Source organism: Streptomyces sp. NPDC004327, from assembly GCF_042873935.1.
Lineage (GTDB): Bacteria > Actinomycetota > Actinomycetes > Streptomycetales > Streptomycetaceae > Streptomyces.
In genome coordinates, this window is sequence record NZ_JBIAME010000007.1 from 291,283 (window position 1) to 348,223 (window position 56,941).

A 56,941-nucleotide genomic window follows, 5' to 3' on the forward strand; every position below is an offset into this window, starting at 1 on the left:
CGCGCACAAGGGAGAGAAGGCACCGATCCAGGCGAGTCGGCGGTGGCACGTTGAGCGCACTCACGCCTGGCAAAACGCCTTTCACCGCCTGGCCCGCTGCTGCGAACGCCGCACCGCTGTGATCAACGCCTTCTTCGACCTCGCCGACACCGTCATCACCGTCCGCGGCCTGATCCGCCGGGCGTGGACCACCCACCGCTGGGACGGCCGCCCACAGCACCGCCGGTGACTCAACTCTCCCCCTGCGGCTCCTCGTCCGTTTGCTCCACGCCATCCAGATCATCGGCATAGTGCTCAATCGCCCGCCGGTAGTCCTGCACCCGACCGTCGCTGCTGGTGGCGGCCAGCGTCTTCAGCAGCAGCCGCACCGCCTCACGGCCTTCACCCTCGTTGTACAGCGCCATGGCTAGGAAAGCCTGAAGCGCCGGATCGTCGGGGAACTCCTCAAGACCGTGCCGCAGGGTCTGCACGGCCTGCCCGTAGGAGCCCAGGACCCGGTGGGTGCTCCCCAGCCCGAGGAAAGCCCCGTGACGATCCTCCGGAGACAGGCCCGCACGACCCAGGGCCCGCTCGTAGAACGGAACAGCTTCGCGCTCCAGGCCGAGAACATCGTGTGCCCAGGCGGTCTGGTAGGCGATCTCGACATCCTCGGGATACCGCTCGGCCAGCTCCACCAGTTGTTCTCGGGCCTGCCCGGCCTGGCCCTGTTCCCGCAACTGCACCGCTCGCGCCAGCGCCGCGGTCCTCTCGTGATCATCGCTCATGTCGCCCTACGCTGGCACACTCCGCCCGATCAGCCTAGTTCGGCCTCGCTGCAACCAGCATCCATGGCCATTCCGCGCGAGTTCTTAGCCTCGCGCTTTCACGAGGTGGGGTGTCCGAGGCTTGATCAAATAAGCGGAGAGTGCTCCTGACCTGCAACGATGGGACTTGTCGAGGGTCCTGTTGGCTGCATGGGAAGAAGCACTCTCCAGGTGAAGAAGGGTATCGGGTCGTACCTGCGTGTCCGCATCGAGGGCGGCGGCAGGGCGGTGGTCTCGTAGGCCGGGGAAGTGCTGCTGGTCGAGACCGTCCGCAAGTCGGCCTGGACACCGCGATATCAGCAGCGCTCACGCCGTGGCGGAAGGCTCGGGCGGTGCACATCCGGGCAAGATCCTGCTGGACGTGGCCCTGGCGGTCGCATTGGGCGGGGACTGCCTCGCGGATGTCGGCATGCTGCGGGCCGAGCCGGCCGTGTTCGGGCCGGTGGCCTCCGATCCGACGGTCTCCCGCCTGATCGACACCCTCGCCGCCTCCGGCCAGAAGGCCCTGCAGGCGACTCGTTCCGCACGGGCCCAATCCCGCGATCGGGTCTGGCAGCTGGCCGAGGGCAGTGCGCCGGATGCGGGCGGGACGGTGATCGTCGACCTCGACGGGGTGCTGGTGATCTCGCACTCCGACAAGGAGGACGCCGCACCCACCTGGAAGCGGACCTACGGGCACCACCCCTTGATGGGGTTCGTCGACCACGGGCAGGGCGGCCACCGGCTCCCCGCTCCCGCCGCTTCCGTGGTCGACGAAGGCCATCAGAGGACGGTGTCCGAACGGGGCGCCGGCTACCGGACCGGGGCGCCTCTCGCGTCTCTGGCTGCGCGTCGCACCCCGTCGGCCTCAGCGGCATCAGGCCAAGGGCGGAAGACAGTTTGGCTTCGGGTTCGCGCCGTCTCAGTCGGCGGCCGGGAACAGGGTGACGTGGGCAGCCTCTCCGGCGTGTGTCACGATCTCCCCAACCTGTGGGGGGTGTTGCTGAATGGCGCAGGACATTGCGCTGCGGCCGGTGGTGGATCCGGCCCTCGAGGACGCGGAGCGCGCACTGCTGGAGAAGTCCGCCGACGGACTGTTCCCAGCCACGCTGCCGCTGCCCGAGAAGCCGGGGCTGGGCGGCCGTACCAAGGCGGACATCTTGACGGCCCTGGGGGTCTCCGCGGTGTGCGCGCTGCTGCCGGTGACGATCCTGTGGGCGCTGATCGGCGTGTGGCCCGGCCTGGCCGTCGGGCTCGCGGCGCAGGCGGGGTTGATCTGGGTCGGGGTCCACTTCGGGTTCGAGGTGTTCATCCTGACCGTCGTGGTCGTGCACCTGCTGGCCTGGCTGCTGATCGTCGTCCTCCGCTGCGGGACCGACGAGCGGCAGCGGGTGGCCCGGCTGCGCCACGGCCGCTACTACCTGGCCGAGGACTTCGGCGACGACTCCCTGCGCGAGCTGCTGGGCCACTCGCCGCTGCGCCGGATGGAGCGCGCCCAGGCCGCCGTGACGGCGGTACTCCAGTCGCAGGTCGACCGGGACGGGCTGCTGGACGACATCGCCAACGACGTGACGCTGCCGGCCCAACAGTACGAGATCGCCCAGCGCCTGGCCGAGCTGACCCGGCTGGCGCGGAAGGTGCGCACCGCTGCCGGGGACGCCTCCGGCTCGCGGGTGGAGGAGGTGCTGCGGACTCAGCGGCAGGCGCTGCGGCTGTCGTCGAGCGCGCTGGAGGAGCGGGTGGAGGCGCTGGAGCGGTACGCCGAGAACACCCGCGCGGCGGACGCGGCGTACCGCGAGTGGGAGGCCGTACGAGAGCTGGAGCAACTCGGCGAGGACATGTACGAGCTGGTGGTGAACACGGTGCGGGACGAGCTGGCCGTCGCCGAGATCGAGGCGCTCGCCGACCGGTCCCGGCTCCAGGACCTGCACCGGATGCTGGACGAGGCGCGGGAGGCGGGGCTGCTGGCCACGCGGTTCGCCGACGAGCCGGCCGACCGCCGGTCCGGCGACAGCGGCCGGGCGTGAGGGGGAGCACGACATGACGCAGACATCCCAGCCGAGACGCGAGTTCCACTCCGGCCGCGGCAAGAAGACCTTCGACCGGATCCCGGGCGGGTTCTACCTGGTCGGCGCCCTGGTGATCCTCTTCGAGGTGGTCACGCTCGGCGCGGTGGGCCTGGCCCTGGCCGTCGGCGACCCGAGCGACGACGGGGCATCCCCGGACAAGGAACCCCGGCGGGTCGAGGTCACCTACATCGCGACGGGCGACCACCCCTCGGTGAACCTCACCGTCGGGGAGGCGAACGGCAACCACGAGCCCCACGGGATCGTCATCCTGCCGTACCGCAAGACCGTCGAGCTGCCGGCGGGCGCCGACTTCTATCTGGACGTCAGAAGCCGCGAGGACCAGGAAGGGGGCACTCTCACGTGCACCGTGCTGGTCGGCGGCAAGGTGGTCCAGCAGGCGCACAGCACACCGGACTCCTCGTCCGCCACCTGCACGGGCAGCACCGCGGACGCCCCGAAGCGGGGCATCCCCGTGCCCTCTCTCACCCCCGGCGCCTCCCCGCTGCCCGAGGAGCGGCGGCTCACCGGGACCGTCAAGGTGCCGGACTACCCGGGCGAGGGCTCGCCGGTCATCGGCACCGTCACGGACTCCTCCCTGGAGTACGTGGAGCTGGGCGGCACGTGGGACCGGAGCAAGCCGCTGGATCCGGTCTTCGACGGCTTCACCCGCAAGCAGGAGGGGCGCCAGCGCGCACTCGTGAAGTCCACGCAGGTCGACGAGGACATCATGGCCGCGGCCGGCGGCACCGGGGAGCTGCGGGGCGTGGCGGGCGCGGTGATGGACGAGCGGCGGCGCTACGAGTACCCCCGCGACCAGGCGATCCTGGTCGACGTCGCCTCGCAGCCGCTGAAGGTCGACGGACATGACGCCTGGCTGCTGGTCAGCGAGATCCACTTCCACAAACGCGGGGTGCCGTCCACGATGGACCTGAACGCGGTCCTCGTGGTCGACACCGGGCGGGTCCGCCCCTCGGTACTGTGGGTCGTACTGCCGGAGACGAACAAGAAGCTCTGGCCGGACCTAAACACTCTGGTCGCATCCGTCCAGGTCCGCTGACCTGCACCGATACGGGACGGGCCCGGGCGCGCGACGCGTCCCGGGCCCGTCCGGCAGAGCGCGACGCCGGCCGGGCACGGCATCGAGTTGGCGGCGACCAGGTCGACGAGCCCGCCCGACGCACGGGTGCGGTGCCAGACGATCGTGCAGTAGCGCGAGCGGAGCCACTGCTCGACGTGCTCGTACGTGGTGGCGGTGGCTGGCCATCCGTGGAGGCGTGCGACGTTCAGACGCAGCACCTCGCGGTCGCGCTGGGCGGGGACTGCCTCGCGGATGTCGGGACGCTGCGGGCCGAGCCCGGCGTGTTCGGGCCGGTGGCCTCCGACCCCACGGTCTCCCGGCTCGTCGACGCCCTCGCCGCAGCCGGGCCGAAGGCCCTGTCCGCGATCAGGACCGCTCGGGCGGCGTGCGCGAGCACGTGTGGAAGCTGGCCGGCACTGCGGCGCCGGATGCCGCGGGGCAGGTGATCGTGGACCTGGACGGGGTGCTCGTGCTGGCTCACTCCGAGAAGCAGGACGCCACCGCACCTGGAAGAAGACCGTGGCGGCGCCACGACCTTGACCTCAACCGCGCTTGAGGTTCTAGCCTGGCGATCATGACGACTTCAAGCACCCCGCCGAACGGCACCGCCACGCTTGGCCAGCGGCCCATCGCGCTGGTCGCCTGGGGCGCCACCGAGGCGATCCTGCGGCACTCGCAAGCCGCCCTGGCGCGGATCGACGTGACCCAGCCCCAGTGGTGGGCGCTCAACAACATCGTCCGCGCCGAGCACGGCCTCACCAGGGAGGAGGTCCGCGCCGTGGCCGTGCCCTACGGCATGGGCACCCAGGTGATAGTCGACGCCGCCGACGCCCTCGTACACCGCGGCTGGCTCGGCATCGGCGCGGACGGTCGGCTGACCATCACGGAACAGGGCCGCGAAGGCCTGACAACGGCGAAGGAACACATGGACCGGGTGCGTACGGAACTCCTCGGCGACATCACGGAGGAGGAGTACGCGACGGCAGTCTCCGTGCTCCAGCGCGTCACCGACAACCTCGCCCATGGATTGTCGTGAAGGCTGGTCACAGCCCATCTGACCACCACCAAGAAGGACACCTTGGTCGGGGACGGGGCCGCGGCGAACAAATCGAGATCGCCTGCGTCCGTTCGCATTGGTCGTCCAGGTGGGCAACACGGGCAACACTCCGGCCATCGACCCGTCCGATGAGGCGACGCCGACCAGGTCCGACTTGCGCACGACGGCCACTGCCGAGGGGACGTGGAGAATCGGGTCGGCGTGCGGGATCAGCGTCGGCGACGTCGGTCATGGAGGGCATGCGCACCCGGCTCGCCCAGCCGAGCGAGGTGCCGGCCGGTCAGCGCTTGACGATCCGGTCGAGGACGGTCGCGACGCCCGACTTCACCGCGTCGCGGTGCGGGAGAGGCTCCGCGGCGAGGTCGCTGGTGGGGCGTACGCCGCGGTCGGCGAGGATGTAGAGCAGGCGGAGGGTGCGGAGGCAGTTGCTGATGTGGGCGGGCACGGGGGTGCTGATGCGGTCGGCTCCGAAGCGGTCCGCGATCGGCTCCAGCCAGCCCACGGCGTCGCGTGCGCTCAGGTCGGTGCGGGTGAGGACGCGGGCGATCGCCCGGGCCAGGCGGTCGTCCTCCAGCTGGTCGTATATGTGGTGGGTGGGCGCTGTGAGCCGTGCGGCGGCGAGGTCCAGCATCCTGGCCGGCGCCACCTCGGGGCGGCGGCCGAAGGCGGCGAGCAGGTCCGCGCCGTGTGCCACCGCGTGGAGCCAGCCGAGCTTCTCGTCGTGGCCGCGCAGATCCTCCTCCGCCGGGTACCAGCGTTCGAAGGCGTCCACCCAGCCGGCCTTGAAGTCACCGGCGGTCACCAGCATCTCGAGCACGAGCGGTGCGAAGGTGCGGGCCTCGATGCGTGCGTCGGTGAGCCGGCCGGCCATCTCGTCTCCCAGCTCCAGCCGCAGGGACGGCTCGATCGCTCCACGGGCGATCCAGGTCGCGAGAACGCTGTAGGGAGCGCCGTCCCGGATCAGCGGGTCGGGATCTGCCAGGGCGCGGGACAGTTCGCGGACGAGGTCGTCCATGGGGCGGTCGGTGGGTACGGCGCAGTCAGCGGCTTCGATGTTCTTCCAGTCGTTCATGATCGGCAGAGTAGGTCCCTGCCGCCGTCGCCGCCTGCGAATTTTGTCCAGATATCGATGTGATCGACCAACTGGCTTACATGGCATAGAAGTTCACGTTACAGCGGCGCTCCCGGCGCGTGAGTTTGCCGGACCCGCGGTGGGTGGGTTGCTCGTTGTGCTTGTCCGGCGCGGTCGGTCCCCCCGATGTCGAGAGTGGATGAACGGCCCTCCGAACCCGACTGGACCGCCCCACCGTTGGAAGGGGGCTTCGGTCGGAAGGCGCGGGCCCGTCTCGCTCTTCGCGGGCTCGTCGCGGCGCTGCTCGAACGGATCGGTGCGGGGCTTGCGGGATCGGCCCCAGGGTGGAACTCCCGATCAGGCCGCCGGGTGCCGGCGGGCGCGGAGCAGGCGGACGCCCTTCGCGACGTACACGGCGGTCATCAGCGCGAAGCCGACAGCAGTGAGCCAGAACCAGGAGTCGGCCAGCGTGAAACTCAACAGCAGGCCGCCGACGAGCAGCAGTGTGCTGACGGTCTCCAGCAGGTCGAGGCGCGCCTTGGAGCGGACCGCGAGGTCCGGTTCGCGCAGTCGACGGATGGCGGGGACGAGGCCGAGCGCCTGAAGGGCGGCCAAGCCGAAGGTGATCCAGACGAGCCAGTCGGGTATGCCCACGGCGCGCACTGTACCGCCCGCGCGGACCTCGAGAGGAAGGCCCCCCGGGGGGAATCGGGGGTGGTGGGGTGCGGGTGAAGGGTCGTGCGTTCAGGGCATGGCGAGGCGGCGCACGCCGCCGGTCGCCCGTACCCCTCTGGTCACTCCCGACGGATGGTGCGTGCCCGGCGGTGGTCGCGAAGCCGGCCCTTGTTAGATCTTTAGCCAAGATGCTAAATATTCAGCATGACGGGAACTCAGGACGAGGGCGAGGCCGGTGCCTTCCGCGCCCTCGCCGATCCGACGAGGCGCCAGATCCTCGAAGACCTCAGAGGCGGCGAGATGGCGGCCGGCGAGATCGCCGCCAGGTTCGCGATCAGCGCACCCTCCATCTCGCGGCACCTCGGCGTGCTCAAGGGCGCCGGGCTCGTCACCGAGCGACGGGAGGGCAACCGGATCATCTACACGCTGGCCGAGGATCGCCTGGCCAACAGCATCGGCCGGTTCCTCAGCGCCGTCTGCCCCGAGCAGATCGTGCTTCGCCACACCGCATGGCGCCACGGAGCGCCGAGGGAGGGATCATGATCCAGCCGCGACTGTCCAGCGTCGTGGAACGCCGGCTTCTGGTGAACTACCGAGTCGCGCCGGATGCCGCCGCGCGCCTGCTCCCCGGGCCCCTGCGCCCGCAACTGGTGAACGGCCACGCGGTCGCCGGGATCTGCCTGCTGCGCCTGGGAAGCGTTCGGCCCACCTGGGCACCCAAGACGGTCGGACTGCGCAGCGAGAACGCGGCACACCGGATCGCCGTCGAATGGGACGGACCGGACGGTGTCGAGACCGGCGTCTACATCCCGCGACGCGACACCGCCTCGCGGATCAACACCTGGGCCGGAGGCCGCCTCTTCCCCGGCGAACACGGCCGCGCCGACTTCGAGGTGCACGAGACGCCCGACCGGATGCGCGTCGCCCTGGCGACACGGGACGGCGACACCCGCGTCGACGTCACCGTCGAGCAGACCGACGCGCTGCGGGGCAGCGAACTCTTCGCCGATCTCGCCGAGGCCTCCCGCTTCTTCCAGGACGGATCCAAGGGCTTCTCGGCCACCGGCTCCGGCCGTCACCTCGACGGCATGGAACTGCGGACCGACGCCTGGCACGTGGAAGCCGGCCGCGTTCGCTCCGCCGCCTCGTCCTTCTTCGACGACCCCGACCGCTTCCCGCCCGGGAGCGCGACACTGGACTGCGCTCTGATCATGCGCGACGTCCCCGTCAGCTGGCGGCCGCTGCCGGCCATGGCCTGCGAACCCGACGACCGAATCCTTACGTCACCGGGCGTCCCCGTCACGTAGGGCGCCTCCGCGCGATCGCCATCGCCGCCGGAACGGGGGTGCTTGGACGGGCTGTTAGGGTCCGCGGATGCGACTGAAGATCGAGATAGCCGTTCCCGAGAGCCATGCCGACGTCGTGATCGACGCGCTGCACGCGGCGGGCGCGGGGCGGGTCGGCGAATACGCGCGCTGCTCCAGCGTGTGGAAGGTGACGGGCAGGTGGCAGCCGCTGGAAGGGGCGCGGCCGTACGACGGTGAGGTGGGCGTCGTACAGCGGGCCGAGGAATGCCGGATCGAGTCGGTCTGCGAGGCCGAGCAGGCCCGGGCCGTCCAGGAGGCGGTCCGGGCCGTGCATCCGTACGAGGAAGCGGTCATCCACTTCCTTCCGCTGTACGAGCCGTAGGACCGCCCGGCAGGCCCGGGGCCGACCGAGCCCTAAACGGCAGAGAGCCACACCCTGGACCCACATCCCGGGTGACCAGCGCACGGCGTGACGCGGGAACAGGACACGCCTGAGTCCACGACATCCGGCCCATCCGGCCCGGCCGCTGCGAGGACCGGCGCTCCAGGGTGATGATGAGCCTGTGTCCTTCACCGTGATCGCCGGTGGCGATGTCCTGATCCATCCTCCGCTGATCGAGCAGGCCGCTCGGGATGCCGGGGCGGGTGCCGGTGGCCAGGAGCTCGCCTTCGGGCCGATGCTCGCAGGGCTGAGGCCGGTGCTGTCCCGGGCCGATCTGGCGATCTGCCATCTCGAGACACCCCTGGCGCCCGCCGGGGGACCGTTCACGGGCTTCCCCAGTTTCGCCGCGCCGCCGCAGATCGCCACGGCCTTGGCGGACGTGGGCTTCCACAGCTGTTCGACCGCGTCCAACCACACGCTCGACCAGGGCGAGGCCGGTGTGCGCAGGACCCTGGACGCCCTGGACGCGGCCGGTCTGAGGCACACCGGCTCGGCACGCTCCCGGGCGGAGGCCCACCGGCCGAACATCATCGAGGTCGCTGGCGTTCCGGTCGCCCACCTCTCGTACACCTACGGCTTCGGCGGCCGCCCCCTGCCGCCGGACAAACCGTGGCTGGCCAATCCCATCAGCGAACGCGTCTTCGACGAGGCCCACCGGGCCCGCCGCGCGGGCGCCGAAGTGGTCGTCCTCAGCATGCACTGGGGGCGCGAGCACCTGCATGAACCCAGCGAGCGACAGCAGGCCCGGGCCAAGGAACTGACAGCGCATCCGGTCTTCGACGTGATCCTCGGGCACCACGCGCACACGGTCCAGCCGCTCGAAAGGATCAACGGCACCTGGGTCGTCTACGGCCACGGCAACCTCCTCGCCCGGCACCGCATGGCGCGGGGCACCACCGAGGAGGGCCTGCTGTCCTGCTTCCGCTTCGTCCGAGCCGACGGCTCCTGGCGGGTGGGAAGCGTGGGCGTCATTCCCACGCTCGTCGACCTGACCGGCCCCGTCCGTGTCGTCGCCCTGGCCGCCGCGCTGGCCGATCCCGAACTCACGCCGAGTGTCAGGGGCCGCTACGAGCAGGCGTACCACCGCATCCGGTCGGCGGCCTTGTGCCGGGTCGCGGGCCGGCACGAGCTGACGGACATGGTTCAGCGGAGTCGGTAGGGGAGCTTCCCTCTGCGCCGGCGCTGAGACCGAGGACCGGTCGTCCACGGCTGGCCGGTCCGGGATCCGCCGGTCCGGGGTTCGGCGGTCCGGGGTTCGGCGGTCCGGGGTTCGGCGGCCGGGGTCCGCCGGTCCGACTGTCGTCGGCCCCGGGCTCGCCAGTCCGCCAGGCCGCCGGTCCGCAGTCCGCCGGTCCGCAGTCCGCCCGGCCGCCCGGGATACGAAGCGCAGCAGTTCTACCTGCCCCACCTGGACTACCTGCCCCCGCCCACGCCCCCATGCCGGCCTCGCCGGCCGCCGCTGGCGACGCGCCCTGCCGGCGATCCGCCCTCACCGGCCGGCGCATCCCCACGAGCCGCGCGATCCGATCCCCTCCCTACGCGCGCAACCGCATCGGCGTGAGGTGTTCGGGACGGATCAGACGGGTGCGCGGGGCGAGTTCGCGGACCTGCGCGACGAGCCCGTCCAGGTCCATCGAGCTGTCGTGGACGGCCGGGTTGGTCAGCGGCGTCTCGAAGTCGTCCCAGTGGACGGGGATCACGGTGCGCGGGTGGTCGAGGGCTTTGAGCAGGCGCGGCACGTACCGGTGGGTGGAGCGGGCGGTGGACTCGGTGGCGATCATCGCGATGTCGGGCCTCAGGCAGGTGAGGTTGCGTTCCACGAAGTCGCTGGCGCCCGTGAGGAAGGTCGAGGGTCCGTCGCCGACGCGGATCTGGAAGGCCAGGGTGTCGCCTTCCGGGAGCTCGCCGATGGTCTCCGGCACCTTGGCCGGCGGGCCCGTCAGCGTGCCGGGCGCCCAGTAGCGGTGGGTGCCGTTGCGGCTGTGCAGGCTGGCCACGACCTCGACGGTGTACTCGCCGAAGTCGAGGACCTCGCCGCCCTTGACCATGATCAGTTGCTTGGCTTCCACGCCCATCGCCTGGAGCAGGTAACAGGTGGTGGCGGTCCCGACGACGGGGATCCCTCTGCTCTGCGCGATGTAGGGGACGTCGTTGAAGTGGTCCCAGTGGCTGTGACTGACCAAAATCAGGTCCGGCTCGCCGATGTGCCGGTCGACCAGGTCAGTGGCGACGGTGAGCGGCGTGTTCGTATCGAATCCCTTGGTCGGAAAGCGGGTGACGTACGGGTCGAACAGCACCGTTTTGCCGTTGCCCTCGATCCGCCAGCCGCTGTTGCCGAGCCAGCGGAACACGGTCTCGGTGCCCTTGCCCGCCGGCTTCGGCTCGCTGGCCGCGGCCACGGACGCGGCGCCCACGCCCGGCAGGACCGCGGCACCCGCAACCGCCGCGGTCCGAAGGAGTCCGCGCCGCCCTAACGTCATGTCACTCACACCACTCACGTCACTTGCATCGCTCATGTCACTGAAGTCACTCATGCCCGAAAGAGACGAACGCCCCGGGCACACCAGTTCCGCTCCACCCCATGAGGCGGCATACGTGTCCGAGAAGCGGTGGTGAATATCGGCCAGAGGTGGGGACCGGCGCTGCACACCACGACCACATGCGGCCTTCCGTGACGCGAACGGCAGCCCACCGCGACACCGCCGAGACCGGCGAAACCGCCGCGACCCGCCCGCCTGCCACGGTCGGTGCGGCCGGGCGATCGGCGCGCCGTCCGAGAGGGGAGCATGATCACGGAGCGGTGCCGCCCCGGTCGTCACAGGGCAGGACAGGCCGACGTTGGTGTCGGATTCCTGCCGGACAGCAGGGGGCGAGGATTGGTTGGCTGACCGCATGACGACCGCGCGCCTGGACAAGGTCCAGCAGTTCCGTTCCCTCCACAGCTCCGATCGCCCTCTCGCGCTCGCCAACGCCTGGGACGTGGCCAGCGCCCGTGTCATCGCGGCGGCGGGGGCACCCGCGATCGCCACCACCAGCGCCGGGATCGCGTGGTCGCTCGGGCATTCGGACGGGGAGTCCCTCCCCTTCGAGCAGGTGGAGGAACGGATCGCCCGCATCGCCGCGGCGGTCGACGTACCGGTCACCGCAGACATCGAGGGCGGGTACGGGCGGGACGCCGCCGATGTCGCCGAGACCGTCGCGCGGATCCTCCACGCAGGCGCCGTGGGCGTCAACATCGAAGACGGCACCCGCCCTCCGGCCGAACTCGCGGCGCGGCTGACCGTGGCCCGGGCCACGGCGGAACGAGCCGGCGTGTCCCTCTTCCTCAACGCCCGCACCGACACGTACCTGTTCGGCCTCGGCGACCCGGCCACCCGGCTGAAGGACACGCTGGAGCGGGCACGCGCCTACGTGGACGCAGGCGCCGACGGCATGTTCGTGCCAGGCGTCACCGACCCCGACACCATCGAGGAACTGGCCGCGGGCATCTCCGTACCGCTGAACGTCATGGCCGGCCCCGGAACACCGGACGTCGCCGCGCTGGGCGCACTCGGCGTCGCCCGCGTCAGCCTCGGCTCGGGCGTGGCCCAGACCGCCTACACGGCCGCTCGCCACGCCGCGCAGCAGCTGTACGAGACCGGCGGCTACGACTCGCTCACCAACGCCCTCGCCTTCCACGAGCTCAACGGCCTGTTCCCCAACGAGCTCCGCCCCTGACACCCTGACGCCCTGACACCGAGGGGGCGCTGACGGGACTCGCCCATCTACGTGGCGCCCGCGACGCGTCGTTGACCCGACGCGGTACGTCACGCCGACACGGCCGGTTCGTGGCTGGTCGGCCGCGGCGGCGGCCGACCACACTGGGCGCATGGAAACCATGGTGCCGGTCGACGGCGGCGAAGTCTGGGCGGACGACACGGGCGGGGACGGGCCGGCGATGGTGCTGGTCCACCCGGGGGTCGGCGATTCCACGATCTGGGACCCGGTGCTCGACTCGCTCACCGGGCGGCAGCGGCTGATCCGCTACGACGCCCGCGGCTACGGGCGTTCCCCCGCGCCGGTCACGCCGTACACCCCAGCGCATGACCTCGGCGCCGTCCTCGACCACTTCGGCCTGGACCGCGCGGTGCTGGTCGCCTCCAGCATGGGCGGCACCGCCTCGCTGAGCTACACCCTCGACGCGCCGGATCGGGTGGCCGGCCTCGCGCTGTTCGTACCCGGTGTCAGCGGATACGACCTCGACGAGTCCGAGCTCCATCAGGAAGTGGCACGTCTCGCCGAGGCCGGCGACATGGAGGGCATCGTCCGGCTCGGCCTCGGCCTGTGGGGTCGGGCGGCGGGCGGCACCCCCGAATCCGACCCGGTCGCGGCGGCGCACCTGCGCGCCGTCCTGCCCGCCTGGTTCGCCAACGTGGACCACCAGCGCGCCGATCCGCCCGCCTTCGACCGGCTCGGCGAGATCGCCGTACCCACGGTCCTCGCCCTCGGCGAGCTGGACCGCCCGCAGATCGTCCGCTGCAACGAGGCAACGGCCGCGCGCATCCCGGGCTGCCGGCTGGTCCGCCTCACCGAGTCGGACCACTACCCGACACTGCGCGAGCCGAAGGCCGTCGCCCGACTGGTGGAGGAGCTGTACGCGGAGGCGAAGTGACGGCCTCCGCTTCGTCGAACTACCCGGACGGGTTGTGGGAGCTTTTCGAATCGCCGATCCACCGGATCAACACACTGATGCGGCCGGATGCCGGGACCGGGCGGGGGATCTCGAGCGAGCCCGGGAATGGGCCGTGGGGTCGCCCCGCGCCACAAGCACCGTTCACGAGTGGGGGGCGAGCCGCCGGAAAGCAGGTCCTGGCTGCTGATCCGGGCTCGCCCCGGTCACCTGACTGTCCAGAGGAAGCGCTGGTCGCCGATCGGCGGTTGCCCGGAAGGCCGCTCTGCCGAAGTGGTCAGTAGCCGGTACCGCGTTTGACCTGGGTCCGCTCGATGCTGTGGGTCGCTCCCTTGTCGTCCAGCGTGCGGCATGCGTCGGCGATGTCCTGGGCCAGACGGTCGATCTGTTCGCGGCTCATGGTCTCCTTGACCAGGGCGCGCATGATCTTCACCCGTTCCGCGTTGGGCGGGAGGGTGTAGGCCGGCACCATCCAGCCCCGTTCGGCCGAGAGCTGCCAGGCGATGTCGGACTCGTCGTAGGCGTGTTCGCCGGCGAGGCGGAAGGCGACCAGCGGCAGTTGTTCGAGGTCGCTCCCGATCACTTCGAAGCGGCCGCTGTCGCGCAGGTTGTCCGCCAGTGCGCGGGCGTTCTGCTGCATTGTCTTCATGACGTAGGTGTAGCCCTGGCGGCCGAGCCGCACGAAGTTGTAGTACTGCGCGAGCACCATCGATGCGCCGGTGGAGAAGTTGAGCGTGAACGTCGCGTCGGTCTTGCCCAGGTAGTTCTCGTAGAAGACGAGGTCCTTGGCGAGGTCGGCCTCTTCGCGGAAGACCAGCCATCCGATGCCGGGGTAGACCAGTCCGTATTTGTGCCCCGATACGTTGATCGAACGGACCTGCTCGAGCCGGAAGTCCCACTTCGAGTCCGGGTAGAGGAAGGGCCACACGAATGCGCCGCTGGCGCCGTCGACATGGATCGGAATGTCCAGGTCCCGTTTCTTGCGAACGTCCCGCAGGAGCTTGTCGATCCCGACGACATCGTCCTTGTGGCCGGTGAACGTGGTGCCGAGGACGGCGACGACGCCGATCGTGTTCTCGTCGAGGTGGGGCTCCACGTCCTCCGGGCCGATCGTGTACTTGTCCTCTGCGAGCGGCACGACCCTGGGCTCGACGTCGAAGTAGCGGCAGAACTTCTCCCACACGACGTGGACGTCACCGCCGAAAATCAGGTTGGGCCGTTCGGTCGAGAGGCCTGCTGCCTGGCGGCGCTCGCGCCACTTCCACTTCAGCGACAGCGCGCCGAGCATGATCGCCTCGGACGAGCCCTGGGTCCGGCATCCGGCCGTCCTGCCGGGTGCGTGGAAAAGGTCGGCGAGCATGCGCACGCAGCGCTGCTCGATCTCGGCGGAAATGGGGTATTCCGCATGGTCGATGAAATTGCGGTGAAGGTTCTCGGCGATCAGCCGTTGGGCCTCCGGCTCCATCCACGTGGTGACGAACGTGGCGAGGTTGCGCTGCGGGTCGCCCTCCATGGCGAGATCCACATCCACGAGCCTCATCGCGTCCGTCGCGGTCATGCCTTCCTCGGGGAAGGTCTCGGAGGGAGCGGGCACCGTCAGGAATCGGTTACCGAACAGATCCGAGTCGTCGCGCTTGGTCATGCCCCGAATTCAACAGCGCCGGAGCCTGCCGCAGCCGAGAGACACACCGCTCGGCCGGCGCGGCCAGCGGCACCAGCCTTATTCCATAGCACCATCCGGTTCTGTACCGCGCTCGCCGTACGCCCGCTGTGTTGGCTTTCCGCCCAGCCGGGTGCCGGACCAGGGCTTGGAGCGTGTCGCCATTCTTGGCCGTCGTTGCGCGCGAGGCGGGAGCCTCCTGCCAGCGCCCTGCTCCAGTCCGCACCGCAGCACACGGCTGGTTCCGACGTCAGGGCTCCGCGTCCCTGACTGGAGCGAGAGCAGCAGCAGTGCGACGGTTGATACAGGACCGCGACCCCGAAACGCGCGTTTCGCCGCCGCGAAGAGCTCCAGCCGATCATCGACCCCGGTGATCACCGCCGGAAGGGTTCACGATGCGGATGCCGCACGACACCCAGGGCAAGTCACGCGACAAACAAACGGCACCGACGTGGAGCACCACGGAGAGCAACCGTCCGGACACCACATCGGTCCACCAGGCAAATGCCCAGCGGGCCAAGCGAGTAGCCGAGTGGGGCAAGGCGAAGTGTGCCGGGTCCTGGGCGCAGCCACAGGCATGATGTGGCACGACAGGAACGTGCCGTCCCGGGCCGCGCTCAGAAAACTGCGGCGGACACCGTGACCACCGACCCGGGAGTGACGTCGCAGCACCAAGCCGGTGCGCGACCATCACGCCGTCAGGTCACTTTGACCGTGCTACGCGTGGTCGGCTCGGTCGCCGTACTGGTGACCGTGTACTACCTGCTGCCACTGGACCACCCCTCCACCAACGCCACCATCAGCATCCTCTGCATCGGGCTGGCGGGGTTCGTCGCCTTGGTGGCCGCACAGGTCCGCTCCATCCTCCGCTCCCTGCACCCAGGACTGCGGGCAGCGGAAGCACTGGCCATCAGCACCCCGTTCTTCCTGCTGCTGTTCGCCGCCGCTTACGTCGCACTGGCCGCACTCTCGTCCAGCAACTTCGGCGAGCACCTTTCGCACACCGACGGGCTCTACTTCACCGTCACCGTGTTCTCCACTGTCGGGTTCGGCGACATCACGGCCAAGTCCGAGGCCGCGCGCCTGGTGGTCACCGCACAGATGCTCGCCGATCTGATCGTCTTCGGACTGACGATCAAGGTCGTCGTGGGTGCGGTCCGCCACAGCAAGCAACGCAGAAAGCTCCTGGACGGCACTGATGGAGATGAACGGTGATGGGCTGAAAGTGAGGAAGGGGGTTTCACGACACCCAGTTCAAACCGCAAGCACCAGCAACAGCAGCGCATCGAGTCGAGCAAGGGAGAGCGGTCGTGGCTGGGGAGAGCAGTCGGGCTGCACAGCCCGTTCACCGAGGGAAGGTTGCGGGCTGGCTGTCGAAGGTGTTCGAGCGCAACCCCGCCGGGCTCAACTGGCCGCGAGCGGTGATGGTCCTGGACATCGCGGTGGTGCCGCTGTTCGTGTTCTGGGCGATCGGCTACGAGCAGTACCTGCTCAGCGCGCTCTTCGGGGTGCTGTTCACGGCCCTGGCCGATCCGGGCGGCCGCTACGGGCACCGCGCGTTCGACACCTCACTGTTCGGACTGATCGGCGCCGGGGTGACCGCGCTGGGCTTCGGCATCGCGGCGGACGCCTGGGGCTGGCTCGTGCTCGCCGCGTTCCTGGTCACCCTGGCGGCCGGGCTGGCCGCCGCGTTCGGGGCCCGCAGGTTCGTCAACGCCCTGCTGCTCAATGTCTGGTTCATCATCGCCGTCGCCCTGGGAGTGGGCCTCGACAAGTCGAGCCACATCACCAGCTACACCTGGGCCCAGGTGGTCGCCTGGACCGGCGGGGCCGCCCTGTGGATCCTGGTGACGTTCCTGTGGTGGCTGATCAGCGGACGCACCGACTCGCCCAAGCTCTTCCCGGAGCTCCCCGGCGACACCTCACGAAGGAAACTGACCCCACCACTGATCATGTTCGCGGTGATCCGCGCCCTGGTCATCGCCGGCACCATGGCGCTCGCGTACGGACTGGACCTGTCGCACGGCAGCTGGATCTCGATCGCGGCCATCATCGCGATGAAACCCAGCCTGGAACAGGCCACCCTCGTCAGCACACAGCGGCTCATCGGCGCGCTGATCGGAGCCTGCGCGGCCTCACTGCTGCTGCTGGTGCCCGTGAACGAGACCGGACTCAGACTGTTCGCGGTCGAACGCGGCCTCGAAGTGGTGGCGCTCGTCCTGCTCATGCACGGGGCCGGAATCCGCTTCTGGAACTACGCGCTCTACACCGCGGCCATCGCCGCAGGAGCCCTCATCTTGGTGGACCTGCCCCAGCCCTCCGATTACGCGGCCGAGGGCTACCGGGTCCTGTGGACCCTGTGCGGCGTGGGAATCGGCCTGCTCGTCATGCTCCTGGCCGGCCTGCTCGCCAAACGCCACGCCAGAACACCACGACAGACGACCTGAGACCAGATGCCGTCATCGAGAAGTTCCCCGTCAAGATCGGTGGCCTTTTTATCGGCCCTGCCCAGACCGCGATAGTGAGGCATCACGGCCGTACCGCGCCAGGGCGTCCGCGCACCCCCGGAAAACGGGCATCGTGAAGTCCTCCGCCCGAATCAACCAGATCTCACTGACGAGGTGGGGGTGAATCCTCGCCGCCGGATCGCCGGATCGCCGGATCGCCGGATCGCCGGATCGCCGGATCGCCGGATCGCCGGATCGCCGGCCCGGCGTCGAGCGGGGCACCGGCGTCAGACACCGGGACCGCGTACCGATGCCGGTGTGGGTGGCGGCCGTCGAGGGGAGGGCCGGGCTGAGGTCATCTCGTCGTACGCCGATTGTCAGAGGCTGCTGGCAAGATCGCCGTTGTGAACGTCACCCGTACCACTCCGCCGAGGCCGCTCGACGTGACTGCGGTCTTCCCTCGACTGGCCCCGCTGGCACGCGAGGCGACCCGGCTGCATCCCCGCCCCGGTTCTCCGTCGCCGTACGAAAGCTCGATCGGTGGACCCCTGCTGTGGCCTGCCAATCAGCCGTGGCCGTACTGCGACAAGTGGCACGAGGGCCCGGTCTCCCCCCTCGTGCCGGTGGCACAGCTGTACGTGCGCGACGTGCCCCAGCTACGGCCACCCGGGCGGACGGACCTGCTCCAGGTGCTGTGGTGTCCCTCGGAGCACCCGCCGGAGCACAAGCCGCCGACCGAACTGTTCTGGCGAACCGCCGCGGATGTCACCCACGTCCTCGCCTCGCCGCCCAAACCGTTCGAGACGCAGTACGGCTACACGCCGGAGCCGTGCGTACTCGCACCGGAGCAAGTCACCGAGTACCCGAACTTCCTGGAGTTGGACAAGGAGCTGCAGCGGCAGATAAGCGACTGGAGCGTGTGGCAGGCGGCCGGCGTCGCGATCGATGATTCCTACGAGATCGCCCCGCAGGAGCTCTATACGAACGAGCTGTCCGAGGCTCCCGGCTGGAAGGTCGGTGGATGGGCACCGTGGGGCCTCACCGATCCCATCGCCCGGTTCTGCATCAACTGCGGCGCCGCGATGAGCCCGCTGCTGACCATCGCCTCGGACGAATGCCGCGACTACAGAAGGAGTTGGGTCCCGTCCGAGGACCAGGGCATCGCCGTGCTCGACCACGACGACAACGTCTCGAATCCGCCCCGGATCCAGGTCTCCGATGCGAATCATCTGCAGCTCTACATCTGCCCGACGTGCTATACGCATACCGACTTGATCCAATAGGCCAAAGGTGGAGTCCCGGCGACCTGCGAGTGGGCGAAGTCCGCCCCACACGGCACCGCGAAGCCTGCAGCGCCAGTCAGTATGTCGCCGGGCACGCTGAAGCATCCGCGGCAACGGGTGTTCACCACGACCCCGGCCAAGGGTTGGTAGTCCGGGTATCACGCCGGGGTGGCGGCTACCTCGCCTTGCGAGGTGTGCAGCGCGAGCATGGAACGCCGCAGCCCTCGTCGGCCACCGCCGATTCGCCCGCGAGCACTACGTCATCCTGGACACGGACACGGACACGGACACGGGCGCCATCCGCCACCTCATCACGCAGGGACACGGCTGGGACGCGTTCACAGCACTCCGCGCCTCGTGCGGGAAAACCAGAGCTCGCTCAGCCATAGGAACGACGTTTTAAGAGGTAGATTCCTCGCTGCGATCGTCTTCGTGGCGACGTCGGGCTGCACCTGGCGTCAGCTCCCGCCGGTCTCAATCGGTCAGCGTCGTGATAGTTGGCTCGTCCGGCCAATCGGGGGGGCGAGGCCGGCTGACGGTCAACCACCGCGGAGACCCCACTCGTCAAGGCCGCCGTAGATATGGGCTTCAAGGCCTCCTGGGGCGTCCATGGCGACGGCCTCACCGCGGTAAAGGGCGATGAGTGAGTCCTTGCCCCGCCACCAAGTGTCGGCCACGCCCTGTACTTCGGGTACCGGCTCGTACCCTTCGAGGTCCAGAGAGTCGACGGCCTCGCCGGTGATTCTCGTGATGGTCTTGGCCCAGCGTCTCGCGTGGCTGACCAGTGCCAACGATTCCACCCAGCCTTCAGTACTGGCATGCAGCGGTGCCCAGCGGTAGCCGTGAATCCCGAACTCTCCACCGGGGCCGATCATGAATCCGTAGGCCATGGACACCCGACAGTCCCCGGCCGGGATCCACCAGCCCTCAGCGGTCGAACCTTCGGGAAGGTCCGCGCCCAGGACGCGCGGGCCACTCTCGTAGAACGGCGCCGGCGGCAGCGCGAGACCGCCCCAACGGGCCTCGAAGGCCACCGCGCGATCGATCTCCGCAGCCGGGACACCCTGCTCGATCCAGGCGCCGCGGTGATCCTCGATGTCCGGCTGAGGAACGCGGATGCCCTCCAACTCGACGAACGACTTGGCCCGGCGGGTCAAGCCGGTCGGCGCGACCGGGACCGGCGATATTGCGGCCCAGGGCCTGCATCACCACCAACAAGCGCCCTCAAGAGTCAAGGGACCGCCATAGGTAACGACGTCTAAGCAGGGCCACTGTTCCGACTACGTGTCGCGACGAAGTAGGTGAGGGCGCCTGAGACATCTGAGGGCTTCGAGTTCGGCGCGGGGGAAGTGCTCACCCCACTTGCTGCGGTAGCTGCTCTCACCGTAGATCTCGGCAACCTCGTCGAAGCAGCGGATCGCGGCGAGCGCGAGCTGATCGACAGTCAGCCAGCGCGACCAGATCTCGGTTCCACGGTTGTCGTGAACGCTGCCCTCGCTCAGTTCCAGGACGCGTCCCCAGATGTCCTCGCCTTCTCGGTAGAAGATCCACCGATAGGCGGTCGGCTCGGCCTCGAATTGGCACCGTGTCTCTTCCGCGCCGTCGACGAGCCGCGCCACCGCGGCGAGGAGTTCCTCCGGCGCGTTGGTGAGGGAGGACGCGGTGACCTCGGCCTTTGTGTGCCGATCCTCAACAACGCAGTCGGCCCACCCGGGTCCTCTCAGCGTCCAGGTGAGGCGGAAGTCCGAGCCGGAGGTCACCGCTGCTCCCCGGCGAGGAAATGCCGGAGGTCGGACGCCAGGCAGGCCATCTGCTCACCGGCCTCCAGCCAGGTGGTGACCGACGCGCTCCAGCCGCCGGCGGTCTTGCGCCAAGGGCGCACGGTCCAGGTCAGCCCGATGTGCCCGCCGGAGCGGAAGACGGCCGACACCGCGAGGTCCCGGTCGTCGCTCTGCCAGTTCCGTTCGCCGTCCCATCCCCGATAGTCGGCAGCGAGCTGTTCCAGGAACGAGGTGAGATCGCCGTCCGACATCCAGGCGACGACATCGTCGACGCGCGCGGTCAGGCCGGGGGCGCGCAGCTCGACGGCGTAGCGTGCGGCATCCGGGTCGATGTCGAAACGGTCGCGGAACCTCACGCCGACGGACGCGTGCTCCTGGCAGCGGACGGCCACGGCGTGGCTGTCACCAGTGCCGTCGTCGAGGGAGGTCATGCGCGAAACGCTACGTGGTGATCAGGAGGGCGTCATGCGGATTCCTCGCCGACAATCGGACAGTGGACAGTTGAGTGGCGCCGCCGCTTCGGCTCCCGGCTGCACGCTGGCCCGCGTTTTGCCGGCCGGCACCAGCGCGGGGCGACGGGTGAAGCCGACGTGGTCTCGGCGCGGCGGTGAGTTCGCGGGCGCTCGGCGGTCTATCTCTTGACGGAGACAGTCGACTCATCGGGAGTAAGCCATGGGCCTCATCCACATCGAGCTGTTCGCGACCCTTGACCTCGTCGGGCAGGCGCCCGGCGGCCCGGACGAGGACCCGGTGGGGTTCCCGTTCGGCGGCTGGCAGGCGCCGTTGCTGGACGAGGTCGCCGGGGCGCAGGTCCTTGCCGCGTACGAGGGCACGGACGCCCTCCTGCTCGGCCGGCGGACGTACGACCTCTTCGCCGCCTACTGGCCTCACCAGGAGGGCGGCCCGGACAACGAGATCGCCACGCTCTTCAACAGCGTCCCGAAGTACGTGGCCTCGCGCGGCACGCCCGACCTCTCGTGGGAGGGGTCCACGCAGCTCGGCCCGGACCTGGCCGCCGCGGTGCGCGAGATCCGCGACCGCCACGAGCACGTGAAGGTCGTCGGAAGCCTGAACCTCGTGCAGAGCCTCCTGCGCGAGAAGCTCTTCGACCGTCTCGACCTCTGGCTGCACCCGATCGTGCTCGGCGTCGGCAAGAAGGTCTTCGACGGCGGTGCGGTGCCCACCAACGTCACGCTCCTCGAGCCCCCGGCCGCCAGTCCGAAGGGCACGGTGTACCTGCGGTACGGGCTCGCCGACGGCACGCCCGCCACAGGGGACATGAGCGCACCCGACCGCGGGACCGGAAGCGACCGCTGAGCCCACCCTCGCTGTGCTCGTCGCCGTCGCCCGACAGCAACGTCGCATCACCGGGACGGCAGCCCCTTCGTCCCGGTGAGCACTGCTCCGGTCAGTTTGGCGCCGGTCAGCTTCGCGCTGGTCAGGTCCGCGCCGACCAGGTTCGCTTGGCGTAGATCGGCCCTGGTCAGGTCCGCCCCGGTGAAGTTCGCCCCGGCCAGGTTCGTGTGGCGTAGATCGGCCCCGGTCAGGTCTGCCCAGGAGAGGAAGGCGCCCCTCATGTCGGCGCCTCTGAGGTCGACGGCCGAAAGGTGGGCGAACACGAAGACGGCGCCGCGCAGTACGGCGCAGGCGAGCGGTGATGTCTCCTCGGAGGGTGTTGGGGAAGGCGGCTTGCCGTTGTCCGCGGGGGACAGGATCAACATCTCGCGGTCGCAGAACTTTGCCTTGCGCAGATCGAGTTGATCCAGCTGCGCCTTGGTGAGGTCGGCCCGGGTGAAGTCGGTGTCGGTGAGGTTGCCGGTGCAGGCGCCGCCGCCCGAGCAGAACGTCGCCCCTCGCAGTGTCGCGCCGGTGAACACCGTGTCCTGGAGGTCGGTCCTGGTGAGATCGGCTCCGGACAGGTCGGCGTCCCGGAAGGAGGTGCCGCTCAGGTTCGCGCCGCCGAACTTGGTCCCGGTCAGGTGCGCGGCTTCCAGAGTGGCCCGCGGCATGTCCGCGAAGGCCAGGTCCGCGCCGCTCAGGTCCGACCGGGTCATGACCGCTTCCGGAAGGTGGATGGAGCGCGCCTTGGCGACGTACGTCGGCCTCCAGTGCGGCAGCGCCGTCTCGCTCAGGTCCACCACCACGCCGCCGTCCCTGTCGGGGCGGCGCCGCACGAGCACGTTCATGGCGGCCTGGACGTCCGGGGAGGGGTCGGCTCCGGAGGCCGGCACGTGCGCGTGGCGTCGTACGTACGCGGTGAGCACGGAGACGACCGGGGGCTGGTCCTCGGCGGAGTCCTTCATGATGCGTTGCAGCGCGTAGACGCCGCCGAGGCGGACGTCCATCGAACTCGACGCGAGATTGCCGATCGCCGTGTTGAAACGCGTCGTGATCTGACCCTCTTCCGCGATCCGCAGCTCCTTGCCCGCCTGCCCCACCTGCAGCCAGGTGAACAGCAGGGCTGCCACCGCGGCCACGCCCGGCAGGCTCAGCAGCAACAGGGTCAGCCTCGGCGAGGCCACATTCCGTGTCTCCGCCCGCGGCTGCGGACTCGGGCGCCGGCTCACCGCGCGCCGCAGGCGGCCGAATCGACGGGTCCTCGTCATCTTGCCATTGCCCCACACACGGGCCCCCGCCCGCGACCGCCACACCGCGACTCCCTCCTTTGAAGCAGTGCTGCACGTACGGTATGGAGCCGGTCGGTCCGGGTGCCTGACCGCGTTCGTGAGCCGATCGTCGCCACCGGGCACAGGCGGGACGCCCTGGAGCAAGGCCGACGGTCCATCGCGCGGCAGCGCGGCGCTCCGGCCCGCGATTCAGGTGAGGACGTTGACGGCTCGTGCGATGACGAGGCCGAGGATCACGAGGGAGACGAGCGACTGGACCGCCATGGTGATCTTGGCCCAGGGGGCGAGGGGCATGACGTCGGTGGGGCTGAACGCGGTGGAGTTGGTCAGCGCGAGGTAGAGGTAGTCGACGTATCGCGGTCTCCAGCGGACGGGCGCGAGGCCGGGGTCGAGCTGCTGGGGGAAGGCGAGGGAGGGATGGGCGGGCATGCGGTGGACGCGTGCCGCTGGGCCGCCGGCGTCGAGTTCGAAGTAGAGGAGCGAGAAGGCGATGACCGTGCCGGCCCAGACGGTGCTTCCGTTCTGGAGGAGGCTGGTCGCGGACGCCGTCTGCTTCCCGCTGTGGACGATGTCGTCGATCAACTGCAGGGTCGACCAGATCGCGCCGAGTGCGAGGACGCAGACCAGGGCGATCGACACGGCGCGCAGCGCGGCGGAGCGACGGTCGATCCGGCCGGGGTCGCCCACGATCGACGTGAGCAGGAGCAGCCCTTCCAAGGAGGGCAGTACCCAGGCCGGCGCCAGCCGCAGGTCGTCGGGCAGCAGCAGCGTCAGCACCATCGCGACGACCACCGCCGTGGCCATCGGCCAGCGCGACTCTCCGAGCGGCGCCTCGCCCGGCGTGGGTGCGGGCTGCGGGGGAGCGTGATGTCGGCTCACGGGGTGGGCTCCCTGTCGTCGTCGTGGACCGGCGGTCCACATCCCGCCGTGCCCTCGGCGGGGCCGCCGTCGGCCCCGTCGGCGGGCGCGCCATGCCCGTCCACTCCACTACGGCCTGCCGGGTCGCGCACCGCCCGGGGCCCGGCCGGGTCAAGGACCTACCGGAACGGGCTACGGGACGCAGCGTGTCGCTCCCGGCGGGCCGCTCCCGTTCCGAGGCAGCTCCCGAGCCGCTTCCGAGCCATTGCCGTGCCGCTCTCCCGCCGTTCCCGAGCGGCCTCCGAGTGCCTGTCGGAGTGCACCACACGCGCTCGTCGCCCACGTGTGCGAGGGATCAGTGATCATGAACACATGGGGAGAACCGAACAACTGACGCAACTGCTGGAACGAGCCGGGCTCGAGCGGGTGGGAACCTGGCACGTGGAGCGGGGGATGCCGCCGCACAGCGCGCGCCGGCTCCTGGCCTGGGCGGCGCCGGAGCCGGCCGTCGTACTGCCGCGCACGGACGCGGACGGGTTCAGGCGGCATTGGCGTCGACTGGTCGGTGAGGCCGGGCTGGCCGATCAGGACGGTGTCGTCCTCATCGACGGCGGGCAGACGATCTGGGCGTACGTCCGACTGGAAGCGGAGGCGGACGTATACGCGCTGCTGGGCGACCCCGACGTGGACGGAGAAGTGGACGGAGACGTGGACCGCCCCGGGCACCGCCCCGGGTACGAAGACGGGAACGGCCCCCGAGACGGGTTCCAGGCGATGTCGACCGACGGCGAGACGCTGCTCGCCGTGACCGTGACGGGCCAGGAGGTCCGGTTCGCCGTCCTTGACCGGCTGAGCGAGCACAGCGAGCGTGCGGCACTCGAAGCCGTACGGGAAACGGAGCAGGAGCGCGAAGCGGCGTGGGCCTCGCTGTTCGCCGAGGGCGGGCCGTCCGAGGCGATCCGCCGAGCGTGGGCCCGCGGCCTCGCGTGGAACCCGACCGTGTCCGAGGAGTTCCGGGAGCCGTTGCGGGACATCTCCTGGAACCTGTACGGCTCTCTGTCGCCCGAGGCGCTCGAAGCGGCCCTCACCCACCCGGAGTGGCGGGTGCGCTCGCAGCTCGCCCAAGTGAATCCGTATCTGACGGCAGAGCACTGGGAACGCCTGATCCTCGGTGAGGAACTCGCGAAGCACCGCCGGCTCCTGACCATGCTGGCCGCCGACCAGCGCGCGCAGGTCACCGAGGAGACCTGCCGACGGCTCGCCGCCGACCCGTCCGTCACGGTGCGACAGGAGACCGCGCGGCTGACCTGCCTGCCCGTATCGGTCAGCCTCGCCCTGGCGGCCGACCCCGACGGCACCGTCCGGGCCTTCGTCTGCCGGGCGGCCTGGCCGCACCTGGACGAGGCGCGGCGCCGCGCGCTCCTCGCCGACCCCGTGGCCGGGGTCCGCGGGGCCGCGCGCCGTGCCCACCACCAGGAGCACCCGGTCACGAGCACGGACTTCGACACGGGCGACCTGCCCGACGACGTCCTGGAGACGTGCCGCCTGGACCGGGACCTGGCCCTCCGCCTCGTACGCCACGGCGAGCCCGACCAGCGTGCCGCCCTCGCCGACAACCCGCACCTGGAGCCTGACCTGCTCATCGAGCTCGGCCGGGACGCGGATGCCCGTGTGCGCAACAGCGTGGCCCTGCGCCCCGAGCTCAGCGAGCGCGAACGGGCGGCGATCGACTTCGAGTTCGACCCCAGCTGGCGGACTTCCGCCCTCCCGTGGGTCGTCGCGCTCCACGACGATCCCGACGCCATGCGCCGCCTCGCCGCCTCAGCGCACCCACTCGTCCGCAGAAGCGTCGCCCGCGCCCCGCACCTCCCGCAGGACGTGGTCGCGGGACTCGCGGTCGACGAAGACCGGGTCGTACAGCTCTTCCTCGCCGAGTCCTGCGACGACGCGCCCGCCGACATGCTGCTGAGGGTCTGGCAGTGGTGGAGGGGCAGCCTCAGCTTCCCCGATCGGCCGCGCAACCACCCGAACTTCCCGAGCGAAGGGCTCCTGCGGTACGCCGACGACCCGAACCCGCGCCTGCGGCAACTCGCCCTTGACGACCCCCTGTCGTCCGCCGAACTCGTAGACCGCTTCAGCCGTGACACGGACACCGAGGTGCGTCACCGAGCCGCGACCGACCCACGTCTGACCCCCGCGTCCGCCGTTCGCCTCCTCGACGACCCCGATCGCGACATCCGCGCCGCCGCCCTGCGCGTCCCCCGGCTGCCCGCGACCGTCCTCGCGTCCCTGTTGCGTGACGCGGAGACCGCCGACGCCGCCGCCGCGCATCCGGGTCTGCCCCGTGACGTGACGGAACGGATGCTCGGACTGGTCGGGACCACGGACGGCTGACGGAGTCGCGACGCGCCCGGGCCGCTGCGCGCGGGCCGGGCGGGCGCGGAACGAGGGGCCGGCGGGCGGAAGCGAGGCGGTTGCCGGCCCGGCCTGTCGAAGGCGCGGTCACTTGCCCTTGCTGTTGTGAGGCGTGTTGCACAGTGCGCGGTCGACGAGGTCGCTTGCCGCCTTGTGCTGCCGGAGCGTCTTGTCGAGGTCGTTGAAGCTGGTGCTCATGGATACGGTGACGGTGCGGCTGCCGTCGTCGGTGGCGCCGTCGAGGGTGATGTAGCCGGCCTCGCCGCCTTCGTGGCTCCAGTAGCTGCCGCCGCACGTCAGGGGGCGGTTGACGAGGCCGAGGCCGTACCGTCCGCGCGGCCAGAACGTCTCCAGGCGCTTGTCGACCGGGACGGTGTTGCGCATGTCGGCCATGCGCGCCCCGGACAGCAGTTTGCCGCCCAGCAGTCCCTGGAAGAAGCGGTTGATGTCGGCGGTGGTGGAGACGTAGCCGCCGAGGTCGGGGACGAGCTGCTCGGTGACGTCGATGCGTTCCTCGGTGTGTTCCCCGGTGCGTTCGCCTGTGCCTTCGCCGGTCGTGAAGACCTGATAGCCGTCGGCGTGCGGGTTGCGGAGGGTGGGTGTGGCGCCCGACAGGTAGGTGCGGTTCATGCCGAGCGGGGCGAGGATCCGCTTCTCGATCTCCTTCGGCCAGGGGTGGCCGGTGGTCTTTTCGGCGATCATGCCGAGGAGGACGTAGCCGGTGTTGGAGTAGCCGAAGCCGGTGCCGGGCGGGAAGTCGGGGCGGTGCTTCATCGCGCGGGCGACGATCCGCTCGGCGGTGTAGGTGTCGTAGCGGTGCTGGTAGTACTGCTGGGGCGTGTCGAAGCCGGGAAGGTCGTCGTGCAGGCCGCTGGTGTTCTGCAGGAGCTGGCGCACGGTGATCCGGAGTCCGTCGTTGCCGTTGCCGACGACCACACCGGGCAGCCGGCTCTCCACCGTGTCGTCCAAGGACAGCTTGCCCTCGTCGGCCAACTGCAGGATCAGCGTGGCCATGAGCGTCTTGCCGGTGCTGGCGATGCGGAAGTAGCCGTCGCGGGGGACGGGGCGGGCGGTGCCGGCCACGGCGACGCCGGACGTGGCGACCAAGTCCGGGCCGGCGGTGGTGCTCACCCGGGCCTGGACGCCGGTGACGCCCAGCGCGTGGATGGCGTCGGTGTCCCGGAGGAGATCGGCCTGTCGATAACCGGGAGCGGGCGCGGGCTCGGGCGCCGGCGTCGCTCCCGTACCGCCCGAGGACTGGACCGCGACGGCCACCCCCGTGGCGGCGAACGCGGCCACCGCGACGGCCAGCCACCTGCGGCCGATCCGCCGACCGAGCGGGCGGCGGGGCCGGCGGGGCGGGTGATGCCGGGTCGTGGAATCGGGCGTCGTGGAGGCGGACGGTGCGTGGGCGGACGGAGTGGAGGCGGACGGAGTGGACGCCGGGGGCGTCGATGACGGAGTCGTAGGTCTCATGCACCGAACGCTAGGAACGAGCCCCGTCGTGTGTCGGTACCGAAGGCAGCCGGTCGCAACCTACAGCCAGCTGTAGTGCCGGAGGCGACGCCCGCCTCATAAAGTGACGCGTCCCCAGGGCCGTTCCCGGCCCGTCCCGTACGACACGAAGGCGGACCCGTGCACGGCATGATCGGCGACGAGGCCCGACCACGGCTCGTGCTCATCCGGACCGGACGCGGCGCGCGCTACCTGCTCGGCACCCTCGTCACCGCGATCGTCACACTCGTGGCGGCGCCCCTGCTGTGCGTACCGTCGCTGGCGACCGCGTGGGCCGAGCGCCACCGCCGGCACGCCGGCGCCCTCCTGGAACGTCCCGTGCGGCTGCGCCCGCCCGCCCTCGTCCGCGAACTCGCCTGGTTCGTGATCCAGGTGGTCGGGGGCCTGCCCGTGGGCGCGTTCGCCCTGCTGTGCCTGGGCAACCTGCTCCTCACCCTTGCCGCCGCCGTGGGCTGGTGGGCCTTCCCCACCTCGGATCCGCCACGCCTGCTCCTGCTCGACGTCCCCGTCGACAGCTGGGCGAGCGCGCTCACGGTCAACCTGGCCCAACTCCTGCTCCTCACCGCGCTGACGGTGACCGCCCTGCCGCTCCTCGCCCGCGCGCACGCACGCTGCTGCCTCGCCGTCCTCGCCCCGTCTCCCGTACAGCGAATGGCCGCCCGCGTCACCGAACTCACCCGGACGCGCACGGACGTGCTGCAGGCCCATGGCGCGGAGCTGCGCCGTATCGAACGCGACCTGCACGACGGAACCCAGGCCCGGCTGGTGGCCATCGCCATCCGCCTCGCCGTGGCCGGCCAGAGCCTTCCGCAGGATCCCCAGACGGCCGCCGCGCTCGTCGGCCAGGCCCGCGCAGAGACCGAGGAAGCCATGACGGAGCTGCGCTCGGTCATCCGCACCATCTACCCTCCGGTCCTGGCCGACCAGGGCCTCGCCGGCGCGCTGCGCACCCTGACGACCCGGGCAGGCGTACCCACCCGCATCGACGTCGGCGACCTCGGTGAAGTCCCCGCCGCCGTCGAAGCGGTCGCCTACTTCGCCGTCACCGAGACGCTGGCGAACATCGCCCGGCACAGCCGCGCCACCCGCGCGACCGTCCGCGTCACGCGCGGCACCCACGTCCCCCACGACACCCACGGCGGCGCGGTGCTCGCTGTCGAGGTATCCGACGACGGGACCGGCGGCGCGGACGCGTCCCGGGGCAGCGGCCTGGACGGAATCGGCCGCAGAGCCGCAGCGCTGGACGGCACCATGAAGATCAGCAGCCCGCCGGGCGGGCCGACCATCATCACCGTGGAGCTTCCGTGCGCGTAGTCATCGCCGAGGACAACGTCCTGCTGGCCTCCGGTCTCGAACTCCTCCTGAACACCCAGGGCTTCGAGGTCGCCGCGATCGCGGACGACGCACCCGGCTTCCTCGCCGCCGTCGAGGCCCACCGCCCGGACGTCACCATCGTCGACGTACGACTGCCCCCGGCCTTCCGCGACGAGGGCATTCGCGCCGCCCTCCAGGCCCGCCGCGACCACCCCGGACTTCCCGTGCTCGTCCTGTCCCAGTACGTCGAGCAGGAATACGCCGGCCGCCTCCTCACGGACAGCAGCGGCGGCATCGGCTATCTCCTGAAGGACCGGGTGAGCCGCATCGCCGAGTTCACCGACGCACTGCGCCGCGTGGCCGCCGGCGGCACCGCCATGGACCCCGAGGTCATCGCCCAGCTCCTCGCCGTCCGCGGCGATCCCGTCGAGGCCTTGACCCCGCGCGAACGCGAGGTGCTCGCCCTGATGGCCGAGGGCCACGACAACGCCACCATCGCGCAGCGGCTGTACGTCACCGACAACGCCGTCCACAAACACATCGGCAACGTCTTCCTGAAACTCGGCCTGTCGGCCGGCGACAGCGGCCACCGCCGGGTCCGCGCCGTCCTGGCCTACCTGCGCCGCCACGGCAACGCCGAGCCCGGCCCCGGCTGAGTGACCGCAGCCGCACCACTGCTCCCGGCAGGGGCGAGAACCCCTTTGGCCTCGGACCTGTTGGGGACGGTCGTCCGGGTGGCGACGCGTTCCCCGAGGAACGGCGTGAATTCCTTCCGCTGCCTGCAGAAGGCGTGCCGGTACGGGGTCGAAAACCGGGTGTGCGCAGGAGGATGTGAGGGCGGTCGTCACGTCCGCCGGAGCGACGGTCCGATGTCTGAACTGTCGGGAACCTTCTGGCGGCGTGCGCCGTCTGTCTAGGCATACGATCACGCTCGGGGGGCGGCAGTTCCATGGGGTTCAAGGGCAAGTACACCGTGCACATAACCATGGTCGCCTCGGCCGTGGCGCTCAGTCTGACGGCGTGGGCGGCGACCATGCTGACGGGCCCCGAGGCCGACGCCCAGGCGGCGGGCGCCGGCCCGGGGGGCCGGCAGGAGGTCCGTGTTCCGACGGGCCCGCAGGGGCAGCCCGAGCAGCCGGTACGGGTGCCCGAGAGCATCGCGCACGCCACCGAGGCCGGCGGGACGGCGGTGAACATCACCATCGACGACGGGCCCGACCCGCGCTGGACGCCACGGATGCTGACCATCCTGAAGGACAACGGCGTGAAGGCGGTGTTCTGCGTCGTCGGGCCGCGCGCCCAGGAGCACCCTGACCTGATCAAGAGGATCGTCGCGGACGGGCACCGGCTCTGCGACCACACGGTGTCCCACGACACCTCGATGGACAAGAAGCCCGTCGCCTATCAGCAGCGCCAGATCCTCGACGCGCAGAAGATGATCGAGGACGCGGCCGGCGGCACGAAGGTCGAGTACTACCGGGCACCGGGCGGCGCGTTCACCCCGGACAGCCGGCGGATCGCCGCCGCCGCGGGGATGCGGCCGCTGGGCTGGAACGTCGACACCAAGGACTTCGAGCGGCCCGGCACGGCCTCCATCGTCAACACCGTGAAGCACGAGCTGTCCAACGGTCCGACGATCCTCTTCCACGACGGCGGCGGCGACCGCAGCCAGACGGTCGCGGCACTCGAACAGGTACTGCCCTGGCTCAAGGAGAAGGGCCACGCCTTCAGCTTCCCGGTGCGGACCACCCCGTGAGCCACCAGGCCCCGGACGACGCGGCGCTCTCACGGCACGTGCCTGAGGCCCTCATCAGGCAAACCTCTTGGAATCGGTCACCGAGGCCACCCCGGTGACGCCACCGTCTGATGAGCGGGTGCGGGTGCGGGTGCGGCCGTCGGGAGTGTGGGCCACGGCGGTGGGGGTGGCCCGGGTGCGGGCGCTGGAGACCGAGCGGGCGAACGCGTTGTTCCGTGACCCACTGGCACAGGCCTTCGCCACCGCCGGCGGCCTGTGGCCCTCCACGCCGCCGCGGCCCGATGACGAGGCCGCGCGAAGGCGCCGGCTGGCCGTGTCGTTCTCCATCGTCATCAGGACGAAGTTCCTCGACGACCTGTTGCTCCAGGCCGCCGCGTCCGGGGTCCGGCAGGTCGTGCTGCTCGGCGCCGGCATGGACAGCCGGGCCTTCCGGATGGACTGGCCCGAGGGCACCCGGCTGTTCGAGATCGACACCGCCGCCCCACTGGACTTCAAGGCTTCGGTACTGCGCGAGCAGCGGGCCGTCGCACGCTGCGAGCGGATCACCGTCGCGGTGGATCTGCGGGACGACTGGCCAGGCGCGCTGGCCGCCGCAGGGCACGACCCGGCCGCGCCGACGGCGTGGATCGCCGAAGGACTGCTCATCTATCTGCCCGAGGACGCGGTGGAACTGCTGCTGTCCCGGATCAGCGCGCAGTCGGCCGCCGGCAGTCGGATGGGGCTGACGCTGGGCTCGCGCGGCGTCATCGAGCGCTTCGGCGCGGACGCCGCGCCGGGATCGGCGGCATCCCTGTGGGTCTCCGAGGCACCCGACGACCCGGTGGGCTGGCTGTCCGCCCACGGCTGGGAGGCCGACAGCCACACCCTGCGCGAACGCGCTGCCGCCTACGGCCGCCCGATCAGCGCCCCGCCGCAGCGCGAGGAGCGGCCCGGCGGACTGATCTCGGCGGTCCGCCGGTAGCGCACCTCCGGGCTGCCCCAGGTGATCGATGCCGAGAGGGACCTGGGATCGGGTTCACGCGCGGCCGACGGGCAACGCGCGCACTGACGGCCTGTCACCACATAGGCCCGCCTGTCCGGATCCAGCCGCGCGGGCCGAGGCGACGCTTCCCCCGCGGCTCCGGCCAGGCCGGCCTCTACGCCTTCTGCGCGGTCGGAGATCTGAGCTCATCGCGTGATCGCCGGTCCTCGTTCATCCCCGGAGTTCAATCCCGGAGGAGTTCGCAGAAACGGTCCAGGGCGCGGTCCGTGCGGCGCCGGTCGCCGGTGGTCGTGAGGTCGAAGAGGAGGCCACGGATGACCGCCATGATCAGCGTGGGAGTGATCGTGTCGTCCGCGCCGCTGGTGATGTCGCGGAACGTGGCGCCGAGCGTGTGGAACCAGTCGGTGATCGCCTCGCCCCGGTCCGGATAGTTCTCGGGGTGAGCGAGGCCGTCCGCGTGCACCTCGAAGAACAGCCGGACGAACGGCGCGCGCTCCGGCGCGCTCATCCAGGCCCAGATGCCGCGCAGGCGCTCCTCCGGGGACGCTGCCTCCGACGGGAGGTTCTCGGCCAGGCGTGCCGCGCCGCGGCGACGGGCCTCGGCGAGGACGGCGGCCACCAACTCCTGCTTGCTGCCGAAGTCGTAGAGCAGCATCCGCGGGCTGGTGTCGAGAGCCGCGGCCAGCGGCCGCAGGCTCAACCCGGCCAGGCCGTGCGCCAGCACGTAATCGGTCGCTCGCGCCAGAGTGGCCTGCCGACGGGCGGGATCCGGGGGTCGTCCCATGGTGGAGCATCCTTTCGGTCCTGCGGATCTGAGCCTGTGTGAGGGCGTGAGTGAGTGGCTCCATTAGTTTATGGTACGACTGTTTCAGTAATGGAGGGGGAGGCAGTCATGCACGCACTCGACCGGGCACTCGTACTGGGCGCCGGAGGCCTCGTCGGCACCGCCTGGACGGCCGGACTCGCCGTCGGACTGCGTCGCGAGGGGATCGACCTCGCCGAGGCCGATCTCTTCGTCGGCACCTCGGCCGGCGCGATCGTCGCCGCGCTGCTCGCCACCGGTCAGGACCCCGCCCGGCTCGCCACACCGATGCGGCCCGCCGACGGCAGCACTCCTCCCCGCGTGGACGGGCGCCGCCTGGGCGAGGCGTTCGCCGTGCTCGGCAACGCCGCCGCGGACCCTGCCGGGGCACGGCGCGAAGCGGGCCGTATCGCGCTCGCCGCCGACACCGGCCCCGAGCAGCCGCACGTCGCCCGGATGCGCGCCATGGTCGGCACCGACGACTGGCCGGAACGCCGGCTGCTCATCCCCGTCCTGGACGCCGAGACCGGCGAGCAGCAGGTCCTCGACCGCACGAGCGCCGCGCCACTGGCCTCCGCCGTGGCGGCCAGCACGGCCTTCCCGGGCATCTACCCGCCGATCACCCTCAACGGCCGTCGCTACATGGACGGCTCCCTGCAGTCGGCGACCAACGCCGGACTCGCGGCCGGAGCCCGCGCGCTCGTCGTGATCGACCCACAAGCGCACCTGTTTCCGAGGGAGTTGCTCCACCAGGAACTGACGGTCGCCGCCGCGCACACCGCGGTGACCATCGAGCCCGATCCCGGGTCGATACGCACGTTCGGTCCGGACCTGAACGATCGGACGGCCTGGGCGCCTGCTTACGAGGCTGGTCTCCGTCAAGCCGCCTATGCAGCGCAGCAGCTCCGCCTCGCCTGGACGACCGGATCCGACCACACACGCCCTGGGGCGTGTTCGCGCGTCCAGGGGATCGAGGAGAGAGCCAAGTGAACAGCAGGAGGCAAAGGGTCATCTGAGTACGGGAGTTGGTGGGGTGCTGCGTTACGTTGACGGCGTGACCGACATTGATTCGCGCATCGACACGTCCCGGCCGCACACCGCCCGGATCTGGAACTACTGGACCGGCGGCAAGGACAACTACCCGGTCGATCGGGAGGCGGGGGACCGGATCCGGGAGCTGCATCCCGGGATCGGCGAGTATGCGAAGGCGGACCGCCTGTTCCTGGGGCGGGCGGTGCGGTACCTGGCCGAGGAGCAGGGCATCCGGCAGTTCCTGGACATCGGTACGGGGCTGCCGAGCGCCGACAACACGCACGAGGTCGCCCAGCGCGTGGCTCCCGACGCGCGTGTCGTGTACGTGGACAACGACCCGCTCGTGCTGGCGCACGCCCGTGCCCTGCTGGTCGGGACTCCCGAGGGCCGTACCGACTATCTGGACGCCGATCTGCGGGACGTCGACGCGATCCTGGCCGCCGCGGCGAAGACGCTCGACTTCTCGCAGCCGGTCGCGCTGATGCTGCTCGGTGTCGTCATCTTCGTCGAGGACGACGAGGAGTCGTACGCGATCGTCCGCCGGATCATGGACGCGCTCACCCCCGGCAGTCACCTCGTCCTGTCCCACACGGTCACGCACCCCGACATGCCGGACGTCGACGCGGCGGTGGCGTTCTGGAACGAGCACGGCACCCCGAAGCTCACGCAGCGGACACCGGCCGCCATCGCGCGCTACTTCGACGGCCTGGAACTGCTCGAGCCCGGCGTGGTCTCCTGCTCCGCGTGGCGACCGAAGACGCCGACGCCGGACGTCGCGATGTACGCGGGAGTCGGCCGCAAGTAACGGCGGGAGTGGACGGGTCGCCCGTCCGCCCGTACACCGGGACCGGCATGGTGAGCCTCGGCCGCGCGCACAGGCGGGGGTGGCTTGTGCGCGCGACGGCGCGTCCGGACGACGGTGGGGCGGCCGCCGTGCCGTACGGGCTCCGCCCGCTGCGAGTCACTGATCGTGGCGACGGTGAACCTGGATGAGCAGCGCGGGCAGGTTGCGGCCCAGGACGTGCAGGTCGCGGCTGGTCAGCGCGAGGTAGGCGTGCCAGGCGACCCGGCGGGACGACAGCGGGCGAGCGGGGACGGGGAGGGGGCGCCGTGGTCATGGCGTGTAGTCACGTCTGGCCAGGGTGAGGAAGGCGGTCTGTAGATTCGGGGGTGTGGCGGTGGCGTCGCGGACGGTGAGGCCGGCCGCGCCGCCGGCTCGCAGCAGGTGGCCGAGGACGCCGTCGGGCTGTGTGGTGCGGACCCGTACGGTCGGGCCGTCGACGGCCACGTCGTGGGGGCCGCCGGCGATGCTGCGCAGGGCCTCTCCGACCGGGGCAGCGTCACCGTCGTAGGGCCCCGGCTGCTGACAAACTCGGTGTATGGCGGCGGCTGCGTCCGCCTGGCTCCTCCACTGGAACGGGCTACGTCTGATGACGGGCGCCGTCGGCCGTGTTGTGGAGCTCCGTGGAGTCCCAGTCGGCGTGTGAGGGCGGCGGCCCTCGGCCTCAGGATCGTCCTGGCGGGGCAGGCGACCGCCCCCGTCCTCCGCTCCTTCTTCCTCTGCGCTGCCAACGGTCTCTGCTTGACGCGAACTTCGTTCTCGACGCAGCGGCCCCGTGCTGGTGGGGCGGGTTGCGGTGTTCCAGGGCTCGGGGCCATCGGTGTACCGCGTAGCTGCGGCAGCGCCGACCTGACCGAATAGGTCGTCACCGCGCCCGCGTCGCACCCGACAGCGGGGCCGATGGCCTCACGTCGAGGGCTACTGGATCAGGTCGGCGTGCGGATGATCCGGAGAGGTCGGGCAGACGTAGAGTTGCAGATGGTTGCCTTTGGAAACCTGGACCCTGGGCGAGTTCGCCACGCCTGCCTTGGGAATTTCGGCAAGGGCTTGGTCCTCGTACGGGATCCAACCGCGGTTGCTGCTGTCCCATTCATTCGAGGCGACGGTAAGCAACGGGTCCATCTTCGTGCCACACACAGCGCAGAGCTGGACGACGGGATCGGTGAGGCCCCAGGGGGGCCAGCCGCCGGCCTTCCAGCCGGGGGCCACGGACAACTCGCTTGTGTAGAAAGCTTCGGGGTAGGGGGCGTAGGAGCTGTCCACGTCGCTTCCGGCTGCCTGCCACCTGCTCCAGTCCGCCAGCTGCTGCCGCAACTCCGCGGCCAGCTCCAGTAGGTTGGGGTACTCGGTAATCTGTTCGGGAGCGAGTGCGCACGGCACTGGAACGTATTCGTCGTACTCCACCGCGAATGTCTTTGGTGGCGTGGCGAGGGTGTCTGTGACTTCGGTGGAGGATCGCCAGAACAGCGCGGTCGGCGGCTTGTGGCTTGGCGGGTGCTCGCAGGGGCACCACAGCACCTGGAGCAGATCGGCCTGCCCGGGCGGTCGCAGCAGGGGTACGTCGCGCACATAGAGCTGGACCAGTGGCAGCATGGCGTTCGGTCCCTTGTGCCACCCTTCGAACCAGTCGTCAACCCGGCCGTCGTGCCACTCGTGTTCCTCGCGGCAGTACGGCCACGGTTCGTCGGCGGGCCACAGCAGTGGCCCGCCGATCGAGCTGTCGTGCGGTGTCGGAGACCCGGGGCGGGGGTGCAGACGGGTCGCCGTGCGTGCCAACGGGACCAGTTGGGGGAAGACCGCGGCGACGTCGACCGTGCGCGGCGGGGTGGTACGGCTCATTCTTGCTCCCGATGGCGGTGATGCAGGGCCGGCTAGTTTCCGAGGTCCAGCAGACCTGTGTTGCCCTTGGTGTTGGTGATGTAGATGTCAGGGAACAGTGGCTGCGAGGATCCGTCCGCGCGCTCGACCCTGGCGGTCATGGTGACCCCCTGGGGAATGGTGCTTGTACTGTCCCGGTAGTCGGGCGTCACCTGGTAGAAGATGGCGTCGTTCGGTCCGAGGATTCCGCCGTCCTTTGGTTCCTTCACGGCCTTTTGGGTGACGGCTTCGTAGGTTCGCATACTGGGTGTTCCGGTGTTCATCCCCGATTGCCAGCAGGGTACGAGGTTGTCCGGACCGCCATCCGCGGTTCCGCCCTTTCCGCCAAGTATGTTGGCTATCAGGTGGCACCGGGCCAGCTGCGTCCCCGGCGAGTTGATGCGGGCGAACTCCTGTGCGTCCTGCCAGCCCGTGATGTCCCCCGCCGCGGCAGAGCCGTCGCCGGTCACCACACCCAGGCAAGCCTGCGCCATGGCCGCCCGAGTGCCGGGAGGACCGGGCGGCGTGGTGGTCTTGTTGACCTGCAGGACCGGGTTTGTACTGTTCCTGATCCATCCGTTGCCCGACGGCAGCGCTCCGGCCGGGACATTGTTCAGACAGGCGGCCTGCGGCTCGGCAGTCGAACCCGTGATGTCGACTCTGAACTGCTCGGCTTCCAGCACGCGCTGGGTTGCGTAGCCCTCGGAGAGCTGGCTCGCAGCAGCCTGCTTGTCCGCGACCGGGACGTGGGCGCGCATGCAAGGCGCGTTCGCATCCCCCTTGAGCTCGTAGACATCCCACCCGCCCGTGCTGTAGTTGGGGATGATCTCGGCGCAGAGAGCGCCGTCTGCTCCACCCTCATGGGTGGCCGCGAAAGGGAATGTGTCACAAGTGTCGGTCGGGATGATGTCCGTGCGGGCTTGGAAAGACCCGCAGGTTCGCGCGGCTCGGGCATCCACGTCGTTCTTCGCCCGGGTCAGCGGCTTGGCGCGTCCCCAGCCGTCGGCGAGCTTGTTCTGTGCCCACAGGTAGCCAGCCGCTGCGGCACCCGCACCCGGCGCGCTCGGTGAATCGCTCATCCTGACGACAGCAATGACGCCGGGCACGACACAGCCGGCGGCGGGCGTGCTGGTGGGGTTGGTGGTGTCCCGGACGTCGTCGTCGCAGCGGATCTTCTCCGGGTTGCTCCAAGAGGCGGTCGGGTCCGTGATCTGGGCACCGGGAGCGGTCACGTACATCTCGTACGACGTGGTGAAGTCGACCTTCGTTCCGGCGGCCGGGCTGGAGGCGTAGGACACATTTCCGCTGGCGACCTTGCCCTTGATCAGGGTCCCGGTCGCCCCGACCCACGGAGCGGGTTTGGTCACCGTGCAGCCGGCCGTGCACATGGCCCTGAACTTCACGTTCAAGGTGGTCACCGCCCCGGTCGCCTCCGTCATCGTGACCGTGACCAGTTCGTTCCACTTGGTGTCCGTGGCGGACAGGACGGCACTGCTCGACACGTTGAGCGTTCCGGTGCCGATCACCTTTCCGTTGCTGTCCTTCAGCGTGTACAGCACGGTCAGGCCGTATACGCAGTACCCGAAGCGGCCGTGCCACCACTTGCCGGGGTCCGTGATCGTGCACGACCCGGAGTCGGCGGCGGACGGTTGCACGGCGAAGGACCGGGGCCCGCTCAGGGGCGATGCGGTGCTCGTGGTGACGCAGGCCTGCACAGCGCCCGCCTTGCGCACGCGGGATCGGGCCGGCGTGGGCTCGCAGTTCTCCTTGGAGCTCGCCTTGACAGGGCGGGTCTTGGCCGGGGCGGGAAGGGGAGGCCGATCGCTCAAGACGATTCTGCCGGTCTTGCGGAGGGAGAAATCCGTTGGCTGGCTCAAGGGCGCCTTGCCGGCACTGTTCCGGGCAAGGTAGGTCGACGAATCGGGCTGGATGGTTTCGCCGTTGCCAGCAGCAGCGGTCCCGGTCGCTGTCGCGGTGAGACTCAAAACGAGGAGGAGGCTGGAAAATATTCGCCTCATGCGCGATGGCATCATTTCTTCTCTCGGTGGGAGATCACTCCAGTGCCACCTGATCGGCCGCGCGATCAGGTGGCACTGAACAGTCTTCTGATGCTGGGGAATTCACTCAGCTATCGTCTTCCGGCACAGACAGAGCCCTTGTCGCGGCGCGGTACGACGCATAGGGGTGCCCGCAGTATGGGCATGCGCCTGGCCGGGCTTCGGACAGGCAGGGGAGGGTGCCTCCATCGGATCGGCCGGCCACGACGCCGATGTCGCCGTCACGGCGAAGGGGGTGCCCCAGTGGGTTGCGAGCGCCTGGAGATGCTGGCGGCGGCTGATCCCGGGCAGGCGTGTGCTCTCACGCCTCAGGCACCCGGCGCGTCGCGGCGGGTCCGGCACGCCGTGAAATCGGGCCTGGTGTCCCAGGCGTTCAACCCGGCGCCCTGAACCCGACGCCCCTATCAGCTACCAGCCGACGATGCCGGGCCACGCGACGCACACCTGTCGAATGCACCGGCGACCCCAGCGTGTTCCTCTGGTCATTCGTTCCGCCATGTCTCGCGCCGCCAACATCACGGCGCGAGACGTCATCCGGATCCGAGCGGGAACGGGCTAGCTGATGGACTGGATGGTGCCCCAGCCGCCGCTGCCGACCTCGATGCTCGGGCCGTCGATCGGGCCGTGGATGTCAGCCCCGCCCTTGTAGAACTTCAGGGTGCCGTCGCCGGCAGTCGCCCACAGGTCAGCGACCCCGTTGCGGTCGGCGTCGGCGGCTCCGGCGACCAGCGGCCGGTTGGTGACGGTGTAGCCGCGGCCGAACTCGGTGCGGTCGCTGAACGTGCCGTTGGCCTGGCCGAGGTAGCTGTAGAAGATGCCGTCGCGGGTGTCACGGGCAAGCAGGTCGACGCGCCCGTCCTTGTCGGCGTCACCGGGAGCGGTCAGCGTCATGACGTTCCAGCCGCCGGTGCCGATGAGCAGCGGAGCGCTCACGGACGGGGTGGGCGCGCTGGTGCCGGCGTATCGGTACAGCTTGTCGTCGTAGGTGGCCAAGAGGTCCGGCTGGCCGTCGAGGGTGGTGTCGCCGATGGCGACGATGCGGGCAGTGGTGGGCAGCGTGCCGATCTTGATCGGTGCCGCGAGCGTGCCGTCGCCGCGGTTGGGGTAGACGCGCAGCTCGCCGCCGACGACGGCGACGATGTCCTCCATGCCGTCACCGGTCCAGTCGCCGCGGTGGGTCACCGAGGCTCCGCCCCACCCTCCGGAGCCGATCTGGATCCGGGCGCCCAGCGCGCCGGTGCCGGTGCCCGGGTAGAGGAAGAGCTTCCCGGTGTCCTCGACCGCGACGAGATCGGGCTTATTGTCGCCGTTCATGTCACCGGCGACGGGGGTGACGTTGCCGGTAATCCAGGTGCGTATGTCGTCCACGCGCGTGGCGACGGCGCCGGTACGGGTCTCGGTGACGGGGGTGCCCAGGCAGCCGCCCTGCCAGGACCTGCTGGTGACCGCGACGAGCTCCTGGATCTGGCCGTTGGTGCGCACGATCGGGCCACCGGCGTCGCCCTTGCAGATCACGGCGTCGCCGTTCGACGTCAGGGCGATGTTCGCGGAGCTGTCACCAGTGGCGGTGAACGCTCCGGTGTGCAGGGTGTCCGGGACCCAGGTGGTCTTCGTCTGGCCGAAGCCGGCCGCCGTGACGGCCTGGCCGGACGTAACCGGGGTGGCGGCCAGGGCGAGGGGCTTCACGCCTGCCACGCCGGCGTTCAGCTTGACCAGGACGAGGTCGCGGTCAGGGTGCGGGACGAGCTCCACGGCGCTGCGCACGGCGCCGGTGGTGGTCTGGGACAGGTTGGTGCGTCCGACGGTGACAGTGGTGGCGACGGCCGGCTTGCCGGCTGCGGGCTTGCCGTCGGCGGCGAAGCAGGAGGCCGCGGTCAGGACCCAGCGCTGGGAGACGAGCGTCCCGGTGCAGGCGCGCTCGGAGTCGCCTACGAGGATGCGGGCGGTGAAGTTGTAGGCCGCGGTGGCGTCGGGGCCCTGCAATGCCTGGGAAGGGGAGCCGAGCAGGCTCAGGCCTATGGCACCGAAGGCGATGGCGGCGGAGACCTGGGCGCGTCTCGTGAATTGTGACATGTGTTTCTCTCCGAAAGGATGCTGGGAGGATTGAGCCAGGCCCGCGATCAAGCGCGAGCCATGGTCGGGGGCCCGGACGAGGCGGTGTCGGGGGCGCGAGCTCAGTGGCCGGCGCGCGGGGTCATCGGCGGGCGAACTCGGCGAGGACCGGGGACACGACGTCTTCGAAGACTTCCCCGGCCTTCTTCGCCACGGACTTCACCGCTGGGGCGACGACTCCGCCACCTCCGCGGGTAATGAGGTTGAGCGCGAAACCTCCGGCGGAGTTCATGAACTCGCTGCTGGTGAAGCCGTACTCGATGCCGGTGGCGACGACGCTGATGCCGCCGGCCACGAGGGAGACGCCCGCGAGGACGGCGCCGATGGTGACGGTGATCGGCGCGGCCGGGAGGAAGAGGGAAGCGACGCCGAAGCCGGCCGCCAGGAGTCCGGTGGCCGTGCCGACCTTTCCGGCGGTGTCAGCCCACCACTTCGCGTCCTCCCACCACTGCTCCTCCTCGGTCTGCGATCCGTTCGGATTGACCTGGTCGTTTTGAGGAGCGTCGGACGGGTTGGTCTTGGTGTCCCGGTCCTTCTTCGCCTGTTCGGCGGCCCGGGCGGCCGCTTCCGCGATCTCCCGGGCGCGCAGGTTCAGCTCGATCTGCCGGGCCTGACTCGCGGCGTTGGCAGCCTCGTTGGCGTTCTGGCCCGCCGTCACGGCCGCGTTGTGCGCGCTGGCCGCCGAACCCCGGGCCTGCGCGGACGACGCCACCGCGCTGCGCGCGGCGTCGATGGCTCGGTTGGCGGAGTAGTTCGCCGCGCGGGAGGCGCCTTGTGCGGTGGTGGCGGCGGTCTTGGCCTTGGCCGCGGACGCCTGCGCGTCGGCGGCCGACTTGTCCGCGGCGTCGGCGTTGGCCTTGGCCTGGCCGGCGTAGGTGGAGGCATCCTGGCTCGCGATGACGGCCTTCGCCGCCCATGCCTGGGCCTCCTGCCCGGCCTTGCGGGCATCCGCGGCGACCTCGGAGGCGAGGGCCGCGTCCCGCTGGGCCTCAAGTGCGACCTTGTAGGCAGCGGCAATTGCGCCCTTCATCGCCGATTGGTGGCTGAGGGAGTCGTGGTCGAGCTGAGCGGCCTTGTGCTGAAGGCCTTCGACCAACACGCGCTTCATCCAGCCGGGCCCCTCCAGCGCGACCTCGGAGTACGACCGGGTGTAAGGGCCGCCGGTGGTGAGCAGATTGGTGGCAGTGACGGCATCGTCCTCTCGCACCGCGGTTTCCAGCTCGGTGTCGAAGAACTTCTGCAGCGACTGCGGGGTATTGGAGTTGAGGGCGTCGTTGCCTGCGCGGGCTACGGCCTTTCCCGGATTCGCGTTCAGGATACGGAAGATATTGATCCGGTTCTGCGTCGCCCGGGCCCTCAGCACGCCGGACGTGTTGAAGTCGCCGACCGCCTGCGCGCTGCCGTTGGCCAGCGCTGCGGCGGCCGCGGCGGCGACCGTGGGGTCGGAGACCTGGGCGATGTACAGGGCGGTCTCACGGTCGTCCTGTGCTTCGGCGAGCGAGCGGTCGAGGTCGATCCAGGAGCAGACGTCCCAGTCGCTGCCCGAGAGCGCGAACTGCGCCGCCTCACGGGTCCAGGTGCCCTTCGAGTCGAGCAGGGCGATGGCGGCCTTGCGGCCGAGCGTGGCGGCGAGGCTCATGTCGCTGCCATTGAGTGCCTGCTCCGCCTGGCTGATCAGATCCCTGGTGGCCGCGTCCACCTGCTGCTGCTGGGCTCGCCTGCCGGCGGCGGCAGCCCGGTCCACGGCGTCCGCCCTTGCCAGCGCAGCAGCCTCCTCGATGGCCTGCTTCTTGTCTGCCTCCAAGTTCGCGAACTCGGCCTCGCGGGCCTTCTGCTCCACCTCCTCGGCGTCCATGACGGCCTTGGTGGCCGCGTCCGCCGCCTTCACCGCCTCAGCAGCGAAGGCAGTGGACTTGTTGGCGAAGTCGATGGCCTGCCCCGCGTACTTGACCGCGTCTTCGGCGGCGGCGGCCGCGTTCTCCGCGTGATCGGCCGCCGCGTTCGCGGCGTCACGTGAGGCGCGCGCCGACGTGGCGGCGGCGGTGGCCAGGCTCTGGGCCGCGGCTGCGGCGTCGGTCGCCTGCTGAGCGGCGGTGCCGGCCATCTGCGCCTGCTGCTTCGCCTCCGCTGCCTGCCCCTGAGCCGCGCCGGCCGCCGCGGCGGCCTGGGCGGAGGCGGAGGCGGCGGCGGCCGCATTGCGGGCCGCCGCGGCGGCCGACGCACCCGCGGTGGCCGACTGCTGGGAGGCGACGGCGGCCTGGTCGGCGGCCGCGGCGGAGTTGCGCGCCTGAGCGGCCGCGTTGCGGGCCGCCACCGCGGCGTTCTTGGCTTCGCCGCTCTTGGAGGCGTCCTTCGAGGCGGCGATGGCCGCGTTGTAGGCCCGGGAGGCAGCCGCTCCAGCGGTGGCCGCCGCCTGGGAGGCTGCGGTGGCCGCCGAGGAGGCACGACGCGAGGCCTCGACCGCCGCGTTCGAGGAGCGGATCGCCGTCTTGGCGGCCGAGGCCGCACCTTGAGCGGCCGTGGCCGCCTTCGTCGCCGCGGCGGCGGACTTGGTCACGTTGTCCTTCGCGAGCGCGGCCTCGGCGGCAGCCGTGTCCGCCGCAGCCTTGGCCTTGGCCGCTGCTGTGACGGCCCGCTCCGACGCCTCGACGGCGAGATCGGTCTTGGCCTGGGCGCGCTGCGCCTCTCGCAACACGACGGCGACGAGCTGCTCAATGGAGGCGGCCTCCTGGTCCCGGGCGCGGGCGATGTGCTGACCCGTGTCGAGGTACCACTGGATGTCGTCCGCGCTGCCGCTGAGGGCGCGGTTCGCGTACTTGGTCACCTCCGGTCCGGCGTTGACGAGGCTTGCCGTGACCTCGATGCGCATGTCCTCGAGACGTGCGGTGTACTGACCGGTCGCCAGGAACGTCTCCAGCGCACTCTGTGTGCCGGCGTCGATGGCGGTCGAGCCGTCGCGCTTGACAGCCTTTCCGCCATTGTTGACCACCGCGAGCGTCGCGACACGGAGGTCTTCGGTGATCGCGGAGCGGTAGCCGGCCTGTACGAACGCGGCAATGGTCCCGTCGCCCCCGTCGAGAGCGGCCGAGGCATCGCGCCGGATGGCCTTTCCGCCCCGGGCCAGGTAGGAGAACACGGCAACGCGATTGTCCTCCGCCGTCGTCTTGGGAAGCGCCTCGGCGAGGAAGAGGGCGACGTCGTTGTCCGTGCCGCTCAGGGCCTGGCCCGCAGCGGCCCGGGTGGCCTTGCCGCCGAGCATGTACGCACGCACTGCCCGTGCGCGCGGCGTGTCAGGGAGATCGAGTAGGCCACCGGTGTCGCCGGCAACGGCGGCCGCACGAGCCGCTGAACTGAGAAGGGCTGGAGTGGAAGCGGCGGCCGCCGTGGCTGTCACGACGGTGACGAAACGCCGACGACTCCAGAAGGTTGTCTGCACGAAAGCACCTTCGTTCGGTCGAATGGTCGGGATGCCGGAGGGTCTGGGCACGCGAAGGCCGCGCACCACGGGGCGAGGGCCTCAATGCCGTCGGCTGCCCGTCGAGGGCGAACCGGGCCGCGGGAACCGCCCGATGAGGCACACCGGGCCGACCGAGCCGGCGAGGCGATGCCGAGCGGGCCATCCAGCCCGAGCACCCATCGGATCGGTAGGTGCTACTTCTGCGTCCGGATCTCGACGAGCATGTACTCGCGCGCCTCCGGGTCCGTCGTCTCTCCCACGGCCGTCCACTGGTTCGGAGTGACAGCGAACGACTTCTTCTCGGTACCCACGGTCATGTCGACCGTGGCGTCGTAGGCGTTGCCCTTGACCCCATAGACGGAGGGAATCTCCATCGTCAGGAAGCCGGAGTCGCCGGTCACCTTGAAGCAGACCGGCATGGCGTCCTCGGGGCGCCGCATGATCTGGAGGAGTCCCGGCTCGCTCCCGCAGTCGGCGAGGGTGATGTGCCCGTCCCCTCGCTTCAGCACAATTCCCTTGTCCCTCAGGATGCTGTCCGCGTTCGGGTAGCCGAAATCCTCCACCGCAAACCCCGGAATCTCTTCCACGGCAAGCGCGTTCGGCGCCCCGGCGGCCGGATTGGACAAGGCGGATACGAGGGCCGCCGCCCCCAGTGCCGCGACCCCACCCAGCGTGGCGATTCTTCTCATGAGGCGCAATTCATGTCCTTTGCATACCCAGGCACCCTCTCAGGGTGCTGTGAACTCAGTTAACATGTGCAGTCGATGGAAACCGACCTAACAAGTGCTGATGGAGCACATCCACCAGCGCGTACCGAGGACCAGCAATCACCAAGCCCCCGCAACGCCTCATGCGGAACGCCACAGCGCAACGGCACCGCAGCCCAAACGCACAAGGACGGACATGACGCTAGATCGCATCCCTCAGGCCACCAAGGGCCTCACGCGTCACCAGCAGGGCCTGACGCGCCACAGCTCACCGGGCCGCCCCCGAGAGCAGGCAAGCCTCCGCGTCGCGGACGTCCCACAGCACCACGGCACCACCCCGGCAGCCTTCACCCGCGTGAACATCGCGGCCGCCCGACGGCTCGGAGTCACTCCCGCCAAGTACACGGACCTGCTCGGCACGGCCCCCGTGCATCTGACGGATGACCGATACCGCACTCCAGCGTCCACCAACATCCGCCTCTGGGAACTCATGATCCTGCAGGTCCCTTGGCATGAAGCCGCGCTGCGCATGGTCCAGGAGAGCGCCCTGGGAAGCTTCGGCCTGTGGGACTACCTCGCCACCCAGGCAGCAACACCACTGGAAGGACTCCGCGACGCCGCCCGCTACCTTGCCGCTCTAGGGGACTCCGGCACCGAGACCCTCCATATAGAGGAGACCGAACAGCACATCACCATCAGCCACGTCAACGCGGCCGACCTAAGCGACGAAGTCGCTTCCGCGATACGTGCCTACGCTCTGGGTCTGTTCCTGCAGCGGGTCCGCGAGACCGCTCGCCGCGCGATCACCCCCACCCAGGTCGCCCTCGCCTCACGAATTCCCCGGACTCATCAAGCCCTCGTAGAGCTGTACGGCACCCGCGCCATCGACTTCACCAGCCCCGTCAACTCCCTCACGTTCAAAGCCGCAGACCTCACCACACCCCAGCCCCATGCCCCCGGCCTGTCCGCACTCCTACGAAGACACGCCGATCGGACCCTCACCGACGCCATCCCCCTCCACACCTGGCTCGACATCTTCCGCACCACCCTCCGGGCTACACCGGACACGGAGATTCCCACCCTGCGCGCCACCGCCGAACGCATGTCCCTCAGCCCCCGCACCCTCCAGCGCCGCCTGGGAGAACACCACACCACTTGGTCGGACGAACTCCAGACCGTGCGCAGCGAACGCGCCCTACGCCTGCTCACCTCCACCGACATGACCCTCGACTCCGTCGCCAGACACGCCGGCTACGCGGACCCCGGCGGGCTGCGCCGCGCCGTCCAGCGCTGGACCGGACAGCCCATTGCAGCGCTCCGTGTGCACAGCGATGACGGCCACCCCACAGAACTTCCATCACCCAGCGCGGCTCCTGAACGAGGCAAGGACGCCCGCGACTGCGGCGGCCCCAAGGGCCCCGGCTGACTTCAAACCCTCCGGAACCGCTACGAGATACGAGCCGACCTCCACCTCGGACAACTCCAAGTCGCCTGCAGCATCATCTGCTTGCGGCGGCTTCAAGCCTCATTCTGAAATGATCAGTAAGGAGGGGGCGTCCCCGTCGAGTCAGGCGATCCCTTTGGTGGTCAGCGGTGACGGCGGTAGTAGGAGACGGTCACGGCGGCCAGCAGCGGGCCCCAGAGCACCAGCGGCAGGTAGAGAACGCCGACAATGGTGTGCCATGGCCCGACCATCGCCGGATGCTCCTCGACGTTCCACCAGAAGAGAAGGCTGGTCCAGAGCCACACGAGGCCCAGTGAGCCGAGGGCGGCGGGGATGACAGCGGCGAGTGGGCGAACGCGGCGGCCGCCGATGACCGGGATCCAACGGGGCACCACCTCGCCCCAGGGCTGGACCAAGCCGAGCGTCAGCAGGGCCAACGCCTCGGAAACCACGCTGAGCCCGATCACGTACACCGCGCCCCAGCCGGGTATGTGGAAATCATGGCGGAGCACCTGGGCGCTGTACCCCACCGGAAGACCGAAGGCCAGCGCGATCCGCCACAGCCCCGACGGCACGGCGGTGAGGGCTGCGGCATGTGCGGCTCGGATCGCCCAGCGGGGTGCGGGAGCGGTGGCGTTCGGGGGAGTGGTCATGCCTCCAGGCTCGCCGAGGACATGGCGGCGCCACATCATCCCGAAGACCCGGCGGCCTCCCCCTGCCGGGGGAGGTCCGGACTCGCGGCCCGGGTGCCGGCGACGAAGATGAGACCCTGCCATCTCGCCCCACAGCTCGACAGTCGTCGAGATGCTCGGAGGTCTCCCGTCCATGCGACGCTAGAGTGGCGGCCGACGAGAGAAAAGATCTTCCGGTGGGCTCCCGCACGTCCCGCACGTCCCGCATATCGCGCATACGGTCCAAGCTGGCGAGGGTGCCGTACCAGGCGCACCGCAGCCACTCGATGGGCTCCGAGCGCCACCAGTTCCGCGTCGGCCCGAAGGTCGCCTCCGCGCAGGCGGACGCGTTCGAGCACGAACACCGCATCGCATTGCCGCTGGCCTACCGAGAGTTCCTCGTCGAACTCGGAGGCAGCGGTGCCGGCCCCTTCTACGGCCTGCTTCCACTGGAAGACTGCAGGCTCTTCACCATGGACCGGCAGCCCCCGGACGGCACTCCGCGGGGATTCCACCACGTGGACCACCCCGACGCGCTGCAAGGCGACCGGTTCCTCCACATCGTCGAGATGGGCTGCTCCGACCTGTGCCTCATCGGCGTGACCGGGCCCCTCACCGGCCGTGTGCTCACCGGCAACGCGGACGGCTTCTGGCAGGCGAACGTCTCCTCGGCCCGGGACTTCCTGAGCTGGTACGAGCGCTGGCTCGACCACATGCGGGACGGCAAGGACAACCCCGCTCTCGGTCTCACCTCTCCGCCGACCGTCGCAAGCGCCCCCTGGGGCCCCCGGGTCACAGCCCCGAGAGCGCGGTGACCACACGCCGTACAGGGGACTGAAGGGGACGGGAGTGGTCGGTTCCGTCCTTGTCGGTGCGTGCGGGGCGGTGCGGCATGATGGGAGGTCCGCTGATCATGCCCCCCGATGGATGCGATGCGTGCACATGCCTGAGTCCGAACCCATACCCGTGTCGATTCTGCTCGTCGAGGACGACGAAGTGATCCGCAAGTCGGTGGCGATGGCGTTGGAGCGCTACGGCTACCGCATGACCGTCGCGGGCGACGGACTCACCGGGCTCGAACTCTTCCGCGAGGGGCAGCACGACCTGCTGCTCCTCGACGTCATGCTGCCGGCCCTGGACGGCATCGGGCTGTGCCGACGCATCAGGGAGACCAGCACGGCCCCGATCCTCATGATGTCCGCCCGCGGTGACGCCCTCGACGTGGTGTCCGGGCTGGAGGCCGGGGCGGACGACTACGTGGTCAAGCCCGTCGACACCTCCGTGCTGGTGGCCCGGATCCGCTCCCTCCTGCGCCGGGCCTCCTCGGTGCCTGCGCACTCCGGTCGGTCCGACGCCCCGGCGACGGCCGGAACGCTCGTCTTCGGCGACCTGAGCATCGACCCCGCGGCCCTGGAAGTACGCCGCGGCGGCGAGCGGCTCGCCCTGGCCCCGACCGAACTGCGACTGCTCCTCGAGTTCTCCGCCCACCCCGGGATCGTGCTGGACCGCCAGACGCTGCTGCGCAACGTCTGGGACTACGGCTGGGACGGCGACACCCGGGTCGTCGACCTGTGCGTCCAGCGGCTGCGGAAGAAGATCGGCGCCGATCGCATCGAGACGGTGCGGGGCTTCGGCTACAAGCTGCGCCGCTGAGGAGGGCTCGCGATGACCTTCGTACGGGCACTGCTCAACCTCCGGTCGCTGCGCTGGAAGATCGTCCTGCTGGTGGGGCTCGCCTGCACCACCATGGCCCTCACCGTCGGCGTACTCGTCCACGAGTCCACCCTGCGCCGGTCCATGAACGAGGGCGCCGGCAAGGCCGAGGCCGCCCTCGACCTTGCCCTGCGGGACCCGTCGGCCTCCCACCAGGACGCATCCGTACCCGTGGTGCAGCCGGGCGAACTCCCCGACGCCCTGCTGCGGCAGGTCGAACGTGAGGGCCGGGGCACCCTGTACGTGAACCGGCCACCGGCGCCCGTCTACTGGGCCGCGCGCAAGCAGGACGGGCGGCTGTACGCGGTCGACGTCGACATGACCGCCGACCTGCTCACCCGGCAGGCCCTCGACCGGCACATGTGGAAGTACTCGCTGCTCACCCTCGCCATCGTCGTCCCCGTCACGGTCCTCGCGACCGAGCTGCCTGCGCGAAGGCTGCGCCGGGTGGCCCGTACGGCGCGCCGCATCACCGCGGGCGACCTGGACGCCCGCACGGGGACGAGCCGCGGCGGCGTCGACGAGATCGGGGAGATCGGGGCCGTCGTCGACTCGATGGCCGACAGCCTGCGGCAGCGCATCGCGAGCGAACAGCGCTTCACCGCCGATGTCGCCCATGAGCTGCGTACGCCGCTGATGGGTCTGGTGACCTCGGCCGGCCTGCTGCCGGAGGACGAGGTCACCGACATGGTCAAGGACCGGATCGGGGTGCTGCGCGACCTCGTCGAGGACCTGCTGGAGATCTCCCGGCTCGACGCCGGTGCCGAGGAGCCCCGGTTCCGGCCGGTGGTCCTGGCCGAGCTGGTACGGGAGTCGGTGGCGCGCGCGGGTGCGACGGCGCGCGTGACGGCGGACGAGACGGCCGTGGCCGAAACGGATCCGCGGCGTCTGGACCGGATCGTCGCCAACCTCGTCACCAACGCCCACCGCCACGGCGCCGACCCCGTGGAGATCACGGTCGCCGAGCGGACGATCACGGTTCGGGACCACGGCCCCGGGTACCCCGCGGATCTCCTGGCCCGCGGTCCCCAGCGGTTCCGGACGGGTGCGGCCGAGCGGGGCCGCGGTCACGGCCTGGGGCTGACGATCGCGCGCGGCCAGGCGGCGGTCATCGGCGCGGTGCTGGAGTTCGCGAACGACGCCGAGGACGGGGGAGCCGTGGCGACGCTGCGTCTGCCCGAGGAGGGCCCCGGCGAGGTCCGCCCGTAAAGCCGCCGCCGCCCCGCGTCCTGCCACCGCCCGCTGCCTGCCGGATCCGGGGTGCCCGGTCCATGCGGACCGATCCGCGGCGCGTGGGCCCGCGGTGTCCGGGCCCGCTGCGCCCGGGCCCGCCCACCACGGCGTCGGCCGGCAGCGGGCGGCACGGCCGCCCGCCGTGCCCGGCCCGCCGTGGCTGGACCCGCCGTGCCGGGCCTGCAATGCCTGGGCCCGCCGTGCCCGGCCCGCCGTGCCCGGCCCGCCGTGCCCGGGCCTGATACGCGGTGGATACACGAACGATGGGTTCCCGCGCCCCCGTGAAGCGTTCGCCTCAGCCGTACGGACATGCCGGCCCCGCACTCTGACTGCCGTAACGATCTCGTACGGCAGCCCCGGAGGTGGCCCCGTGTCCCTTTCCCCCTTCTCCCCCCTTTCCGGCGCGCACCGGAACCGCGTCGCGGGAGGCGCGCTGGCCCTGGCCCTCGTCACGGTCCTGGGCGTCTCCGTGTACGGGACGGCGGACGGCTCCGGCGGCTCCGGGCCGGACGTCGTGTCGCCCGCGGGAACGGCCGGCGGCCGGCTCCCGATCGCCGGCAGTGACGCGGCTCCGTGGCCGCAGGACGGTCAGACCGCCGTCGCGCTGGAAGGCTCCGGCCCGGTCGGGACGCGGGGCGAACAGCGGCCCGTGCCCATCGCGAGCCTGACGAAAGTGATGACCGCGCACGTCATCCTCGAGGAACATCCGCTGCGGCCCGGTGAACCGGGCCCCGCGATCGAGGCGGATCGCCAGGCCTCGTACGAGGTGGGTGTCGGCGGCGAGTCCACGGTGCCGCTCCAGGCGGGCCGGCGCTACTCCCAGCGTCAGCTGCTGGAGATGCTGTTGATTCCCTCCGGGAACAACGTCGCGCGGCTGCTGGCGCGCTGGGACTCGGGGAGCCAGGAGGCGTTCGCGGAGAAGATGCGGCGCAGCGCCGCCCGGCTCGGCATGAAGCACTCGACGTACACCGGGGCCAGCGGGATCGAAGCCACCACGACCAGTACAGCGAGCGACCAGCTCGCCCTGGCCCGGAAGGCGATGAAGAACCCCGTCTTCCGCGACATCGTGGGCACGCGGTCGGTGACGATTCCCGGCGTCGGCCCGATCACCAACACCAACCCTCTCCTGGACACGCCCGGTGTCGTCGGCATCAAGACCGGTTCCAGCACTCCGGCCGGCGGGAACCTGCTGTGGGCCTGCGAGGTACGTGTCGGCGACACGACCCGCCTGCTCGTCGGCGCGGTCCTCCACCAGCGGGCGAACACCACGCCCGGCGAGGGGCTCCGGGCGGCCGTCGACAGCAGTCGCCGCCTGATCGAGGGACTCCGCGCCGGCCTGACCCGGGAAGGCTGAACCACGATGACGACGACGCATCAGGCCATCGCCCCGGAGACGGAGCGGAAGACGGCGAGCAGCCCACCGCGATCGGCGCGGATACGGCGCCGGGGGACCGCCACCGCGATCTGCGCCGCCCTCCTCGCGCTCGTTCTCATCGGCCACGCAAGCCTCCCCGACCTCCCCGGCCACCTCAGCAGCCTCGCCGAGACCCTGCTGCCGTGGACGGGACTCGCGATACCCGCGCTCGCGGCCGTGGCGCTGCTGCGCCGGTCACGGATGGCGGCGGCCGCCCTGGTCCTGCCCGTGGTCGCCTGGCTGACGGCCTTCGGAGGCACCCTCACCGACAAGTCGTCCCCGGGCGGGGACCTCACCGTCGTCAGCCACAACGTCAACCAGGCCAACCCCGACCCGCAGGGCACCGTGCGGAGCCTGCTCGCCGCCAAGGCCGACATCGTGGCCCTGGAGGAACTGTCCCCGGACACCGCGCCCGCCTACGAACGGGCCCTGGCCGCCGCGTACCCGCACCACTTCTACCAAGGCACGGTCGGCCTGTGGAGCACCCGCCCGCTCCGGGACGCCCGGGCGGTGCCGATCATGCCCTGGACCCGGGCGATGCGCGCCACGGCCGACACCCCCAAGGGCCCGCTGGCCGTGTACGTCGTCCACCTCCCGTCCGTCCGCGTCGGCCCCACCGGCTTCGGCTCGGGCGCCCGCAACGACGTCGCCGCCGTCCTGGCGGACATCCTGCGCGCCGAACACGCGCCCCGCACCCTCGTCATGGGCGACTTCAACGGCTCCACCGACGACCGAGCGCTGCGCCCGCTCACCTCCGGCATGGTCTCGGCCCAGTCCTCCTCCGGCGACGGCTTCGGCCTCACCTGGCCGTCGAGCTTCCCGATCGTGCGGATCGACCAGATCCTCGTCAGGGGAGCGAAACCCACCGCGTCGTGGACGCTGCCCGCGACGGCGAGCGATCATCTGCCCGTCGCGGCCCGCATCGACCTCACGGCGGTCCCGGCCGGCGACACCGGCTCGCCCGGATAGCGTCCGCAGCCGTGGCGGTCGCGCCGCGTGCGACGCAGGCCAACGCCCGGGAAGCCAGGGTGCGTAGAAGACCCGTGGTCGGGTAGCGTGCTGTCCATGTCGAGTCCTGAGTCAGACACGGTGGGGGCTTTCGGTCACGCCGCCAGCCCCCTGAACCCCTGAGCTCCTCGACCTGTCGTCGCGCGCATTCCGCGATGCGACGGGGACGCCCTTGAGGGCTGGCCGCGGTGACGAGTTGACCTTGTCGTTCTTCTCCTCGCCCCGGAGTCACTCGATGCCTCTTCCGCTGTATCTGCTTGCCGTGGCCGTCTTCGCCATGGGTACGTCGGAGTTCATGCTCGCCGGACTCGTGCCGGACATCGCCTCCGATCTCGACGTCACCGTCGGGACAGCAGGCACGCTCACCTCGGCCTTCGCCATCGGCATGATCGTCGGTGCCCCGCTGGTGGCCGCACTCGCCCGCACCTGGTCCAGGCGCTCCAGCCTGCTCGGGTTCATCCTCGCCTTCGCGGCAGCCCACGCCGTGGGTGCCCTCACCACCAGTTTCCCGGTCCTGTTCGCCACCCGGGTCGTCGCCGCGCTCGCTAACGCAGGGTTCCTCGCCGTCGCCTTGGCGGCTGCCGCCACCCTGGTCGCGCCCGACAAGAAGGGACGGGCGCTGGCCGTGCTGCTGTCGGGCACGACGATTGCCACGGTCGCCGGCGTCCCCGGTGGTGCGGTGCTCGGCACGCTCTTCGGCTGGCGGGCCACGTTCTGGGCTGTCGCCGCGCTCTGCCTGCCCGCGGCCCTCGGCATCCTGAAGGGAATCCCGGCGGGACGGGCGAAGGGACAGGAGCGTGGCGGACCGGCCCTGCGAGCGGAACTCGCCCAGTTGGCACGGCCGAGGCTGCTCGTGGTGATGCTGCTCGGCGCGCTGGTGAACGCGGCCACCTTCGCCGGCCTCACCTTCCTCGCCCCCGTCGTCACCGGCACCGCCGGGCTCGGCGAGCTGTGGATCTCCGTGGCCCTGGTGCTCTTCGGCGTCGGGTCCTTCGCCGGAGTCACGGTCGCCGGCCGGCTGTCCGACCGGCACCCCGGCCGGGTCGTCGCGGTCGGCGGCCCGCTGCTGCTCGTCGGCTGGCCGGCCCTGGCCGTCCTGGCGGACGAGCCGGTCGCGCTGCTCGCCCTCGTGTTCGTCCAGGGAGCCCTGTCGTTCGCACTGGGCGGCACCCTGATCACGCGGGTCCTTTACGAAGCCGCGGGAGCCCCGGCCATGGCCGGCTCGTACGCGACCGCGGCACTCAACGTCGGCGCCGCTGTCGGCCCGTTCGTCGCCGCGGCCACCCTCGGTACCGCGGCCGGGAACCTCGGTCCGCTGTGGTCGAGCGGACTCCTGGTGGCTGTCGCGCTGCTCGTCGCGGCGGCCCACGCCGTGGGTGTGCGGCGGGCGACGTAGGTCGGCTCACGCATCGGCCTGCTCCTTGCCCTGCCGGGCGAGCGCGACCGCGTCGGGCAGGCGGACGACGGAGCCGCCCGCGCCCCAGGTGCCGTCCGGCTGCTCGTGGACGAGCATCCACACGCGCAGCGCGTCGTGCGGGTGAAGCCGGCGGCCGTTCGTCGTCGCTGCCGTCGAGGGCGCGATCGCCCTGAGCCGCGCCCTGAGCCGCGCCCTGAGCCGCGCCCTGAGCCGCGCCCTGAGCCGCGCCCTGAGCCGCGCCCAGCGCAGCACCCGCCCCCCGACCGCGCCGCCGAGCAGCTCCAGGCCCTCATCGCCACCGCGACCGCGAAGTGACCCGGGCCCGGGCGTCCGCACCGCCGACCGAGCGGGTGGACGCCCGAGCCCGGGCAGTGGCGCGCGCAGAGTGGTGCGGCGCGGGCGGCCTCGGCGGGCGGATCAGTCCGCCGGCCGGGCGGCTTGAGTCTCCGGTAAGGGGAGACGAGAAGGTGGGGGCATGAACGGCGAGACGCTCCATTCGATCGGTGATCTGGCTCGGCGGACGGGCCTGACGGTGAAGGCCATCCGGTTCTACGCAGATACCGGGATCGTGCCACCGACCGCCCGCACCCCGGCCGGATACCGCCAGTACGGTGCCGACTCCCTCGCACGCCTCGAACTCGTCCGCACCCTGCGCGAGTTGGGAGTCGACCTGGCCGCGATCCGCAGGGTCCTGGACCGGGAGGTCTCGCTGACCGACGTCGCCGCTACGCATGCCGAGGCACTGGACGTGCAGATCCGCGTCCTGCGGCAGCGGCGCGCCGTGCTGACGGCGGTGGCCAGGCGCGGCTCGACCCCTCAGGAGATGGACCTCATGCACCGACTGGCACGTTTGTCGGAGGACGAACGGCAGCGCCTGATCGACGACTTCCTCGGAGCCGTCTTCGCCGGCCTGCACGAAAACCCTGCGTTCGCGGCGGTGATCCGCTCGCTGACACCCGAACTGCCCGACGACCCCGAACCCGAGCAGATCGAGGCGTGGGTGCAGCTCGCCGAGCTGCTCCACGACCACGACTTCCGCGCGACGCTGCACGGCATGGCCCAGGGCCTCGCGGTCGATCGGGCCGCAGAGGACGCCACGGGCCTGCCTCGCATCCTGGCCGAAGCCGTCCGGGCCCGGGTGACACCGGCGATCGAGGCCGGTGTCGAGCCGGACTCGCCCGCAGCGGAACCGATCGTGACCGCACTCGCGGCGCACTACGCGCGCATTCTCGGCCACCCGGCCTCACACGATTCCCGCACCCTCTACCCCGTCCTCGCCGCCCGGCTGGAGCAGATGAACGACCCGCGCCGGGACCGCTACCTGTCGTTGCTGGCCGTCGTCAACGGCTGGCCGGCCCCCGAGAGCCTGGCGCCCGCGCTCACCTGGCTCGCCACGGCCCTCCGTACCCGGATGCCCCAGCGGTGACGCGCAGGGCGCCCCAACGGCACTCGTGCTCGTCCCCGTGCCGGTCGGGCCGGCCGCCGTGGCCGGCCGGGGTCCGGGCCCCGGACCGTCGTTGACGCGTCCGTCACACCGTCCCCGGCCGACGCGCCTCGAACCGGGTGCGCCGCGCCCGCGCGGGGAGAGGCGGCGGGGACACGCGGACCTCCGTGCGGGGAGTGGAGCGGGGGCTCCTTCACCACGCACGGAGGTCCGCGCCGTGACGGGGACCGGAAGGCGCCGACGGCGCCCGCGGTCAGCTCACCCGGCGCCGGCGCCGGGGTGCGCGGACGACACCTGGCGCAGCCAGGCGGTGAGGTGCTGCGCGATGCCCCGCCCGTCGCGTGCCCAGCGGGTGTGGCCGTGCAGGGACGGGGTGGCCGGGGTGTGGTGGACGCGTGTGACCGAGCAGCCCACGAGGCGGTCGCACAGGGCGTCGACCGCCGTCGGCGGGGCCAGGGTGTCGCCGGCGACGGACACCGCGAGCACCGGCAGCCGGACTGTGGCGAAGGCCGCCTCGTAGTCCATGTCGGCACCTGTCGGCTCGAATCTGCCGGTGCGTCCGATCCTGGCCCAGTCGCGCATCACGCCACCGGACTGACGGCCGCCGAAGCCGAGCCGGTGCCCCGGGTAGTACCCCAGGACCACGCTGAGGAACGCGGCCAGCTGCGTGCCGAGCAGGACTCCCGCGCGCCGCGCGCCCGGGAAGCTGCGGTGGTGCACGGTTCCCGAGGCGACCAGGATCAGGCCGTCCACGTCGGCCTCGGGGCGGGCGACGTACAGCAGGGAGGCCTGGCCGCCGATGCTGTGGCCGAGGAGGTGCACGGGCGTGCCGGGCGCGAACAGCAGCCGTACCGCCCGCACGAGCCGCGGCCAGTCCCGGGCGGCGAAGTCCTGGTAGCCGTGGCGCGTGCCGCGTCCGCAGCGCGGGCGGGACCGCCCCTGGCCGCGCAGGTCGGCGGCGACCGTCGCGTAACCCTGCCGGGCCAGCTCCTCGCCGAGGGGCGCGTAGTACGACGCGGAGACGCCGAGGGCCGGCCAGAGCAGCACCACGGCCCGCACCGGGCCGGTCTCCGGGCGCGTGACCTGCGCGACGATCCGGCCCTCGCCACCGGAGCCGTCCGGGTACGGGACGACGAGCTCGTCGGTGGTCGCGCGCGGTGACGTCATCCGACGGCCCCGTCGAGGAGCATGTAGCGCAGCCGGGTGTCCTGGGTGCGCGCCGACCAGGACTCGGCCGTGGCCATGCGCTCCTCCGCCGTGGTGTCGACGAGCCGGCGGCCCTCCCACACCTCGTAGTCGCCGAGGAGCGGGGCGGCGTCCCGCAGGCCCTCCTGGAAGAGGCTCTCGCGCCGGTACAGGACGCGCTCCATGGGCAGGTTCGTCCAGAGCTCGCGGCCGCGCCGGATGACGTCGAGGAGCCGGTCCTTGTCCTCGGGGTGGTCGAGCAGGCGCCGGCGGACGATCGCGCTGCCCACCGCGAGGTGCCGGATCTCGTCCATGTTGGCGCCGCGCTCCACCAGGGCCGCGCCCGGGTCGAGCAGGCGCCACTTGCGCTCGCTCAGCTCGGCGGCCGGCGCGAGCACCCCCTCGACCAGCACGGTCAGGACGAGGACGCCGCCGTAGAAGTCGCCCTGGTCGCGCAGGACGGTGAGACCGAACTCCTCAAGGGGGTCGAGCACGTCGGCGGCGGCTTGGCCGGCCACCTCCTGGACGGTGCGGGCCAGGTCCTGCGCGGGCACCCCCAGCGTGAGCAGGTGGTCGCGGAAGGCCCGTGCGTGCCGGGCCTCGTCGACCAGCTGGGTGGTGAAGAACTCCAGGCACGCGGAGTCGGGCGCGTGGTTGACGAGGAAGCTCAGGGCGCGCGTCGCCTTCTCCTCGGCGAGGTGGCGGAAGGCGAACTCGTCGATGACCGCGTCGCGCAGCGGGCCGGGGGCGCGGACCAG

General features: G+C 70.8%; 50 protein-coding genes and 4 pseudogenes (2 of these 54 running past the window's edge). 32 read left to right on the forward strand and 22 right to left on the reverse strand.

Annotation, left to right across the window (positions count from 1 at the left end; all coding sequences use genetic code 11):
- A pseudogene (locus ACFYU9_RS25090) lies at positions 1-229 on the forward strand (transposase) (its annotated part extends 77 nt beyond the left edge of the window); the annotation flags it as partial.
- A gap of 1 nt (position 230) precedes the next feature.
- On the opposite strand, the gene ACFYU9_RS25095 reads toward ACFYU9_RS25090, so the two are convergent.
- Positions 231-764 carry a tetratricopeptide repeat protein gene (locus ACFYU9_RS25095; RefSeq protein WP_389211960.1) on the reverse strand — a complete coding sequence of 178 codons (534 nt, stop codon included), beginning with the start codon at positions 762-764 and terminating at the stop codon, positions 231-233.
- Between the two features lie 210 nt (positions 765-974).
- Between ACFYU9_RS25095 and ACFYU9_RS25100 the strand changes: the two are divergent.
- The 5 genes and pseudogenes from ACFYU9_RS25100 to ACFYU9_RS25120 form a co-directional block, all read left to right on the forward strand.
- Positions 975-1,521, forward strand: a pseudogene (locus tag ACFYU9_RS25100) (transposase); the annotation flags it as partial.
- 268 nt (positions 1,522-1,789) lie between these two features.
- Complete coding sequence (locus ACFYU9_RS25105; RefSeq protein WP_389211962.1) at positions 1,790-2,809, forward strand: hypothetical protein; 1,020 nt, start codon at positions 1,790-1,792, stop codon at positions 2,807-2,809.
- 13 nt (positions 2,810-2,822) lie between these two features.
- On the forward strand, positions 2,823-3,908 hold the full coding sequence (locus tag ACFYU9_RS25110) for a hypothetical protein (RefSeq protein ID WP_389346063.1): 1,086 nt from the start codon (positions 2,823-2,825) through the stop codon (positions 3,906-3,908).
- Between the two features lie 239 nt (positions 3,909-4,147).
- Positions 4,148-4,467: pseudogene (locus ACFYU9_RS25115) on the forward strand (transposase); the annotation flags it as partial.
- 36 nt (positions 4,468-4,503) lie between these two features.
- Positions 4,504-4,965 (forward strand): MarR family winged helix-turn-helix transcriptional regulator, encoded by a 462-nt coding sequence (locus ACFYU9_RS25120; protein ID WP_389346064.1) that lies wholly within the window; start codon positions 4,504-4,506, stop codon positions 4,963-4,965.
- Positions 4,966-5,266: 301 nt separating this feature from the next.
- Here ACFYU9_RS25120 and ACFYU9_RS25125 read toward each other — a convergent pair whose 3' ends face one another.
- Together ACFYU9_RS25125 and ACFYU9_RS25130 are read right to left on the reverse strand one after the other, a co-directional pair.
- Complete coding sequence (locus ACFYU9_RS25125; protein ID WP_389346066.1) at positions 5,267-6,058, reverse strand: DUF2785 domain-containing protein; 792 nt, start codon at positions 6,056-6,058, stop codon at positions 5,267-5,269.
- 357 nt (positions 6,059-6,415) lie between these two features.
- Entirely contained in the window at positions 6,416-6,712 is a 297-nt protein-coding gene (locus ACFYU9_RS25130; protein WP_389346067.1) for a hypothetical protein, read from the reverse strand.
- Positions 6,713-6,937: 225 nt separating this feature from the next.
- Here ACFYU9_RS25130 and ACFYU9_RS25135 point away from each other — a divergent pair, with 225 nt between their 5' ends.
- The 4 genes from ACFYU9_RS25135 (at position 6,938) to ACFYU9_RS25150 (ending at position 9,641) form a co-directional block, all read left to right on the forward strand.
- Complete coding sequence (locus ACFYU9_RS25135; protein ID WP_389211972.1) at positions 6,938-7,276, forward strand: metalloregulator ArsR/SmtB family transcription factor; 339 nt, start codon at positions 6,938-6,940, stop codon at positions 7,274-7,276.
- The gene (locus ACFYU9_RS25140; RefSeq protein WP_389346068.1) at positions 7,273-8,040 is read left to right on the forward strand and encodes a DUF2071 domain-containing protein; all 768 of its coding nucleotides are present in this window, start codon (positions 7,273-7,275) and stop codon (positions 8,038-8,040) included. Before ACFYU9_RS25135 ends, ACFYU9_RS25140 begins: the two co-directional genes overlap by 4 nt.
- A 67-nt stretch (positions 8,041-8,107) precedes the next feature.
- A complete protein-coding gene (locus ACFYU9_RS25145; protein ID WP_389211975.1) occupies positions 8,108-8,422 on the forward strand; it encodes a hypothetical protein in 315 nt (104 codons plus the stop codon).
- Positions 8,423-8,603: 181 nt separating this feature from the next.
- Positions 8,604-9,641, forward strand: coding sequence for a CapA family protein (locus ACFYU9_RS25150; RefSeq protein WP_389346069.1), 1,038 nt, complete (start codon positions 8,604-8,606; stop codon positions 9,639-9,641).
- 376 nt (positions 9,642-10,017) lie between these two features.
- On the opposite strand, the gene ACFYU9_RS25155 is transcribed toward ACFYU9_RS25150, so the two are convergent.
- Complete coding sequence (locus ACFYU9_RS25155; RefSeq protein WP_389346070.1) at positions 10,018-10,896, reverse strand: MBL fold metallo-hydrolase; 879 nt, start codon at positions 10,894-10,896, stop codon at positions 10,018-10,020.
- 478 nt (positions 10,897-11,374) lie between these two features.
- Between ACFYU9_RS25155 and ACFYU9_RS25160 the strand changes: the two genes are divergently transcribed.
- Positions 11,375-12,199, forward strand: coding sequence for an isocitrate lyase/phosphoenolpyruvate mutase family protein (locus tag ACFYU9_RS25160; RefSeq protein WP_389346071.1), 825 nt, complete (start codon positions 11,375-11,377; stop codon positions 12,197-12,199).
- 151 nt (positions 12,200-12,350) lie between these two features.
- Positions 12,351-13,133 (forward strand): alpha/beta fold hydrolase, encoded by a 783-nt coding sequence (locus ACFYU9_RS25165; protein WP_389346072.1) that lies wholly within the window; start codon positions 12,351-12,353, stop codon positions 13,131-13,133.
- A 295-nt stretch (positions 13,134-13,428) separates the two neighbouring features.
- Here ACFYU9_RS25165 and ACFYU9_RS25170 read toward each other — a convergent pair whose 3' ends face one another.
- Complete coding sequence (locus ACFYU9_RS25170; protein WP_389346073.1) at positions 13,429-14,793, reverse strand: glutamate decarboxylase; 1,365 nt, start codon at positions 14,791-14,793, stop codon at positions 13,429-13,431.
- Between the two features lie 657 nt (positions 14,794-15,450).
- On the opposite strand from ACFYU9_RS25170, the gene ACFYU9_RS25175 reads away from it, so the two are divergent.
- The 3 genes from ACFYU9_RS25175 (at position 15,451) to ACFYU9_RS25185 (ending at position 18,541) form a co-directional block, all read left to right on the forward strand.
- Positions 15,451-16,026 carry a potassium channel family protein gene (locus tag ACFYU9_RS25175; RefSeq protein WP_389211986.1) on the forward strand — a complete coding sequence of 192 codons (576 nt, stop codon included), beginning with the start codon at positions 15,451-15,453 and terminating at the stop codon, positions 16,024-16,026.
- A gap of 164 nt (positions 16,027-16,190) precedes the next feature.
- Positions 16,191-17,258, forward strand: a complete 1,068-nt coding sequence (locus ACFYU9_RS25180; protein WP_389211988.1) for an FUSC family protein — start codon at positions 16,191-16,193, stop codon at positions 17,256-17,258.
- Positions 17,259-17,662: 404 nt separating this feature from the next.
- A complete protein-coding gene (locus ACFYU9_RS25185; RefSeq protein WP_389346075.1) occupies positions 17,663-18,541 on the forward strand; it encodes a hypothetical protein in 879 nt (292 codons plus the stop codon).
- 539 nt (positions 18,542-19,080) lie between these two features.
- Here ACFYU9_RS25185 and ACFYU9_RS25190 read toward each other — a convergent pair.
- The 3 genes from ACFYU9_RS25190 to ACFYU9_RS25200 all read right to left on the reverse strand — a co-directional run bounded on the left by ACFYU9_RS25190 (position 19,081) and on the right by ACFYU9_RS25200 (position 20,753).
- The gene (locus tag ACFYU9_RS25190; protein WP_389346236.1) at positions 19,081-19,728 is read right to left on the reverse strand and encodes a hypothetical protein; all 648 of its coding nucleotides are present in this window, start codon (positions 19,726-19,728) and stop codon (positions 19,081-19,083) included.
- Positions 19,729-19,821: 93 nt separating this feature from the next.
- On the reverse strand, positions 19,822-20,301 hold the full coding sequence (locus ACFYU9_RS25195; protein WP_389211996.1) for a hypothetical protein: 480 nt from the start codon (positions 20,299-20,301) through the stop codon (positions 19,822-19,824).
- Complete coding sequence (locus ACFYU9_RS25200; RefSeq protein WP_389211998.1) at positions 20,298-20,753, reverse strand: DUF6228 family protein; 456 nt, start codon at positions 20,751-20,753, stop codon at positions 20,298-20,300. The genes ACFYU9_RS25195 and ACFYU9_RS25200 overlap by 4 nt, the downstream gene beginning before the upstream one ends.
- Positions 20,754-20,994: 241 nt before the next feature.
- On the opposite strand from ACFYU9_RS25200, the gene ACFYU9_RS25205 reads away from it, so the two are divergent.
- On the forward strand, positions 20,995-21,639 hold the full coding sequence (locus tag ACFYU9_RS25205; protein WP_389346076.1) for a dihydrofolate reductase family protein: 645 nt from the start codon (positions 20,995-20,997) through the stop codon (positions 21,637-21,639).
- Between the two features lie 47 nt (positions 21,640-21,686).
- On the opposite strand, the gene ACFYU9_RS25210 is transcribed toward ACFYU9_RS25205, so the two are convergent.
- Entirely contained in the window at positions 21,687-22,844 is a 1,158-nt protein-coding gene (locus tag ACFYU9_RS25210) for a pentapeptide repeat-containing protein (RefSeq protein WP_389346078.1), read from the reverse strand.
- Between the two features lie 294 nt (positions 22,845-23,138).
- Positions 23,139-23,828 (reverse strand): hypothetical protein, encoded by a 690-nt coding sequence (locus tag ACFYU9_RS25215; RefSeq protein WP_389212006.1) that lies wholly within the window; start codon positions 23,826-23,828, stop codon positions 23,139-23,141.
- Positions 23,829-24,179: 351 nt separating this feature from the next.
- On the opposite strand from ACFYU9_RS25215, the gene ACFYU9_RS25220 reads away from it, so the two are divergent.
- A complete protein-coding gene (locus tag ACFYU9_RS25220; protein ID WP_389346080.1) occupies positions 24,180-26,201 on the forward strand; it encodes a PE-PGRS family protein in 2,022 nt (673 codons plus the stop codon).
- Positions 26,202-26,309: 108 nt separating this feature from the next.
- On the opposite strand, the gene ACFYU9_RS25225 is transcribed toward ACFYU9_RS25220, so the two are convergent.
- On the reverse strand, positions 26,310-27,521 hold the full coding sequence (locus ACFYU9_RS25225; RefSeq protein ID WP_389346081.1) for a serine hydrolase domain-containing protein: 1,212 nt from the start codon (positions 27,519-27,521) through the stop codon (positions 26,310-26,312).
- 345 nt (positions 27,522-27,866) lie between these two features.
- Between ACFYU9_RS25225 and ACFYU9_RS25230 the strand changes: the two genes are divergently transcribed.
- The 4 genes from ACFYU9_RS25230 to ACFYU9_RS25245 all read left to right on the forward strand — a co-directional run bounded on the left by ACFYU9_RS25230 (position 27,867) and on the right by ACFYU9_RS25245 (position 31,768).
- Entirely contained in the window at positions 27,867-29,051 is a 1,185-nt protein-coding gene (locus ACFYU9_RS25230; protein ID WP_389346237.1) for a sensor histidine kinase, read from the forward strand.
- Positions 29,042-29,707, forward strand: coding sequence for a response regulator (locus ACFYU9_RS25235; RefSeq protein WP_389346082.1), 666 nt, complete (start codon positions 29,042-29,044; stop codon positions 29,705-29,707). Before ACFYU9_RS25230 ends, ACFYU9_RS25235 begins: the two co-directional genes overlap by 10 nt.
- Positions 29,708-30,000: 293 nt before the next feature.
- Positions 30,001-30,807 carry a polysaccharide deacetylase family protein gene (locus ACFYU9_RS25240; RefSeq protein ID WP_389346084.1) on the forward strand — a complete coding sequence of 269 codons (807 nt, stop codon included), beginning with the start codon at positions 30,001-30,003 and terminating at the stop codon, positions 30,805-30,807.
- A gap of 145 nt (positions 30,808-30,952) precedes the next feature.
- Positions 30,953-31,768, forward strand: coding sequence for a class I SAM-dependent methyltransferase (locus ACFYU9_RS25245; RefSeq protein WP_389346238.1), 816 nt, complete (start codon positions 30,953-30,955; stop codon positions 31,766-31,768).
- Positions 31,769-32,012: 244 nt separating this feature from the next.
- Here the strand turns inward: ACFYU9_RS25245 and ACFYU9_RS25250 are convergent, their stop codons facing one another.
- Entirely contained in the window at positions 32,013-32,573 is a 561-nt protein-coding gene (locus ACFYU9_RS25250) for a TetR/AcrR family transcriptional regulator (RefSeq protein WP_389212016.1), read from the reverse strand.
- Positions 32,574-32,681: 108 nt separating this feature from the next.
- Between ACFYU9_RS25250 and ACFYU9_RS25255 the strand changes: the two genes are divergently transcribed.
- Together ACFYU9_RS25255 and ACFYU9_RS25260 are read left to right on the forward strand one after the other, a co-directional pair.
- Entirely contained in the window at positions 32,682-33,581 is a 900-nt protein-coding gene (locus ACFYU9_RS25255; protein WP_389346085.1) for a patatin-like phospholipase family protein, read from the forward strand.
- A gap of 64 nt (positions 33,582-33,645) precedes the next feature.
- Positions 33,646-34,428: an SAM-dependent methyltransferase gene (locus ACFYU9_RS25260; RefSeq protein WP_389346086.1), complete on the forward strand. Its 783-nt coding sequence runs from the start codon at positions 33,646-33,648 to the stop codon at positions 34,426-34,428.
- Between the two features lie 309 nt (positions 34,429-34,737).
- On the opposite strand, the gene ACFYU9_RS25265 is transcribed toward ACFYU9_RS25260, so the two are convergent.
- The 6 genes from ACFYU9_RS25265 to ACFYU9_RS25290 form a co-directional block, all read right to left on the reverse strand.
- Entirely contained in the window at positions 34,738-34,911 is a 174-nt protein-coding gene (locus ACFYU9_RS25265) for a hypothetical protein (RefSeq protein ID WP_389346088.1), read from the reverse strand.
- A 471-nt stretch (positions 34,912-35,382) separates the two neighbouring features.
- The gene (locus ACFYU9_RS25270) at positions 35,383-36,303 is read right to left on the reverse strand and encodes a hypothetical protein (RefSeq protein ID WP_389346090.1); all 921 of its coding nucleotides are present in this window, start codon (positions 36,301-36,303) and stop codon (positions 35,383-35,385) included.
- A gap of 32 nt (positions 36,304-36,335) precedes the next feature.
- Positions 36,336-38,339 carry a DNA/RNA non-specific endonuclease gene (locus tag ACFYU9_RS25275; RefSeq protein ID WP_389346091.1) on the reverse strand — a complete coding sequence of 668 codons (2,004 nt, stop codon included), beginning with the start codon at positions 38,337-38,339 and terminating at the stop codon, positions 36,336-36,338.
- Positions 38,340-38,933: 594 nt separating this feature from the next.
- A complete protein-coding gene (locus ACFYU9_RS25280) occupies positions 38,934-40,451 on the reverse strand; it encodes a trypsin-like serine protease (protein ID WP_389346093.1) in 1,518 nt (505 codons plus the stop codon).
- A gap of 121 nt (positions 40,452-40,572) precedes the next feature.
- Positions 40,573-43,926 (reverse strand): ALF repeat-containing protein, encoded by a 3,354-nt coding sequence (locus tag ACFYU9_RS25285; protein ID WP_389346094.1) that lies wholly within the window; start codon positions 43,924-43,926, stop codon positions 40,573-40,575.
- A 215-nt stretch (positions 43,927-44,141) separates the two neighbouring features.
- The gene (locus ACFYU9_RS25290) at positions 44,142-44,636 is read right to left on the reverse strand and encodes a hypothetical protein (protein WP_389346095.1); all 495 of its coding nucleotides are present in this window, start codon (positions 44,634-44,636) and stop codon (positions 44,142-44,144) included.
- 214 nt (positions 44,637-44,850) lie between these two features.
- Between ACFYU9_RS25290 and ACFYU9_RS25295 the strand changes: the two genes are divergently transcribed.
- Together ACFYU9_RS25295 and ACFYU9_RS25300 are read left to right on the forward strand one after the other, a co-directional pair.
- Complete coding sequence (locus tag ACFYU9_RS25295) at positions 44,851-46,080, forward strand: AraC family transcriptional regulator ligand-binding domain-containing protein (protein WP_389346096.1); 1,230 nt, start codon at positions 44,851-44,853, stop codon at positions 46,078-46,080.
- 9 nt (positions 46,081-46,089) lie between these two features.
- A pseudogene (locus tag ACFYU9_RS25300) lies at positions 46,090-46,188 on the forward strand (IS5/IS1182 family transposase); the annotation flags it as partial.
- Positions 46,189-46,241: 53 nt separating this feature from the next.
- On the opposite strand, the gene ACFYU9_RS25305 reads toward ACFYU9_RS25300, so the two are convergent.
- Positions 46,242-46,751 carry a hypothetical protein gene (locus ACFYU9_RS25305; protein WP_389346097.1) on the reverse strand — a complete coding sequence of 170 codons (510 nt, stop codon included), beginning with the start codon at positions 46,749-46,751 and terminating at the stop codon, positions 46,242-46,244.
- Positions 46,752-47,026: 275 nt separating this feature from the next.
- Here ACFYU9_RS25305 and ACFYU9_RS25310 point away from each other — a divergent pair, with 275 nt between their 5' ends.
- The 6 genes from ACFYU9_RS25310 (at position 47,027) to ACFYU9_RS25335 (ending at position 53,533) form a co-directional block, all read left to right on the forward strand.
- Positions 47,027-47,584: an SMI1/KNR4 family protein gene (locus tag ACFYU9_RS25310; protein ID WP_389346098.1), complete on the forward strand. Its 558-nt coding sequence runs from the start codon at positions 47,027-47,029 to the stop codon at positions 47,582-47,584.
- Between the two features lie 112 nt (positions 47,585-47,696).
- The gene (gene cseB / locus ACFYU9_RS25315; RefSeq protein WP_389346100.1) at positions 47,697-48,422 is read left to right on the forward strand and encodes a two-component system response regulator CseB; all 726 of its coding nucleotides are present in this window, start codon (positions 47,697-47,699) and stop codon (positions 48,420-48,422) included.
- A gap of 12 nt (positions 48,423-48,434) precedes the next feature.
- Complete coding sequence (locus ACFYU9_RS25320) at positions 48,435-49,691, forward strand: ATP-binding protein (protein ID WP_389346101.1); 1,257 nt, start codon at positions 48,435-48,437, stop codon at positions 49,689-49,691.
- Between the two features lie 394 nt (positions 49,692-50,085).
- The gene (locus ACFYU9_RS25325) at positions 50,086-51,069 is read left to right on the forward strand and encodes a D-alanyl-D-alanine carboxypeptidase family protein (protein ID WP_389346102.1); all 984 of its coding nucleotides are present in this window, start codon (positions 50,086-50,088) and stop codon (positions 51,067-51,069) included.
- A gap of 6 nt (positions 51,070-51,075) precedes the next feature.
- Positions 51,076-52,098, forward strand: a complete 1,023-nt coding sequence (locus ACFYU9_RS25330) for an endonuclease/exonuclease/phosphatase family protein (RefSeq protein ID WP_389346103.1) — start codon at positions 51,076-51,078, stop codon at positions 52,096-52,098.
- Positions 52,099-52,372: 274 nt separating this feature from the next.
- Positions 52,373-53,533 (forward strand): Cmx/CmrA family chloramphenicol efflux MFS transporter, encoded by a 1,161-nt coding sequence (locus tag ACFYU9_RS25335; protein WP_389346104.1) that lies wholly within the window; start codon positions 52,373-52,375, stop codon positions 53,531-53,533.
- 6 nt (positions 53,534-53,539) lie between these two features.
- Here the strand turns inward: ACFYU9_RS25335 and ACFYU9_RS25340 are convergent, their stop codons facing one another.
- The gene (locus ACFYU9_RS25340; protein ID WP_389346105.1) at positions 53,540-53,890 is read right to left on the reverse strand and encodes a hypothetical protein; all 351 of its coding nucleotides are present in this window, start codon (positions 53,888-53,890) and stop codon (positions 53,540-53,542) included.
- A gap of 139 nt (positions 53,891-54,029) precedes the next feature.
- On the opposite strand from ACFYU9_RS25340, the gene ACFYU9_RS25345 reads away from it, so the two are divergent.
- On the forward strand, positions 54,030-54,980 hold the full coding sequence (locus ACFYU9_RS25345; protein ID WP_389346106.1) for a MerR family transcriptional regulator: 951 nt from the start codon (positions 54,030-54,032) through the stop codon (positions 54,978-54,980).
- Positions 54,981-55,256: 276 nt separating this feature from the next.
- On the opposite strand, the gene ACFYU9_RS25350 is transcribed toward ACFYU9_RS25345, so the two are convergent.
- Entirely contained in the window at positions 55,257-56,165 is a 909-nt protein-coding gene (locus ACFYU9_RS25350; RefSeq protein WP_389212039.1) for an alpha/beta fold hydrolase, read from the reverse strand.
- Positions 56,162-56,941 carry the 3' portion of a VlmB-like protein gene (locus ACFYU9_RS25355; protein WP_389212041.1) on the reverse strand. Its footprint extends 180 nt past the window's final position, so only the last 780 of its 960 coding nucleotides appear in the window; the start codon falls outside the window, past its right edge; it ends in the stop codon at positions 56,162-56,164. The genes ACFYU9_RS25350 and ACFYU9_RS25355 overlap by 4 nt, the downstream gene beginning before the upstream one ends.

Bases quoted from the DNA above. Each gene is read 5' to 3' on its own strand.
- ACFYU9_RS25095 (WP_389211960.1), bottom strand. From the start codon at position 764: ATGAGCGATGATCACGAGAGGACCGCGGCGCTGGCGCGAGCGGTGCAG.
- ACFYU9_RS25105 (WP_389211962.1), top strand. From the start codon at position 1,790: ATGGCGCAGGACATTGCGCTGCGGCCGGTGGTGGATCCGGCCCTCGAG.
- ACFYU9_RS25110 (WP_389346063.1), top strand. From the start codon at position 2,823: ATGACGCAGACATCCCAGCCGAGACGCGAGTTCCACTCCGGCCGCGGC.
- ACFYU9_RS25120 (WP_389346064.1), top strand. From the start codon at position 4,504: ATGACGACTTCAAGCACCCCGCCGAACGGCACCGCCACGCTTGGCCAG.
- ACFYU9_RS25125 (WP_389346066.1), bottom strand. From the start codon at position 6,058: ATGAACGACTGGAAGAACATCGAAGCCGCTGACTGCGCCGTACCCACC.
- ACFYU9_RS25135 (WP_389211972.1), top strand. From the start codon at position 6,938: ATGACGGGAACTCAGGACGAGGGCGAGGCCGGTGCCTTCCGCGCCCTC.
- ACFYU9_RS25140 (WP_389346068.1), top strand. From the start codon at position 7,273: ATGATCCAGCCGCGACTGTCCAGCGTCGTGGAACGCCGGCTTCTGGTG.
- ACFYU9_RS25145 (WP_389211975.1), top strand. From the start codon at position 8,108: ATGCGACTGAAGATCGAGATAGCCGTTCCCGAGAGCCATGCCGACGTC.
- ACFYU9_RS25160 (WP_389346071.1), top strand. From the start codon at position 11,375: ATGACGACCGCGCGCCTGGACAAGGTCCAGCAGTTCCGTTCCCTCCAC.
- ACFYU9_RS25165 (WP_389346072.1), top strand. From the start codon at position 12,351: ATGGAAACCATGGTGCCGGTCGACGGCGGCGAAGTCTGGGCGGACGAC.
- ACFYU9_RS25170 (WP_389346073.1), bottom strand. From the start codon at position 14,793: ATGACCAAGCGCGACGACTCGGATCTGTTCGGTAACCGATTCCTGACG.
- ACFYU9_RS25200 (WP_389211998.1), bottom strand. From the start codon at position 20,753: ATGACCTCCCTCGACGACGGCACTGGTGACAGCCACGCCGTGGCCGTC.
- ACFYU9_RS25205 (WP_389346076.1), top strand. From the start codon at position 20,995: ATGGGCCTCATCCACATCGAGCTGTTCGCGACCCTTGACCTCGTCGGG.
- ACFYU9_RS25220 (WP_389346080.1), top strand. From the start codon at position 24,180: ATGGGGAGAACCGAACAACTGACGCAACTGCTGGAACGAGCCGGGCTC.
- ACFYU9_RS25230 (WP_389346237.1), top strand. From the start codon at position 27,867: ATGATCGGCGACGAGGCCCGACCACGGCTCGTGCTCATCCGGACCGGA.
- ACFYU9_RS25240 (WP_389346084.1), top strand. From the start codon at position 30,001: ATGGGGTTCAAGGGCAAGTACACCGTGCACATAACCATGGTCGCCTCG.
- ACFYU9_RS25250 (WP_389212016.1), bottom strand. From the start codon at position 32,573: ATGGGACGACCCCCGGATCCCGCCCGTCGGCAGGCCACTCTGGCGCGA.
- ACFYU9_RS25255 (WP_389346085.1), top strand. From the start codon at position 32,682: ATGCACGCACTCGACCGGGCACTCGTACTGGGCGCCGGAGGCCTCGTC.
- ACFYU9_RS25270 (WP_389346090.1), bottom strand. From the start codon at position 36,303: ATGAGCCGTACCACCCCGCCGCGCACGGTCGACGTCGCCGCGGTCTTC.
- ACFYU9_RS25275 (WP_389346091.1), bottom strand. From the start codon at position 38,339: ATGAGGCGAATATTTTCCAGCCTCCTCCTCGTTTTGAGTCTCACCGCG.
- ACFYU9_RS25280 (WP_389346093.1), bottom strand. From the start codon at position 40,451: ATGTCACAATTCACGAGACGCGCCCAGGTCTCCGCCGCCATCGCCTTC.
- ACFYU9_RS25290 (WP_389346095.1), bottom strand. From the start codon at position 44,636: ATGAGAAGAATCGCCACGCTGGGTGGGGTCGCGGCACTGGGGGCGGCG.
- ACFYU9_RS25295 (WP_389346096.1), top strand. From the start codon at position 44,851: ATGACGCTAGATCGCATCCCTCAGGCCACCAAGGGCCTCACGCGTCAC.
- ACFYU9_RS25305 (WP_389346097.1), bottom strand. From the start codon at position 46,751: ATGACCACTCCCCCGAACGCCACCGCTCCCGCACCCCGCTGGGCGATC.
- cseB (WP_389346100.1), top strand. From the start codon at position 47,697: ATGCGATGCGTGCACATGCCTGAGTCCGAACCCATACCCGTGTCGATT.
- ACFYU9_RS25320 (WP_389346101.1), top strand. From the start codon at position 48,435: ATGACCTTCGTACGGGCACTGCTCAACCTCCGGTCGCTGCGCTGGAAG.
- ACFYU9_RS25330 (WP_389346103.1), top strand. From the start codon at position 51,076: ATGACGACGACGCATCAGGCCATCGCCCCGGAGACGGAGCGGAAGACG.
- ACFYU9_RS25335 (WP_389346104.1), top strand. From the start codon at position 52,373: ATGCCTCTTCCGCTGTATCTGCTTGCCGTGGCCGTCTTCGCCATGGGT.
- ACFYU9_RS25345 (WP_389346106.1), top strand. From the start codon at position 54,030: ATGAACGGCGAGACGCTCCATTCGATCGGTGATCTGGCTCGGCGGACG.
- ACFYU9_RS25350 (WP_389212039.1), bottom strand. From the start codon at position 56,165: ATGACGTCACCGCGCGCGACCACCGACGAGCTCGTCGTCCCGTACCCG.